Below are 55,578 nucleotides of genomic sequence, written 5' to 3'. Positions count from 1 at the left end.
CCATGTCGGCATCGATACGGTGTCGCTGCGCGGCGAAGGCTTTGCGCCTTGCGTGGCGCAGGGCGCTGCCGTGCGCCAGGGGGATGCGCTGATCCGTTTCGATGTCGACCGTGTCGCGCAGCAGGCGTCGAGCCTGGTGACGGTGATGGCAATCGCCAATGGCGATGCCTTCACGGTCGCCGGCAGGACCGGCGCGGCGCAGGCCGAGGCGGGCCGCACGGTGCTGCTGCAGGTGCGTGCCGCGGGTGCCGCGGCGCCCGCGCAGGAAGACCACGCGAGCGCAGCCGAACAGCGGCGCACGGTCACGCTGGCCTGCCCTGGCGGCTTGCACGCGCGGCCCGCGGCACGGGCGCGCGAAGCCGCGCGCGGCCTGGACGCCGCCGTCGCATTGCACTACGGCGGCCGGCAGGCGAGCCTGGCCAGCCTGGTGGCGCTGCTGGGCCTGGCCGCCGACGAGGGCGCCGCGGTCGAGCTGGTGGCGACCGGCCGCGATGCCGGTGCCGCGCTCGATGCGGTCGCATACGAACTGCAGCGCGCCGGCGTGGGCGAAGAAGAACCCGTGCCCACGGTGGCCGCACCGATTGCGCAGCCTGGGCCGGGCGCCGGCCTGCCGGCGGATGGCATCCCCGGCGTGGCTGCCGCCCCCGGCATCGCGATCGGCACGCTGCACTGGTGGCGCGAGACCACGCCGGAGCCGGCCGAGGCCGGCCAGGGCATTGCTGCCGAGCGCGAGGCCCTGCGCGCCGCGCTGGCGGCCATCGACGCCCAGCTGGCGCATGAGAGCGAAGCCGCCACCGCACGCCGCGCCGGCGCCGAGGCCGGCATCTTCGCCATGCATCGCGCGCTGCTGGAAGACCCGGCCCTGCAGGCCGCGGCCGAGACCATGATCGCCGCCGGCAAGAGCGCGGGCTTTGCCTGGCGCGAGGCCACCCGGGCCGAAGCCGCCATGCTGTCCGCGATGGCCGACCGCCGCATGGCCGAACGCGCTGCCGACCTGCTGGACCTGGGCAAGCGCGTGCTGCGTGCGCTTGCCCCGGCAGGCAGTGTCCCGGTCCAGCTGCCCGCACCGGCCGCCGACGGCGATGTCATCGTGCTGGCCGCCGGGGAATTCACGCCGTCCGACCTGACCGGACTGGACCGCACCCGGGTTGCCGCACTGGTGATGGCGCGCGGCGGCCCGACCTCGCACGCGGCCATCATCGCGCGTCAGCTCGGCATCCCTTGCCTGGTGGCTCTGGGCAGCGCGCTGGAGCGCCTGCAGGACGGCACGCCGGTAATCGCCGACGGCGACAGCGCCCGCCTGCACGCCTGCCCCGATGCGCATTTGCTGGCCGCCGCCGCCAGCGCCGTCAGGCTGCGCGCGCAGCAGCGCGAGGCCGACCTGCGCGCCGCGCACGCCGCGGCCAGCACCCGCGACGGCGTGCCTATTGAGGTGGCCGCGAATATCGGCAGCCTCGACGACGCCCGCAATGCCGTGGCGCATGGTGCTGACGCGGTCGGCTTGCTGCGCACCGAACTGCTGTTCCTGCACGGCGACGCAGCCCCCGCGGCGGCGGACCACACCGCCAGCTGCCAGGCCATTGCCGATGCCCTGCAGGGCCGCAGCGCGATCGTGCGCACGCTTGATATCGGCGCCGACAAGGACGCCGCCTGGCTGCACCTGCCTGCCGAAGACAACCCCGCCCTGGGCCTGCGCGGCGTGCGCCTGGCGCAGGTGCGCCCGCAACTGCTGGACGACCAGCTGCGCGGCCTGCTTGCAGTGCGCGCGAGCGGGCCGCTGCGCATCCTGCTGCCGATGGTCAGCGAGGTCGGCGAACTGCTGGCCTGGCGCGAACGCATCCGTGCGCTGGCGGCCGAAGCCGGTACCGATCCCGAGATCGAGGTCGGCGTGATGATCGAAGTCCCTTCCGCCGCGCTGCTGGCCGACCAGCTGGCCGAGCACGCCGATTTCTTCTCGATCGGCACCAACGACCTGACCCAGTACACCCTGGCCATTGACCGCTGCCAGCCGGAGCTGGCGGCACGCATGGATGGCCTGCATCCCGCGGTGCTGCGCATGATCGCCGCCACCACCGAGGGCGCCGCGCGCCACGGGCGCTGGGTAGGCGTGTGCGGCGCGCTGGCGGGCGACCCGCTGGCCGTGCCGGTGCTGGTCGGGCTGGGCGTGACCGAGTTGTCAGTCGACGCCGGGCTGGTGCCGGGCGTCAAGGCGCGCGTGCGCGCGCTCTCGCATGCCGATTGCCGGCAGCGCGCAGGCGAATTGCTGCGGCTGCCGTCAGCCGCCGCGGTGCGCGACGCGTGCCGCCGCTACTGGCCGGCATAAGCGCCGGTCGACCACAACCCAATACGCGCCACGCGCGCACAGATTCGGAGAACGCCAATGAAGATGGACCTGCTGCCCAGGGTGCAACGCCTGGGCGCCACGCTGATGCTGCCGATTGCCGTGCTGCCCGTGGCCGGCCTGCTGCTGCGCCTGGGCCAGCCCGACGTATTCGACATCAAGCTGATGGCCGAGGCCGGCAATGCGGTCTTTGCCAACCTGGCCCTGCTGTTCGCGATCGGCGTGGCGGTGGGCTTTGCGCGCGACAACAACGGCGCGGCGGCACTGGCCGGCACCATCGGCTACCTGGTGCTGACCACGGTGCTGAAGACCATCGACAAATCGCTCGACATGGGCGTGCTGGCCGGCATCGTCGCCGGCGCGGTGGCGGGTGGGCTCTACAATCGCTATCGCAATGTCGCGCTGCCACCCTATCTGGGCTTCTTTTCCGGCAAGCGCTTCGTTCCCATCGTCACCGCGCTGTGCTGCCTGCTGCTGGGCATCGTGCTGGCCTATGCGTGGGCGCCGGTGCAGGCCGGCATCAACGCGGCCGGCGCGTGGCTGACCACGGCGGGCTCGGCCGGCGCCTTGGTGTTCGGGCTGCTGAACCGGCTGCTGCTGGTCACCGGGCTGCACCACCTGATCAATACCCTGGCGTGGTTCGTGTTCGGCAACTACGCCGATCCGGCCACGGGGACGGCGGTATCGGGCGACCTGCACCGCTACTTTGCCGGCGACCCCGGCGCAGGCCTGTTCATGACCGGCTTTTTCCCGGTGATGATGTTCGGCCTGCCCGCGGCCTGCCTGGCGATGTACCACGAGACGCCGCCGGCGCGGCGCGCGCTGGTTGGCGGCATGCTGTTCTCGATGGCACTGACCTCGTTCCTGACCGGCATCACCGAGCCGATCGAGTTCAGCTTCATGTTCCTGGCGCCGGTGCTGTACGGCCTGCATGCGCTGATGACCGGCCTGTCGATGGCGCTGTGCCATGCGCTCGATATCCGGCTGGGCTTCACCTTCTCGGCCGGCGCGATCGACTATGTGCTGGGCTACGGGCTGTCCAGCCGCGGCTGGCTGGCGATTCCGCTGGGGCTGGCCTATGCGCTGGTCTATTACGGGCTGTTCCGCTTCTTTATCCGCCGCTTCAACCTGCTGACGCCGGGCCGCGATGAAGTGGTGCCCGTGGCGGCCGCCGGCGGTGCCGCGCAGCCGGCCGCGGGCAGCGTGGCGCAACAGTATGTCGAAGCGCTGGGCGGCCCTGCCAACCTGGTCGTGGTCGATGCCTGCACCACGCGTCTGCGGCTGAACGTGGCCGACATCGGCGCGGTGTCCGAGCCGCGGCTCAAGGCACTGGGCGTACGCGGCGTGCTCAAGCGCCCGCCCAATGTGGTGCAGGTGGTGATCGGGCCGCAGGCCGAGCAGGTTGCCGGTGATATCCGCGCGGTGCTGCAGCAGGCGCCGCAGGCCACGGCCGTGGTGGCTGCTGCGCCCGCCGTTGCTACCCAGGCGTCCGTGCCGGCTGCCGGTGCTTTCGATCCCGCCTGGTGGATCGATGCGCTGGGCGGCGCCGCCAATATCGCCTCGGTCGGCGTGGTGGCACTGACGCGGCTGCGCGTGGTGGTGCGCGAGCGCGCCCGGGTGCGCGCCGACCACCTTGCGGGCAGCCAGCTGATGTGGATCGGCGATGACACCGCCCATATCGCCTTCGGCCATGCGGCAGACGGACACGCTGCCGCCTTCGAGCGCGCCCTGCAGGCCATGCCCACCTGACCCCCGCCGCCGCAGCCGTGCGGCTGCGGTCGACCTTCCCCATCGGCAACAACAACGACGGCCGCGACGACAGCCGCGCCGGTGGATACCGTCTGCTTATCCAGGAGTCATTGATCGTGAAACGCATTGCACTGACGGCGCTGCTCGCAGCGTCGGCCGGGGGCGCCTGCGCCCAGTCCGCCGGCACCGGCATCACCTTGTATGGCCGCGCCGTGGCCGGCCTCGACTATGTCAACGGCATCGCCCGCCCGGGCGGCGACGTGGACACCTTCCGCTTCGGCAGCAACCAGTACGGCGTCAGCTTCTGGGGCATGCGCGGCGCAGAAGACCTTGGCGGCGGCCTGCGCGGGGTCTTCAACCTGGAGGGCATGATCACCTCCGGCACCGGGCGCTCCGATCCGCTGTTCAACCGGCGCGCGCAAGTGGGCCTGGCCAGTAACGACTGGGGCACGCTGCTGCTGGGCCGGGCCATGAGCCTGACCGACGACGAGAGCGGCGCGATCGACCCGATGGGCCTGCAGGCCAGCTCGGTCGCGACGCTGGTCTATGGCCGCAACTGGGGCTCGCGCACCAATGCCGTGACCTACAACTCGCCGGTGTGGGGCGGGCTGAGTGTGCGCGCGCAGGCCGGCAGCGACGGCGTGGCGGGCAGCTTTAACAGCGGCAAGCAGTTGAGCGCGGCCGTCAAGTACGCGCAGGGCAACCTGAGCCTGACCGGCATCTACGAGGAACTGCGCGACACGCAGGGCCGCATGGACAACCTGTATGTCAACTCGCGCCAGTACACGCTCGGTGGCAGCTATGCGCTGAACAACCTGCGCCTGTTCGCCGGCTATAACCTGACCGTGTCCTCGGGCGATACCGTGGCCACGCCGGAGAACCCCTACGCCGCCACGCGCAGCCAGATGGCATGGGTCGGCGCCAACTACCGCCTGCTGCCGGCGCTGACGCTGCTGTCCGGCGTCTACTACGCCACCCTGAACAATGGCGGCGGGCATGGCACGCTTGTCACACTGGGCGCAAAGTATGACTTGTCGAAGCGCACCTCGCTGTATGGCACGGTGGCGTCGGTGTTCAACTCGCGCAATGCCACCTTCTCGGTGGAGGCGTCGCCGGACACCATGCCGGGCGCCGGGGCGAACCAGCAGGGCGCCTATGCCGGCATCATCCACCTGTTCTGACGGTGGCTGGCCGGTGATCTGAATGTATTGGAGAGTATTGCCATGAAAGGAAACATCCTGACGCCGGCCGGCTGGATCTTCGGAGAGATCCATGCCGGCCCGGACGGACGCATCGCGCGCATCGAGGGCGTGCCCGCCTCGCCTGAGCACAACGATGCCCCGTACGTGCTGCCGGGGTTTGTCGACCTGCTCAACCACGGCGGCGGCGGCAAGGACTTCATGGATGGCGAGGCCGCGGTGCCGGTGATCCTGCGCGCGCATGTGCGCTTTGGCACCACCAGCCTGCTGGGCAGCACCATGACCTCGCCGCACGACGTGCTGCTGCCCGCACTGCAGGCGCTGAACCGCGCCTGCGCGCAGCGCCCGCCCGGCGCGGCGCGCATGCTGGGCGTGCACCTGGAAGGGCCGTATATCAACCCCGGCAAGCTGGGCGCGCAGCCCGATACCTCGGCCACTGCCACGCCGGAAGAACTGGAGCAGTACCTCGGCGCCGCGCCGCTGAAGGTGGTGACGCTGGCGCCCGAACTGCCGGGGCATCTGGACATCATCCGCCTGCTGGTCGCGCGCGGCGTGCGCGTGCAGCTGGGCCACACGCTGGGCACCTATGAGGACGCGGTGGCCGCGCTGGATGCCGGCGCCAGCGGCTTCACCCACCTGTTCAACGCGATGACCCCGCTGCAGCACCGCGCGCCCGGCATGGTGGCGGCAGCGCTGGCCCATGCCGAGTTTGCCGAGCTGATCCCCGACCTGCTGCACGTTCATCCGGGCGCGATCCGCGCCGCGCTGCGCGCGATTCCGCGGCTGTATGCGGTGACGGACGCCACCGCCGCCGCGGGCATGCCGGACGGCGTGTACCACCTGGGCAGCCAGACCGTCTACAAGGTCCACGGCAGCGTGCGCCTGGCCGATGGCACGCTGGCCGGCAGCGTGCTGACCATGGACCAGGCGCTGCGCAACTTCGTGTCGATCGGGCTGGACCTCGCCGATGCGTCGCGGCGCGTTTCGCTGTATCCGGCCCAGTACCTGGGCATGTCCGACCGCGGCATGCTGGCACAGGGCTGCTGGGCCGACGCGGTCGTGCTGGACCGCGCGCTCTTGGTGCGCACCGTTTATGTCGAAGGAGAATGCTGTGTCGAGAATGCTTGAAGAGGCGCTGAGCGCGCCGGCCGTGGTGGCCGCGCAGTTGGCGCAGGCGCCGCGCGTGGCCGCGCTGGCTGCGCAACTCGCCGCGCAGGCCTGGCCCGCGGCGCTGACCGTGGCGCGCGGCAGCTCGGACCATGCCGCCAGCTACTTCGCCACGCTGGTCACGCGCCGGCTGGGCGTCCCGGTGGCCTCGCTGCCGATGTCGACGGTGACGCTGCACGACAGCGCGCTGCGCGTGGCCGGGCAGCTGGCGGTGGCGTTCTCGCAGTCGGGCCGCAGCCCCGACCTGGTCGAGACCATGCAAGCGCTGCGCGACCGCGGCGCCGCCACCGTGGCGCTGGTCAACGCGCCCGATTCGCCGCTGGCGCAGGCGTGCGCGCATGAACTGCCCCTGCTTGCCGGCCCCGAGCAGAGCGTGGCCGCGACCAAGAGCTATATCGCCATGCTGTCGATGTCGGCGCTGCTGGTGGGGCATCTCGAGGCCGCACGCAGCGGCGAGCACGAACTGGTCGATGCCTGCGCAGGCTTGCCGGCCGCGCTGGCGCAAGCGGCCGCGCAGGACTGGTCGGCGCTGGTGCCAGCGCTGCGCGACGTCGAGCGCATGATCGTGCTGGGCCGCGGCGCGGGCCTGGCGATCGCGCAGGAAGCGGCGCTCAAGCTCAAGGAGACCTCCGGCATCCAGGCCGAGGCTTTCTCCGGCGCCGAAGTGCGGCATGGCCCGATGGAAATCATCGGCGACGGCTACCCGCTGCTGGTGTTCGCGCCGCGCGGACCGGAACAGGCGGGACTGCTGGCGCTGGCCGCCGAGATGCGCAAGCGCGGTGCGCGCGTGCTGCTGGCGGCGCCTCCTGGCACGGTTGATGCGGAGCTGCCCCTGGAGTTGCCGCTGGTGCCGGCCGGCCATCCGCTGCTCGATCCGGTCTGCGCCATCCAGGGCTTCTATGTCGCGGCGCAGGCGCTGGCGCTGGCACGCGGCCGCAATCCCGACCAGCCGCAGTACCTGCGCAAGGTGACCGAGACGCGCTGAGCCGGCCCATACCGCCCCAATACCGCCCCATGCCGCCCCGGCAAGCAAGGAGTCCGTCATGCAAACCACCCGAACCGCCTCTTCTTCCGGCACTGCCGACGCTCGGCCACTGGACCTCGTCATCTTCGGCGGCGCCGGCGACCTGTCGGCACGCAAGCTGCTGCCATCGCTCTACATGTGCCACCGCGACGGCAACCTGCCCGACGGCACCCGCATCATCGGCGTGGGCCGGCACCGCTGGGACCGCGAGGCCTTTGTCAATTTTGCCGATGAAAGCGCACAACCCTTTGTCGAAGCGCGCTATCTCGAGCCGGCCAAATGGCAGACCTTCCTGCAGCGGCTGGATTTCGTGCACGTTGACGCGTCGCAGTCCGGGGACTATCCGGCGCTGGCCGCGCAACTGCGCCAGGAGGCGCTGCGCATCTATTACATGGCGATGCCGCCGGGCTTGTTCGCGGCCACCTGCGACAACCTTGCCAGCCATGGCCTGATCGCCAACGACACCCGGCTGGTGCTGGAAAAACCGCTGGGCGTGGACCTGGCCTCGGCCATCGGCATCGGCGAGGTGGTCAGCCGCTACTTCAGCGAGGACCGCACCTACCGGATCGACCACTACCTGGGCAAGGAAACGGTGCAGAACCTGATGGCGCTGCGCTTCGGCAATTCGATCTTCGAGCCGCTGTGGCGCACGCCGTTCGTGCGCAGCGTGCAGATCACCGTGGCCGAGACCGTGGGCGTGGGCACGCGCGGCGGCTTCTACGACGAGGCCGGCGCCATGCGCGACATGGTGCAGAACCACCTGCTGCAGCTGGTCAGCATCCTGGCGATGGAGCCGCCGGCAGCGCTCACCTCCGATGCGGTGCGCGATGAAAAGCTCAAGGTGCTGCGCTCGCTGCGGCCGATGTCGCCCGAGGACGTACGCCGCAATACCGTGCGCGGCCAGTACACCGCGGGCGCCATCGCCGGCGAGCTGGTGCGCGGCTATCTGCAGGAAGAAGGCATTCCGCCAGACAGCCGCACCGAGACCTTCGTCGCGATGCGCGCCGAGCTCGGCACGTGGCGCTGGAACAAGGTGCCGTTCTATCTGCGCACCGGCAAGCGCATGCAGGAGCGCGTGACCGAGGTGGTGATCAACTTCGCCGAGGTGCCGCATTCGATCTTCGATGCCGGCAGCACGCTGCAGCCCAACCGCATGGTGATCCGGCTGCAGCCGGAAGAGTCGGTGCGGCTGACGCTGATGGTCAAGCAGCCAGGCGAGGGCATGAAGCTGAAGCCGCTGAGCCTGGCGCTGAACCTGGACTCGGCCTTCACCACCCGGCGCGCCGAAGCCTACGAGCGCCTGCTGCTCGACGTGATACGCGGACGGCTGGCGCTGTTCGTGCGGCGCGACGAACTGCAGGCCGCCTGGACCTGGGTCGACCCGATCCTGGAAGCGTGGCGCCAGCAGGACGAAGGCCCGCGCCCCTATACCGCCGGCACCTGGGGCCCGGCGGCTTCGTCGGCGTTCATGGCGCGCGAAGGCGTGCAGTGGTCTGAGGAGGCGTGATGCGGCTGACCGAACGCGGGCTGCGACGCTGGCTTCGCTTGTAGCTTAGGCCGAGGCATTCAACCGCCCGCCATCCGCAACGCCCGCCGGTACTGGATCGCCTCGCCCACATGCGTGGCGGTCAGCACCTCGGCACCTTCCAGGTCCGCGATGGTGCGGGCCACCTTCAGCACGCGGTAGTACGACCGCGCCGACCACGCCAGCCGCGTCATCGCGCCGCGCAGCAGTGCCTGCGCCTGTGCTTCCATCGTGCAGTGCTGTTCGATCTCGCGTCCGCCCAGTTCATTGTTGGGCTTGCCCTGCCGGGCCAGCTGGCGCTCGCGCGCGGCCAGCACGCGGGTGCGCACCACGGCGCTGGGTTCGCCAGGCGGGCCGTCGAGCATCTCGCCCTGGTCCTGCGCTGGGACTTCCACCTGCAGGTCGATGCGGTCGAGCATCGGGCCGGAGATGCGGGACTGGTAGCGCCGCACCTGGTCGGGCGTGCAGCGGCAGGGGCGGTCGGGATGGCCGAGGTAGCCGCACGGGCAGGGGTTCATCGCCGCGACGAACTGGAAGCAGGCGGGGAAGTCGGCGTGGCCGGCGGCGCGGGCGATGGTGATGCGGCCGGATTCCAGCGGCTCGCGCAGGACTTCCAGCACCCTGCGGTCGAATTCGGGCAGCTCGTCCAGGAACAGCACGCCGTGGTGCGCCAGCGAGATCTCGCCCGGGCGCGGGTTGCCGCCGCCGCCGACCATGGCCGGCCCCGATGCCGTATGGTGCGGCGACCGGAACGGGCGCTGGCCCCATAGCGCGGTGCGGAAGCCGCCCGGCGTCAGGCTCATGACCGCGGCGGACTCCAGTGCTTCCTGCAGCGTCATCGGCGGCAGCAGCCCGGGCAGGCGCTGCGCCAGCATCGACTTGCCGGTGCCCGGCGGGCCCACCAGCAGGGCGGAATGCTGGCCGGCGGCGGCCACTTCCATGGCCCGGCGCGCCTGGGCCTGGCCGCGCACGTCGCGCATGTCGGGGCCGCGGTCCGTGGCGGCGGGCAGCAACGCCGGCATGGAGCGGGGCAGCCGCGCGTCGGGCAGGGGGCAGAGATGGTCGCACGCCTGGCGCAGCGTCGCGGCGGCATGCACCGCCAGGTCCTCGATCAGCGCGGCTTCGGCGCCATTGCCTGCGGCCACCAGGAAGGCGCGCGGCGCCTCGCCGGCGGCGGCGCGGGCGGCGTTGTCGCGTGCCAGGCCCATGGCCATGGCCAGCGCGCCGCGCACGGGGCGCAGTTCGCCGGACAGGGACAGCTCGGCGGCGAACTCATGAGCATCCAGTGCCTCGGACGGGATCTGGCCGCTGGCGGCCAGGATGCCCAGCGCGATGGCCAGGTCGAAGCGGCCGGATTCCTTGGGCAGGTCGGCCGGGGCCAGGTTGACGGTGATGCGGCGGTTGGGGAACTCGTAACCGCTGTTGAGGATGGCGGCGCGCACGCGCTCGCGGCTTTCGCGCACGCCGGTGTCGGCCAGGCCGACGATGGTGAATGCCGGCAGGCCGTTGGCGAGGTGGGTCTCGACCCGCACCGGCGGCGCGGCGATGCCGGTCAGTGCCCGGCTGCGTAGGACGGCAAGGCTCATGTCATCGAACTGTTAACGAAAAAGGCCGCCAGGAGTGGCGGCCTTCAGGCGGCGGGTTGGATCGGGCAGGACCGGCGTGCTCACGCGCCCCCGGTCGAGTCCACCGAGCCGGCGCCGGGCGTGATGCCGGCGCGGCGCTCAAGCTCCGCCACGCGGCCCTCCAGTTCCTCCAGGCGGGCGCGGGTGCGGGCCAGCACCTGCGACTGGACGTCGAATTCCTCGCGCGTGACCAGGTCCAGCTTGGCAAAGCCCTGGGTCATCATGCTGCGCACGTTCTTTTCGATGTCCCTTGCCGGCGAGTTGCGCAGCGCCTCGCTGACCTTGTTCTGCAGGTCGTTGAAGAGATCGGTCGGTTTCATGGTTTCTCCTTTGCGCACCTAACTGGTGCCAATCCGGGTGGGCATCTGGCGTTTAGCGCGCTTTCGCACAGGAATTGGGCGCCCCGATTGCGGGCGCGCGGCCTGGGTGTCGCGCACGCGGCCACCGTCAGGACTCAATTATCGCCCGTGAGGCACGTGGGCGAAAGCTCCGGCGCATCCGCGTTCACACCTTTTAACCTGATCTGGCTTCGCTGCAGGGCAGATTCAAGTCTGGCTTTGGTCACGGCACGCCATCACGGCCAACATGGGCCGCCGATTTCCGAAGAGCTGGCATGGCAGTTGCAGTAGTTGGTGCGCCAGCGTCATTGAATCACCGAAATCCAAGAAACGAAATCCGAGCCTCAGGAAAAAAGGAGAAGAAACCCATGAAGAAGTTGGCCCTTGCAGTCAGCGCGCTTGTCCTGACCAGTGCCGCCGCCACTGCCCACGCGCAAAGCACGGACGCGGCGGCCCCGGCACCGGCCGCCGCCGCTGCCGAGCCGGCATCGCCGCATACGTTCACGGCCAACGTGTCGCTGGTCTCGGACTACCGCTATCGCGGCATCAGCCAGACCAACCTGCGCCCGGCCATCCAGGGTGGCTTTGACTACGCCCACGAAAGCGGCTTCTATCTGGGCAACTGGAACTCCAGCATCAGCTGGCTCGAGGATGCCAACCCGGCGGTCTCGGCCCCGGTCGAGATGGATTTCTACGGCGGCTTCAAGAACACCTTCAAGGTTGCCGGCACCGAGTTCAGCTATGACCTGGGCGTGCTTGAGTACTACTACCCGGGCGGCTACAACAACCCGCGCCCGTACACCACCGAGCTGTACGCCGGCATCGGCTGGGGCCCGGTGTTCCTGAAGTACTCGCACTCGGTCACCAACCTGTTTGGCTGGGCCGACAGCAAGAACAGCGGCTACATCGACCTGAGCGCCAACGTGCCGCTGAACTTCTGGGACCTGACCCTGAATGCGCACGTCGGCTACCAGGACGTCAAGCACAACAGCGACGCCTCGTACACCGACTGGAAGATCGGCCTGACCAAGGACCTGGGCAAGGGCTTCGCGCTGGCGGTTGCCTATGTCGACACCAACGCCAAGGAAGTGGCCTACACCAGCGCCAACCGCGGCCGCTACCTGGGCAAGGCCACGGCCTGGGCCTCGATCACCAAGACTTTCTAATCATTGCCGCAGGCCGGGCAGGCAGCGCCGGCCTGCCCCGAGGAGAAATCGGATGAAACTCATCATCGCAGTCATCAAGCCGTTCAAGCTCGACGAAGTGCGCGAAGCGCTGTCGGACGTGGGCGTGTCCGGCATTACCGTGACCGAAGTGAAAGGCTTCGGCCGCCAGAAGGGCCACACCGAGCTGTACCGCGGCGCCGAATACATCGTCGACTTCCTGCCCAAGGTGAAGATCGAGGTGGCGGTGCCCGACGACGTGGTCGAGCGCGCCATCGAGGCGGTCGAGAAATCGGCCCGCACCGGCAAGATCGGCGACGGCAAGATCTTCGTGGCACCGATCGAGCAGGTCATCCGCATCCGCACCGGCGAGACCGGCGGCGATGCCCTGTGACCCGAGACAGCACATCACAAGAGGTTAAGCACATGAAAACCTGGTTCAAGCGATTCCTGACGGCCGGCGCGATGGCGCTGGCCATCGGCACGGCGGGCGTGGGCATCTCCACGCCGGCCGCCGCACAGGACAAGCCGGCCGCCGAGGCATCTGCCCCGGCCGCCTCCGCCGCCCCCGCTGCAGCCGCTGCCGAAGCTTCGGCGCCGGCTGCTCCCGCTGCCGCCGCGGCCGCACCGGCCGCCGCCCCCGCGGAAGCGGCCGCCGCGCCGGCCGCACCGGTGCCCAACAAGGGCGACACCGCCTGGCTGCTGGTCTCGACCGCCTTCGTGATCCTGATGACGCTGCCCGGCCTGGCGCTGTTCTACGGCGGCCTGGTGCGCTCCAAGAACATGCTGTCGGTGCTGATGCAGTGCCTGGTGATCTTCTCGCTGGTGGCGCTGCTGTGGGCGATCTATGGCTACAGCTTTGCCTTCACCGAGGGCAACGCCTTCTTCGGCGGCACCGACCGGCTCTTCATGAAGGGGCTGACGGTCGAGGCCGTGGCCGCCACCTTCAGCAAGGGCGTGGTGGTGCCGGAACTGGGCTACTTCGCCTTCCAGTGCGCCTTCGCCTGCATCACCTGCGGCCTGATCATCGGCGCCTTCGCCGAACGCGCCAAGTTCTCGGCCGTGCTGGTGTTCGTGGTGCTGTGGTTCACCTTCTCCTACATCCCGATGGCCCACATGGTCTGGTTCTGGCCGGGTCCGGACGCCTACACCGACGCTGCTGCCGGCGCCGCCGCGACCGCCAAGTCGGGCTGGCTGTTCCAGAAGGGCGCGCTCGACTTCGCCGGCGGCACCGTGGTGCACATCAACGCGGCCGTGGCCGGCCTGGTGGGCGCCTACATGTTCGGCAAGCGCATCGGCTTCGGCCGTGAGGCGATCCGTCCGCACAGCCTGACCTTCACCATGGTGGGTGCCTCGCTGCTGTGGTTCGGCTGGTTCGGCTTCAACGCCGGCTCGGCGCTGGAAGCCAACGGCTCGGCCGCGCTGGCCTTCGTCAACACGCTGCTGGCCACCTGCGCAGCAGTGCTGGCGTGGACCTTCGGCGAGTGGATCGGCAAGGGCAAGCCGTCGATGCTGGGCGGCGCCTCGGGCGCGGTGGCTGGCCTGGTGGCGATCACCCCGGCGGCCGGCTTTGTCGGCCCGATGGGCTCGATCGTGATGGGCCTGATCGCCGGCCTGCTGTGCCTGTGGGGAGTGACCGGCCTGAAGCGCATGCTGGGCATGGACGACTCGCTGGATGTGTTCGGCGTGCACGGCGTGGGCGGCATCGTGGGTGCGCTGCTGACCGGCGTGTTTGCCGCGCCCAGCCTCGGCGGCACGGGCATCTACGACTACGTGGCCAACAAGGTGGCGGACGACTACTCGATCGCCGGCCAGCTGTGGATCCAGTTCGAAGGCGTGCTGACCACCGTGGTGTGGTCCGGCGTGGTCGCCTTCGTGGCCTACAAGCTGGTGGACATGCTGATCGGCCTGCGGGTGCCGGAAGACGAAGAACGCGAGGGCCTGGATATCACCTCGCACGGCGAGACCGCGTATGAAGTCTGAGCGCAAAAGTGTTGTGCTGGAGAGCTGATTGGGAATCTTCTCTCAGGAGTTTTCGCCCGGCCGCGTGCCGGGCTTTTTTCTTTCCGGCATTGCCTGAGATTGCATACATTTGGCGGTCAGCCATGGCCGAACAACGCGTGCCGCGAATGCTTCGGGGGGACTTCCGAGCTTCCTCGCAAAATCCGCCAGCCGAGCGCCGGCAAGGGCTGGCTGGCGATTCCCCCGCGCGCTGCGCGGGCTTTTCGCAAAGTGCTTAACTCCGATCTTAAAAAGCTTCAATTGTCTTTAATGTGCGGGGCACATACATTGCCAGTGAGGCAGTTTCCTCCACCTGCAGAACGCTCCCCGTATCTGTCAGGCCATTTAAGAGCGCGGCATTGCCGCGCTTTTTTTTTTGCCGGTGCGGCCGGCTCTTTATTTCGCGCCGCCCATCCCCATATCGTTATCCCTCAGGCCCGGCCATGCATATCCTTATAAGGGGTGTGCCAGCGCCTGGTTGGCCGTTCCTCTACAATCGGGGCGAACGATTAAGACGACGATTTATAGGATGGATATGGTCCCGCATCTCATCACCGCGCTGAACGGTCCGCTGCTCGAACTGGAAAAGAAAATCCTGGACGCCACGCCGTCCATCGAGCGCTGGTTCAGGCTGGAATGGCAGGAGCATACCCCTCCGTTCTATTGCTCGGTGGACCTGCGCAACGCCGGCTTCAAGCTGGCGCCGGTCGACACCAACCTGTTCCCGGGCGGATTCAACAACCTGGCCCCGGAAATGCTGCCGCTGGCGGTGCAGGCGGCGATGGCGGCGATCGAGAAGATCTGCCCGGACGCCAAGAACCTGCTGCTGATCCCCGAGCGGCATACCCGCAACATGTTCTACCTGCAGAACGTGGCGCGGCTGTCGCTGATCATGCGCCAGGCGGGCCTGAACGTGCGCCTGGGCTCGCTCTCCGAGGAAATCACCGAACCGACCCCGATCGAGCTGCCGGACGGCCAGACCCTGGTGGTCGAGCCGCTCGCGCGCCTGGGCACCAGGGGCCGCCGGCTGGGGCTGAAGGACTTCGACCCCTGTTCGATCCTGCTGAACAACGACCTGTCGGCCGGCATCCCGCCGATCCTGGAAAACATCAACGAGCAGTACCTGCTGCCGCCGCTGCATGCCGGCTGGTCCACGCGCCGCAAGAGCAGCCACTTTGCCGCCTATGACGAGGTGGCCAAGAAGTTCGCCAAGCTGATCGACATCGACCAGTGGATGGTCAACCCGTACTTCGCCCGCTGCTCCGGCGTGGACTTCCACGAGCGCGTGGGCGAGGAAGAACTGGCCGACGCGGTCGAGGGCGTGCTCAAGAAAATCGCCAAGAAGTACCGCGAGTATGGCATCAAGGAAACCCCGTACGTGGTGGTCAAGGCCGATGCCGGCACCTACGGCATGGGCATCATGACCGTGCGCGATCCGTCCGAGGTCAAGGGCCTGAACCGGAAGGAGCGCAACAAGATGAGCGTCGTCAAGGAAGGCCTGGAGGTCAGCGACGTCATCATCCAGGAAGGCGTACATACCTTCGAGAAAATCAATGAAGCGGTGGCCGAGCCGGTGGTGTACATGATCGACCGCTACGTGGTCGGCGGCTTCTACCGCGTGCACACGGGCCGCGGCAACGACGAGAACCTGAACGCGCCGGGCATGCATTTCGTGCCGCTGGCGTTTGCGCCCAACGGTATCCCCGACTCCCACGCCAAGCCCGGCGCGGCGGTGCCTAACCGGTTCTACATGTACGGCGTGGTGGCGCGATTGGCGCTGCTGGCGGCGTCCCTGGAACTCGAGAAAACCGACCCGAACCCGATCCTGTGACGAGCCCCATGCGCATCCTCTTCATCACTGACCCGCTGGAGACCTTCAAGACCTACAAGGACTCCACCTACGCCATGATGACCGAGGCCGCCGCGCGCGGCCACGAGCTGTACTGGTGCTTGCAGCCGCAACTGACCCTGTCCGGCCGTGTGGTCGAGACCATGGCCACGCGACTGCACCTGACCGGCGACGACCACGCCTGGTACCGCGAAGGCAACAGCGCGCTGGAGCCGCTGTCGGCATTCGACGCGGTGCTGATGCGCAAGGACCCGCCCTTCGACATGGAGTACGTCACCAGCACCTGGCTGCTGGAGCTGGCCGAGGCGCAGGGCGCGCGCGTGTTCAACAAGCCGCGCGCGATCCGCGACCATTCCGAGAAGCTGGCGATTGCCCAGTACCCGGAATTCATCACGCCGACGCTGGTCACGCGCGACCTGGCACGCATCCGCGACTTCCACGCCGAGCACCGCGACATCATCGTCAAGCCGCTCGACGGCATGGGCGGCATGGGCGTGTTTCGCGTCGGCGCGGACGGCATGAACCTGGCCGCGATCGTCGAGACTTTGGGCCACGACGGCGCCCGCACGCTGATGGTGCAGCGCTATATCCCGGCGATCAAGGACGGCGACAAGCGCATCCTGCTGATCGGCGGCGTGCCGGTGCCATATTCGCTGGCGCGCGTGCCGATGGCCGGCGAGGTGCGCGGCAACCTGGCTGCCGGCGGCACCGGCCGCGCGCAGGAACTGAGCCCGCGCGACCGCGAGATCGCCGAGGCCCTGGCGCCGGGGCTGTGGGAGCAGGGCCTGCTGCTGGTGGGCCTGGACGTCATCGGCGACTACCTGACCGAGGTCAATGTGACGAGTCCGACCTGTTTCCAGGAGATCACCCAGCAAACCGGCTTCCATGTCGCGGCGATGTTCATCGACGCGCTGGAGCACGCCGTGGACGCGGCCGGGCGCTGAGCCTGGCCGGCAGCGGGAGCGCGGGGGGCCGCCTGCTACAATCGGGGCAATCCAACGGATTCACCATCATGGCAGGCATTCTGATCATCGCGCACACCCCGCTGGCTTCGGCGCTGCGCGATTGCGCCGCCCACGTCTACTGCGGCCAGCCGCAGCGGCTGGAATCCATCGACGTCCTTCCCGATGCCGACCCCGCCGTCGTGCTGGCCGAGGCCAGGCGCCGGCTGGCGGCCATCTGCGAGGACAACGGCGCGCTGGTCCTCACCGATATCTTCGGCGCCACCCCCGCCAATATCGCCGCACGCCTGGCCGAGCCGGGCCGCGTGCGGGTGCTGGCCGGCGTCAACCTTCCCATGCTCGTGCGCGCGATCTGCTACCGCGGCGAAAAGCTCGACCAGCTTGCCACCAAGGCCCTGGCCGGCGGCTCGCAGGGTGTGCTGCAGGTCGGCACCACGACTGTCCAGAACCAAACCGCAAACCATCCCGACAAATATGCTGCAGAGGGACACCACCATCATCAATAAGCTCGGCCTGCATGCGCGCGCGTCCGCCAAGCTGACCCAGCTCGCCGGCAACTTTGTCAGCCAGGTCAAGATGTCCCGCAATGGTCGCCAGGTCGACGCCAAGAGCATCATGGGCGTCATGATGCTGGCCGCCGGGATCGGCTCGACGGTGACCCTCGAGACCGACGGCCCCGACGAGCAGGAGGCGATGGACGCGCTGCTGGCGCTGATCGCCAACCGCTTTGGTGAGGGAGAGTGAGGCCGGCGGCCTCGACCCGAATTCTTAAACGTTCCTGACGGAGCGGTACATGCCTTTCGCCCTGCACGGCATCCCGGTCTCGCGCGGCGTCGCCATCGGGCGCGCGCACCTGCTTGCGCCCGCGGCGCTGGACGTGTCGCACTACCTGGTCGATGAAGACCAGCTCGACGCCGAGGTCGAACGGCTGCGTGCAGCGCGCGCCGCGGTGCGGGCGGAGCTGGCCGCGCTCAAGCGCGACCTGCCGCGCGATGCGCCCGAGGAGCTGGGCGCATTCCTGGACGTGCACGCGATGATCCTCGACGACGAGGCGCTGGCGCGCGAGCCCGAGGCCCTGATCCGGGGCCGCCGCTACAACGCAGAGTGGGCACTTACCACGCGCCTCGAAGAGCTGATGCGCCAGTTCGACGAGATCGAGGATGAATACCTGCGCGAGCGCAAGACCGATATCCGGCAGGTGGTCGAGCGCATCCTGAAGGCGCTCGCCGGGGCTCCGGTGCTGGTGCCCGCGCCGGTGCCGGCGCTGGCCGCCGACGGCGAGGCCGCGACCGGGGTGATCGTGGTGGCCCACGATATCGCCCCGGCCGACATGCTGCAGTTCCGCCATACCATCTTCCACGGCTTCGTCACCGACATGGGCGGACGCACCTCGCATACCGCCATCGTCGCGCGCAGCCTGGACATCCCGGCCGCGGTCGGGGTGCAGAGCGCGAGCGAGCTGATCCGCCAGGACGACTGGATCATCATCGACGGCGATGCCGGGCTGGTGATCGTCGACCCGACCGCCATCATCCTGGAAGAGTACCGCCACCGGCAGAGCGAGCGCGCGCTGGAAAAGAAGCGCCTGCAGCGGCTGCGGCATACCCCGGCGGTGACGCTGGACGGGCTGGAAATCGACCTGCTGGCCAATATCGAGATGGCCGAGGACGCCGGCGCGGCGCTGGCGGCCGGCGCGGTCGGCGTGGGCCTGTTCCGTTCCGAATTCCTGTTCATGAACCGGCGCGACGAGTTGCCGGGCGAGGACGAGCAGTTCCAGGCCTACCGCGGCGCGGTCGATGCCATGCACGGGCTGCCGGTGACTATCCGCACCATCGACATCGGCGCCGACAAGCCGCTCGATGCCCGCGGCGATGAATTCGAGACCGCGCTGAACCCGGCGCTGGGCCTGCGCGCGATCCGCTGGTCGCTGTCCGAGCCGGGCATGTTCCTGACCCAGCTGCGCGCGCTGCTGCGGGCTTCGGCCTTCGGCCCGGTGCGGCTGCTGGTGCCGATGCTGGCGCATGCCAGCGAGATCGACCAGACCCTGGCGCTGATCGCCAAGGCCAAGCGCCAGCTCGACGAGCGCGGCGAGGCCTATGACCCGGGCATGAAGGTCGGCGCCATGATCGAGATCCCGGCGGCGGTGCTGCTGCTGCCGCTGTTCCTGCGCAAGATGGACTTCCTGTCCATCGGCACCAACGACCTGATCCAGTACACGCTGGCCATCGATCGCGCCGACAACGCGGTGGCGCACCTGTTCGACCCGCTGCACCCGGCGGTGCTGCAGCTGGTGGCGCGCACCATCCGCGAGGCCAACCGCGCCGGCGTGCCGGTGGCCGTGTGCGGCGAAATGGCGGGCGACCCGTCCATGACCCGGCTGCTGCTGGGCATGGGGCTGCGCGAGTTCTCGATGCACCCGGCGCAGCTGCTGCGGGTCAAGCAGGAGATCCTGCATGCCCACTGCGAACGGCTCGAGCCGCTGGTCGACCAGGTCCTGCAGGCCTTCGATCCCGAGGAGCAGGCGGCCGCCCTGCGGCAGCTGGCACGACCCTGAGGCCATCAGGGTTTTCTGATGCGAAAAAGCGGCTGGTGCAGCACTTCTGCAAGCCGGAAAGTGCCGCCTCAGCCGCCTTCCCTTTGCATCTTGTGGCGCCTACCCGACCTCTCCCAATGTGGCTTAATGGGAATTGTTATCATTATTGATCTCTGATATTCTGACGTTCATTCGCAGTGGCATGCCGGTGCCACGCGCCCCAACGGAGGGACTTGTGTACGTCTGCATCTGCAACCAGATCACCGATCGTGAGATTCACGGTGCTGCGCACCTGGGCATCGAAACCCTCGACGAACTGGCCGAAACGCTTGGCGTCGGCACCTGCTGCGGCCGCTGCCGCGAGTGCGCGCACCAGGTGTTGCAGGAAGGCGTGGCGGCGGTGCGCAATGTCACCGTTGCGACCCTCGCCAACATCCAGGTTGTGGAGATTTCTTCCTGTTCCGCGTCGGGCCCATGTACCATAATGGACACTCGGGACCCGGCAGTCGCGAACGACCAGCGCAAGGCGCTGGTGGCCTGAACGCGCCCATGAACTGAAGACCAGTTCACGGCGCGCTTTTGCGCTTTTTCCTTTTTCACTGACTGCACGGCGCCATTGGCGCCGTTTCGTGTTTTTGCGCGGGCCCGGTGCAACAGGAGCCGCCAATGAAAGGTGACAAGAAGGTCATCCAGCATCTGAACGCCCAGCTCAAGAACGAGCTGACCGCGATCAACCAGTATTTCCTGCACGCCCGCATGTATCGCCACTGGGGCCTGAAGAAGCTCGGCGACGTGGAGTACAAGGAATCGATCGGCGAAATGAAGCACGCCGACCGCCTGATCGAGCGCATCCTGATGCTGGACGGCCTGCCCAACCTGCAGGATCTGCACAAGCTGCTGCTCGGCGAAGACACGCCCGAGATGCTCAAGTGCGACCTGAAGCTGGAGCAGACCGCGCACGCCACCGTCAAGGAAGGCATCGCCTACTGCGAATCCGTAGGCGATTACGTCAGCCGCGAAATCCTGGTCGATATCCTCACCGATACCGAGGAACATATCGAATACCTGGAAACGCAGCTGGACCTGATCGACAAGGTCGGGCTGCAGAATTACCTGCAGTCGCAGATGGAGCCGGGCGAGCAATAAGCCGGTTTCCGGCGTGGCCGCTCTCGATGAGCGGCCGCCCCAGCGCGCGGCGCCGTTCGGCTCCGCCTTGTTGCTCGCCTGCAGGCAGTAACTCTTCTCATTCCGATTCCTGTTCTTTATCCAGGCGTCCCTGGCGGGCAAAGGCTCCTGTCCCGCCACGGCGCCGCGCAAATCTCACCCTACGATTAATGATGCGCCCTGACACCGCGGACTTCCGCACCCTGTTCCTCAGCGGCGTGGCCATGCTTGACGTGCGCGCGCCGCTGGAATTCGCGCGCGGGGCCTTCCCCGGCGCGGTCAACCTGCCGCTGATGGATGATGCCGAGCGCCACGAGGTGGGCCTGTGCTATGCGCAGAAGGGCCAGCAGGCGGCAATCGAACTTGGCCACCAGCTGGTGTCCGGGCTGCGCAAGGCCGCGCGGATCGCAGCCTGGGCGGAGTTTGCGCGCGCGCATCCGGACGGCTACCTGTATTGCTTCCGCGGCGGGCTGCGCTCGCAGCTGGTGCAGCAATGGCTGCATGCGGCCGGTGTCGATTACCCCCGCGTGACCGGCGGCTACAAGGCCATGCGCGGCTTCCTGATCGAGACCACCGATGCCGCGGCGGCCGAGCAGCAATGGTTTGTGCTGGGCGGCCTGACCGGCAGCGGCAAGACCGATGTGCTGGCCGACGTGCCCGCCGCGATCGACCTCGAAGGCCATGCGCGGCACCGCGGCTCGGCCTTCGGCCGGCGCGCGCTGGCGCAGCCGCCGCAGATCGATTTCGAGAACGCGCTGGCCATCGACGTGCTGCGGCATATTGACGCAGGCTGGCGCGCGCTGCTGGTGGAGGACGAGGGCCGCTTTATCGGCAGCCGCGACGTGCCGCAGGTGCTGACGCAGCGCATGCAGGCCAGCCCGCTGGTGTGGCTGGAAGCGTCGTTCGACGAACGCGTGGAGCGCGTGCTGCGCGACTATGTGCAGGGGCTGGCGGCGGAGTTCATTGCCGAGAAGGGCAGCACGGAAGGCTTCGAAGCCTACGCCACGCGCCTGCGCGAGGCCATGGCCGGGATCTCGCCGCGGCTGGGCGGTGCCCGCTACGGCAAGCTGTCGGCGTTGCTGGACCAGGCGCTGGCGCAGCAGGCGGAGCGGGGCGAAGTGGATCTGCACCGCGGCTGGATCGAAGTGCTGCTGCGCGAGTACTACGATCCGATGTACGCCTTCCAGCGCGAACAGCGCGAGGCGCGCATCGTCTTTCGCGGTGACCGCGCCGCAGTCACCGACTGGCTGCGGGCGCACACGGCGCAGCGGGGCTAGTCTGCCGATTCAGTGCCCGGCGCAGACCGGGCAATCCGGCGTGCGTGCCAGCCGCATCGTGGTCCATTCCATCGACAGCGCATTGACCATCAGCAGCCGGCCCGCCAGGCTCTCGCCGACACCCGCGAGCAGCTTGAGCGCCTCGGCCGCCTGCACGGTGCCGACCATGCCGACCAGCGGCGCGAACACGCCCATGGTGGCGCAGGCCACTTCCGGCGCGGGTTCGGCCGGCGGGAACAGGCAGGCGTAGCAGGGCGCGTCGGGCTGGCGCCGGTCGAACACGCTGATCTGGCCATCGAAGCGCAGCGCCGCGCCTGACACCAGCGGCACCTTGTGGCGCACGCAGGCGCGGTTGACTGCCTGGCGCGTAGCGAAGTTGTCGCAGCAATCGAGCACCACGTCGGCGCTGGCGACGAGCTGGGCAAGCTCTGCATCGCCCACGCGCGCGGGCACCGTCACGATCTCCAGCCCCGGGTTGATGCGCAGCATGCCTTCGCGCGCCGAATCCACCTTGGGCCGGCCCACGTTGGCGGTGGTGTGGATGATCTGGCGCTGCAGGTTGGTCAGGTCGACTTCATCGTCGTCGACCACCGTGATGCGGCCCACCCCGGCCGAGGCCAGGAAGGGCAGCGCGGCCGCGCCCAGGCCGCCGGCACCGATCACCAGCGCATGGCCGGCAAGCAGGCGCCGCTGGCCCTCGATGCCGAGCTCGTCCAGCAGGATGTGGCGCGAGTAGCGCAGCAGTTGTTCGTCGTTGAGGCCGTCGTCGCTCATGAGGTAATCCCTCGAGTGCTGAAGGGGAGGGCGGTTTTGGGTGCTCCAAAGCCGCCCGAGCTAGCCCAAGCAAGGTGTTCTCCGTCTCCCCTCATGGGGAGAGGGGAGCAAACCGGCAGCCTGAATAAAGCCCCAGGCTCTCAGGGTGCCTTGCCCGTCGGCGTGCCCAGCGGCTCGCCGATCGGAGCGCTGGCCGGCGGCTGCTTGCCGGGGGCCGGCGCCGCCGGCTTGGCTGCCGGTGCGCTGGCGCCCTTGGCGCCGCTCTTGCCCGAGGGCTTGGCCGCCTTGCCGTTGTCGGCCGGCGGATTGGTTTCCAGCTTCGACTTGGAGCGCTTGACCGGCTGGCCGTTGAGCTGGGCGATGGCCTGCTGCAGCATGAAGTCGTCGGCCGTACCGAATTCAACCGGCTTCTTGCGGCGGTCCTTCTCGCGCTCTTCCGGCGTCTTCTTCGCGTTCTCTTCTTCCAGGCGGCGCAGCTCGTCCACGCGGCGCTGCTCGCGCTCGGTCATTTCCGGCTGTTCCGATTCCTGCTTGTTGTGCAGGTGGCGCTCGGTGTCGATTTCGCGCGTGATCAGCGCGTCGTCCGGATCGCCTTCGGGGTTCTGGTCGACCGGGATGTCCGGACGGATGCCCTTGGCCTGGATCGACTTGCCGCTCGGCGTGTAGTAGTACGCGATGGTCAGCTTGATGCCGGTGTCGTTGGTCAGCGGGCGCACGGTCTGCACCGAGCCCTTGCCGAAGGTGGTCTTGCCCATGATCTGCGCGCGGTGATGATCCTGCAGCGCGCCCGCCACGATCTCGGAGGCCGAGGCCGAGTAGGCGTTGGTCAGCACCACCATCGGGATCTTCTTGTAGAGCGCGGGCAGGTCCTTGAGCGGATCGTCTTCGAGCGACGACAGGCGGTAGTTGTTGTACGTCGCCTTGTACACGCGCTTGGCATCGGGCACCTGGCCGTTGGTGGACACCACCGTGGCGTCTTCCGGCAGGAAGGCCGCGGCCACGCCGACCGCGCCCTGCAGCACGCCGCCGCCGTTGTTGCGCAGGTCCAGCACCAGGCCCTTCATGTTGGGGTTCTTCTGCGCCAGTTCGGCCAGCTTGCGGGACAGGTCGGCGATGGTGCGTTCCTGGAAGCTGGTCAGGCGGATCCAGCCGATATTGTTGTCCAGCATCTTGGCCTTGACCGACTGCACGCGGATCTCGGCGCGCGTGATCGAGACCGGGAAGGTGCGTTCCTCGCTCTTGCGGTAGATGGTCAGCGTGACCTTGGTGCCGGGCTCGCCGCGCATGCGCTTGACCGCCTGCTCCAGCGGCAGGCCGCGCACGGGCTTGTCGTCGATGCGGGTGATCAGGTCGCCCGGCTGGATGCCGGCGCGGAAGGCAGGGGTGTCCTCGATCGGGTTGATCACCTTGACCAGGCCTTCTTCCTGCGAGATCTCGATGCCCAGGCCGGCGAAGCGTCCGCGCGTGCCTTCTTGCAGTTCCTTGAAGTCTTTCTCGTCGAGATAGGACGAATGCGGGTCGAGGCTGGCGACCATGCCCTTGATGGCTTCGGTCAGCAGCTTCTTGTCATCGACCGGCTCCACGTACTCGCGCTTGATCTGCCCGAAGATATCGGCCATCAGCCGCAGCTGGTCAAGCGGCAAGGGCCCCGATGAATTCTGGGCGGTCGCCGAAATCTGCAGCGTGGCGAGCACGCCGGCGACGAGGCCGACAGAAACCAGGCTGATGTTCTTGAGGGTCTTGCGCATGAGGGCTGCCTGAACGTGTACTCGAAGTACTGGTGTACGGTATGGGGATTATGCCGGCTGCGGCCGCCCGGCGCCGGGCGGTTTGTCGGACAGTATAAGTGCGAGTGGTGAAAAGGGCCTGTCCCGTCCCGGCTCAGGGTGGGCGGCCGCACATCCGCGCGCGGCCGCCCGGGCGGGCTTCAGCGTGCCTTGCCCTGGCTGGCCACGGCCGCCAGCGAGGCGGCGATGGCGTCCTGGTCACCCAGGTAGTAGTGGCGCAGGGGGCGCAGGTCGGCGTCCAGCTCATAGACGAGCGGGGTGCCGTTGGGGATATTGAGTCCGACGATATCGTCATCCGAGATCTGGTCCAGGTATTTCACCAGCGCGCGGATGCTGTTGCCATGGGCGGCAATGACCACGCGCTTGCCCGATTGGATGTCGGGGGCAATGGATTCGTTCCACAGCGGCATCACGCGGGCCACGGTGTCCTTCAGGCATTCGGTCAGCGGGATTTCATTGCGCGGCACATTGGCGTAGCGCGGATCGTCGTACGAGGCACGCGGATCGGTGGGCTCCAGCGCGGGCGGCGGCGTGTCATAGCTGCGGCGCCACACCAGCACCTGCTCGTCGCCGAACTTGGCGGCCGTTTCTGCCTTGTTCAGGCCGGCCAGCGCGCCGTAGTGGCGCTCGTTCAGGCGCCATTCGTTGCGCACCGGGATCCACATCAGGTCCATTTCATCCTGCACATGCCACAGCGTGCGGATGGCACGCTTGAGCACCGAGGTATAGGCCACGTCAAAGCCCAGGCCGGCATCCTTGAGCAGCTTGCCGGCCTGGCGCGCCTGGTCGGCACCGGTTTCGGTCAGGTCGACGTCGACCCAGCCGGTAAAGCGGTTTTCAAGGTTCCACGTGGATTCGCCGTGGCGGATGAGGACGAGCTTGTACATGCTGCTGCTTCCAGAGAGTAGGTAACCTGCATGCGTCCGCGCCGTCACCTGGAAGGGCTGATGGGTTCCTTGTGGACATCCCATGTCTCAGACAGGCGACAATGGCGGATGGCCATGCGACGGCAGGGCCTGGACGCCAAACCGCGTATTTTATAATGCCGCCGACCCAACCTACCGGAATGCCAACGTGAATTTCTTCGCCGACTACAACAACCTCGCTCTGATCGCCCTTGCCGTGGTCTCGGGCGGCCTGCTGGCCTGGCCCGCGATCTCGCGCAGCACCCGCGGCAAGACCGTCAATACGGCCACCGCGACCCAGCTGATCAACAAGCGCGGCGCGGTCGTGGTCGACATCCGCGAGCCCGCCGAGTATGCCAAGGGTCACCTGCCGCAAGCCAAGAGCGCTCCGCTGGCCGACCTGCCCTCGCGCGCGGCCGGCCTTGCAAAGGACAAGGCTGCCCCCATCATCGTCGTGTGCCAGACCGGCCAGCGCTCGGGCAAGGCCCAGGCAGCGTTGAAGGAAGCCGGTTACAGTGAGATCTACGCGCTCGAGGGCGGCATCGCCGCCTGGCAGCAGGCAGGCCTGCCGCTGGTGAAGTAATCCCGGGCAGCACCGCCGTATCCGTCACAAGGCGCGCCCCCGGCCAGGCCGGGCCGCGCGCGCATTGCATTCAAGGAGAACCCGCATGGCCCGTGTCGTCATGTACAGCACCGTGGTGTGCCCGTATTGCCTGATGGCTGAACGCCTGCTCAAGTCCAGGGGCGTGGAAACGATCGAGAAGGTCCTGATCGACCGCGAACCCGGCAAGCGTGAAGAGATGATGGCCCGTACCGGTCGCCGCACCGTGCCGCAGATCTACATCGACGAGACCCACGTGGGTGGCTTCGACGACCTCTCGGCGCTGGACCGCCAGGGCGGCCTGGTGCCGCTGCTGGCCGCCTGAGCCGGTTGCGCCGGCGCTGGCGCGGAATCGTCTGATTCCGCGCCGCGCTGGTTCCGGCTTACCCCCGGCGCGGGTGAATTCGCCACCCGCGTCATGTACCATATGCGTTTTTCAAGCGGGCACCGGCCAGCCTTGCACGATGCAAGGATTGCGGCCGCCGCGCCCGATGCACACCAGCCCATCCTCCCGGAAGCCTTTCATGAGCGACCAGCAAAACACCCAGCAGGACGATCAACCCTTCTTCAACATCCAGCGCGTCTACCTGAAAGACATGTCGCTGGAGCAGCCCAATTCGCCCGGCATCTTCCTGGAATCGGAAGCCCCGTCGGTGGAAGTGCAGGTCAACGTCGGCGCTTCGCAGCTGCAGGAAGGGATCTTCGAGGTGGTGGTGACGGGCACCGTGACGACCAAGGTGCAGGACAAGGTTGCCTTCCTGGTGGAAGCGCACCAGGCCGGCATCTTCGATATCCGCAACGTGCCGGTGGAGCAGCTGGACCCGCTGCTGGGCATCGCCTGCCCGACCATCCTGTACCCGTACCTGCGCGGCAATATCGCTGACGTGATCACCCGCGCCGGCTTCCAGGCCATCCACCTGTCGGAAATCAACTTCCAGGCGCTGTATGAGCAACGCCTGCAGGCCGCCATGGAAGAAGCCCAGGGTGCCGAAGGCGGCAACAGCGGCATCGTGATGCCCGACGGCAGCCAGGCCCGCCACTGATTCCGGCGTCCTGAGCCATCATCGAAACGGGGCTGCGGCCCCGTTTTGCCTTTGGGCTACCATCGACTGCGTCCATCCTCGGATCAAGCTGCCATGAAACTGACCTTCCTCGGTGCCGGTGCCTGGGGCACCGCCCTCGCCAGCCATGCCGCGGCCGCCAATGACGTGGTGCTGTGGGGGCGCGACCCCGCGCAACTCGCGGCCATCGCGGCCACGCGTGAGAACGCCGCCTACCTGCCCGGCGTGACGCTGTCCGAGAGGCTGGCGGTGCAGGCAGACTTCGAGCAGGCCGTGGCGCATGCCGCCGACGATGCCGACGGCATCGTGGTGGTGGCCACGCCGGTGGCGGGCCTGCGCGAGATGACGCGCCGGCTGGCCGCGCGCGGCGCCAGGCCGGTGTCGATGCTGTGGCTGTGCAAGGGCTTCGAGTCCGGCACCCACCTGCTGCCGCACCAGATGGTGCGGGCCGAACTCGACGCCGCCGGGCGTACCGAGGGCTTTGCCTACGGCGTGCTGACCGGCCCCAGCTTCGCGCGCGAGGTGGCGCTGGGGCTGCCGTGCGCGCTGACCGTGGCAGGCAACGAGCCGTCGCTGGCCGAACGCGCGCAGGCGGCCTTCCACCATCATGCGATGCGCATCTACGGCAGCGACGACCTGATCGGCGTGGAAGTCGGCGGTGCGGTCAAGAACGTGCTGGCCATTGCCACCGGCGCCAGCGACGGGCTGGGCCTGGGCCTGAACGCGCGCGCCGCGCTGGTGACGCGCGGGCTGGCCGAGATGACGCGCCTGGGGCTGGCGCTGGGCGGCCGGGTCGAGACCTTCATGGGCCTGGCCGGCGTGGGCGACCTGATCCTGACCGCCACCGGCGACCTGTCGCGCAACCGCAAGGTCGGCCAGCAGCTGGCGGCGGGGCAGAGCCTGGAGCAGATCCTGGCCGGTCTGGGCCACGTCGCCGAGGGCGTGCGCTGCGCCCAGGCTGTGGCAGAGCTAGCCTCGGCTAACGGTGTCGAGATGCCGATCGCCCGCGCGGTCTGCGCGGTGCTGTTCGACGGGCTGAGCGCCGCCGATGCGGTGGCGCAGCTCCTGCAGCGCGACGCGCGCGACGAATGATGACTCGCGTATCCAAGTTCTGATCCTCCGCACCGCATGCCCACACGACGACAAGCGCTGATCGCGCTGGCTGCCGCCTGCGCCGCCGGGACTTCCGGCGGCGTCTTCGCCCAACCCTGGCCCGCGCGGCCGATCCGCATGGTGGTGCCGTTCCCGCCGGGCTCATCGCCCGACCTGATCGCGCGCATCGTGACCGAAAAGCTGGCCGCCGCGCTGGGCCAGCCGGTGGTGGTGGAAAACCGTCCCGGCGCCGGCGGCAATATCGGCACCGGCATGGTGGCGCGCGCCGCTCCGGATGGCTACACCCTGCTGTTCACCATCAACGGCCCGCTGGTGACCGCGCCGACGCTGTCGCGCAACCTGAACTACGACCCGTTCCGCCAGCTGGCGCCGGTCACGCTGGTGGCGACCTCGCCCAACGTGCTGGTGGTGGATGCACGCCTGCCGGTGCACAACCTGCGCGAGTTCGTCGCGCTGGCACGGGCCAAGCCGGGTGAGTTGAACTATGGCTCGCCCGGCAACGGCAGTGCCTCGCACCTGGCGATGGAGCAACTCAAGGCGATGGCGGGCATCGACCTGCAGCACGTGCCATACCCCGGCTTCCCGCAGATCACCACGGCGATGGTGGGCGGGCAGGTGCAGGCGGGTTTCATGGTGCCGGCGATCGCGATGCCGCAGGTCAACGCGGGCAAGCTGCGCGTGCTGGCCGTGACCACGACGGGGCGCACGGCGGTGTTGCCGTCGGTGCCGACAGTGGCGGAATCCGGCTACCCGGGCTTCGAGGCGATTTCCTGGCAGGCGGTGCTGGCGCCGGCGGGCACGCCGCAGGCTGTGATCGACCGGCTCTACCGCGAGCTGGTGGCGATCATCGGCAGCGCCGACGTGCGCGACAAGATGCGCGCGCAGTATTTCGTGCCGGCCGGCACCGCGCCGGCCTCGCTGCGCCAGACCATGGTGAGCGAGAAGGCGCGCTGGGACAAGGTGATCCGCGCCGCCGGCGTGCAGCCGGAGTAGGCGCTGGCCGGGCGGCTCAGCTGCCGCCTTCGAACCCGTTCTGGCGCCACGCCTCGAACACCACCACGGCGACCGTGTTCGACAGGTTCAGGCTGCGGTTGTCGGGCCGCATCGGCAGCCGGATGCGCTGCGCGGGCGGGAACCAGTCGCGCCGCTCCGGCGATAGCCCGCATGTTTCGGAACCGAACACGAACCAGTCCCCGGGGCGGAACGCCACCTCGCCGAACGGTGTCGAGCCGCGCGTGGTCAGCGCGAACATGCGCGCCGGGTCGGGCTGCTCGCTGGCCATCAGCGCGTCCCAGCTTTCATGCACGCGCATGGTGGCGTACTCGTGGTAATCCAGTCCCGCGCGGCGCATGCGCGCGTCTTCCAGCGGAAAACCCAGGGGTTTGACCAGGTGCAGCTGCGCTCCGGTGTTGGCGCACAGGCGGATCACATTGCCGGTATTGGGCGGGATTTCCGGTTCGACCAGGACGACGTTGAACATGATGCGGGGGATGGCGGGCGCACTGCGCCCTTCGTCAGAACGGTGCGCAGCTTACCGCGCGCACCGGCCACTGTCATCCAAAGCTACGGCGTGCGCAGCGCGACGATCACGCTGACGCGGGCCGCGCCATGCGCCTTGAGCACGCCGGCGGCCTCGTGCAGGGTGGCGCCGGAGGTCATCACATCGTCTACCAGCGCCACGTGCATGCCGTCCAGCCGCGCGGCGCGCGCCAGCCTGAAGGCGCCGCGCAGGTTCACCTGACGGGCGGCCAGGTCCAGCGCACGCTGGCTGCCGGTGTCGCGCTGGCGCTGCAGCAGCACCGGGTCGGCGCGCAGGCCCAGGTGGCGCGCCAGCGGCCGCGCGATTTCCCAGGCCTGGTTGAAGCCGCGCGCGGCCAGCCGCTGTGGCGACAGCGGGATCGGCGCCAGCAGGTCGGGCGCGGGCTGTCGGGCCCAGGCCCCCTGCAGTCCCGCGGCCAGCCTGGCCGCGAGCCAACCCGCCAGCGGCAGGGCGTGGCCGAACTTGAGCGCCAGCACCAGCTGGTCCTGCGGCGAAGCGTAGTCGCCCAGCGTGTGGGCTTGGTCGTAGGCCGGGGGCGATGCCGCGCAGGCCGGGCAGTGGAAGTGGCGCCCCTGCGCCAGCGCGCAGGCGGGGCAGCGCCGCACCGGGCGCAGCAAGTCGGCGGCACAGGGCGCGCAGACCACCTGCCGCTGCACCGCGCCGCACAGCGCGCAGGCGCTTGGCAGCAGCAGTTCGGCGGCTCCGGCCAGCGCCTTGCCGGCGGCGCCGGCAGCCAGCGCGGCGCGCGCGTATACTTGCCGTCCGGCCGCGGCCCATCGGGCGCGGCGGCCGCATTCATCCGGCGCTCGGGCCTGATCCTGTATCTGTCCCCGCGCCGGTTCCTGGTTTTCTTGCTGCCCTGTCTGCCCGTGTCCCTGCATGCCGCTGATTCCCCCGATGCCTTCCTGCCGCCCGCGCGCCTGACCCGGCTCGCCTTCGACCGGCGCAGCCGGGGCTTCGGCCAGCTGGACTTCCTGCTGGGCGAGATCGGCCGCCGCATGCAGGAGCGCATGGAAGTGATCCGCCTGGCGCCGCAGCGCGCGCTGGATATCGGCTGCGGCCACGGCCAGGGCCTGGCCGGGCTGCGCGCGCGCTTCCCGGATGCGCAGATTGCCGGACTGGACATCTCCGGCGCGATGCTGGCCGAGGCCGGCCAGCGCGACCCGCAGCGCCGGCCCGGCTGGATCGGCCGCATGCTGGGCAAGCGGCCGCTCTTTGACCTGGTCCAGGGCGATCTTGCCACACTGCCTTTTGCGCCCGCGAGCTTCGACCTGCTGTGGTCCAACCTGGCGCTGCACTGGCATCCGGAGCCGCACCGCGTGTTCCCGGAGTGGCACCGCGTGGCGCGCGACGAAGGGCTGGTGCTGTTCTCGCTGTTCGGCCCGGACACCCTGAAGGAGCTGCGCGCGGCCTTTGCCGAAGTCGACCAGGCACCCCATACGTTGCGCTTTGTCGACATGCACGATATCGGCGACATGCTGGTGCACAGCGGCTGGTCCACCCCGGTGATGGACATGGAGACGCTGACCGTGACCTACGAGTCCCCCGCCACGCTGCTGCGCGAGGTGCAGGCCTTCGGCGGCCTGCGCGGGCCGGTCGGGTCGCTGCCGCAGGGCCTGCGCGGCCGCGGCTGGTACCAGGCGCTGGCGCAGGCGCTGGAGCGGCGGCGCAACGCCGACGGCGTGATCCCGCTGACCTTCGAGATCGTCTACGGCCACGCCTGGAAGCTGGCCCCGCGTGGCGGCCAGGCGGTCGACGACCAGGGCCGCGCGGTGGTGCCGCTGGACCAGATCGGCCGTGCAAGGCCGCGTCGGACAAGTTAAAACAGAGTTAACTTGCGCCGGTGCTGGATTGCCGCAAACATAGCGCCGGCGCGGCGGGCAGGGCGATGGCGGGGCCCTTCCCTATGCACAGAATCAAGCAGCGCGCAAGCCGTCCGGTCAAGGCGCGCCCTTGTCCGTGTATGGGAAGCGCCCTATAATGCGCCAGTTTGTCGCAGTGGTCCCCTGGCACAAGAACGTCCTGGTTTTGCACTTGCACTGTGCGGCCCGGACGCCATCGTCCCGGGTGTGCATCCGATGCAGAGTGGTTGGCGATGCAAGACTTGGGTATCGCATTCCAGACGGCAGGTGGTGACTCCGGCGGAAATCTCGACGGACCTCCCCCCGCGCCCCACGACTGGCTGATGAAGCGGAATTGCTCGCTGAGTCCACGCCAGGTCGGCTGGTTTTACCTCTCGATCCTCACGGTTTCGCTTGCCATCGCGTTGTTTTTTGCGTGGCAAGGGTCCTGGCTCGTACTGCCGTTCGCGAGCATCGAGCTGATCGGGCTGGGCATCGCACTGCTGGTGTATGCGCGCCATGCGACAGACTATGAGCGCGTCAGCATCACCGACGGCACGCTGGTCGTGGAGACAGCCAGCGCCGGACGGGTGACGCGTCAGGAATTCAATCCGCGCTGGGTGCGGATCGAACTGGGTGAATCGTTCCGCGCGCTGGTGACGCTGCGCTCGGGCGGGCGTGAGGTACAGGTGGGGTGTCACGTGGACCCGTACCGGCGACGCAAGTTCGCGCAGGAGCTCGCAGCGGCCTTGCGCCGCCTCTGAGAGGCGGCGGTGGCGGCGGCGGGGACAGATTTGAATCTGTAAATTGGGTAGATAACAAATGAAAATGTGGAAGAAGGCATCCGCAGTTTGTCTGGCCGGCGCGTCCCTGCTTGCCAGCCAGGCGGCGTCCGCGGTCAGCGACATGCCGGGCGGCCCCGCCGTGCGCCAGCTCAACCTGACCGAGCCGGTTACCAAGATCGCCGAACAGATTCACTGGCTGAACTGGATGATGTTGATCATGTGCACGGTGATCTTCGTCGCGGTATTCAGCGTGATGTTTTATTCCGTCTTCAAGCACCGCAAGGCCAAGGGTGCCAAGCCGGCTGCCTTCCACGAGAGCATCACGGTCGAAGTGATCTGGACCATCGTCCCGTTCATCATCGTGATTGCGATGGCCCTGCCGGCCACCAAGACCGTGGTGGCGATGAAGGACACCACCAACTCCGACATCACCATCAAGGCCACCGGCTACCAGTGGAAGTGGGGCTATGACTACCTGAAGGGCGAAGGCGAAGGCATCTCCTTCGTGTCGACCCTGACCACCCCGCGCGAGCAGATCAACAACGAGCAGCCCAAGTCGAATACCTACCTGATGGAGGTGGACAACGAGCTGGTCGTGCCGGTCAACAAGAAGATCCGCATCGTCACCACCGCCAACGACGTGATCCACGCCTGGATGATCCCGGCCTTCGGCGTCAAGCAGGATGCGATCCCCGGCTTCGTGCGCGACACCTGGTTCAAGGCCGAGAAGATCGGCGTGTACCGCGGCCAGTGCGCCGAGCTGTGCGGCAAGGAGCACGCCTTCATGCCGATCGTGGTGCGCGTGGTCTCGGACGCCGACTACACCAAGTGGGTCGACGGCAAGAAGAAGGAGCTGGCGGCCAAGGCCGACGATCCCAACAAGACCTGGACGCTGGACGAGTCGAAGGTGCGTGGCGAGAAGGTCTACGCCGCCAACTGCGCGGTCTGCCACCAGCCCAACGGCAAGGGCGGCGGCGCCTTCCCGGCGCTGGACGGCTCCAAGCTGGTCAATGGCCCCAAGGCCGGCCAGATGCACATCATGCTGGAAGGCAAGGCTGCCATGCCGTCGTGGAAGCAGCTCTCGGACACCGAGCTGGCCGCGGTCATGACCTATACGCGCAATGCCTGGAGCAACAAGACGGGTGAAGTGGTCCAGCCGAGCGACTTCGTGGGCGCCCGTGCGGGCAAGTTCCCCGAGGGCGGCGGCGCGGCAGGCGGCGCAGCGCCGAAGGCCGAAGCCAAGCCGGCCGACAAGGCTGACAAGGCTGACAAGCAGGCCAGCCTCGCGGGCAACCGCGTCGCGGGCTGACCCGCTGAAGACAGAACAGGATTAGAGGAGCATTTGCGATGAGTACTGCTACCCCGGACGCGCTCGCCCATCCGCACGATCATGCGCATGACGACCACGCGCACGACCACCCGCATGGCTGGCGCCGCTGGCTGTTCGCGACCAACCACAAGGACATCGGTACGCTGTACCTGCTGTTCTCGTTCATCATGCTGCTGTCGGGCGGCTTGCTGGCACTGCTGATCCGCCTGGAGCTGTTCGAGCCGGGCCTGCAGTTCTTCCGCCCCGAGCTGTTCAACCAGTTCACCACCATGCACGGTCTGGTGATGGTGTTCGGCGCGATCATGCCGGCCTTCGTCGGCTTCGCCAACTGGATGATCCCGCTGCAGATCGGCGCGTCCGACATGGCGTTCGCGCGCATGAACAACTTCAGCTTCTGGCTGATGCCGCCGGCCGCGCTGCTGCTGGCCGGCTCGTTCCTGGTCCCGGGCGGCGCCACCGCCGCCGGCTGGACCCTGTACGCGCCGCTGTCGGTGCAGATGGGCCCGGGCATGGACATGGCCATCTTCGCGATGCACATCATGGGTGCGTCGTCGATCATGGGCTCGATCAACATCATCGTGACCATCCTCAACATGCGCGCCCCCGGCATGACGCTGATGAAGATGCCGATGTTCTGCTGGACCTGGCTGATCACCGCCTACCTGCTGATCGCCGTGATGCCCGTGCTGGCCGGCGCCATCACCATGGTGCTGACCGACCGCCATTTCGGCACGAGCTTCTTCTCGGCCGCCGGTGGTGGTGACCCGGTGATGTACCAGCACATCTTCTGGTTCTTCGGCCACCCCGAGGTGTACATCATGATCCTGCCGGCGTTCGGGATCGTCTCGCAGGTGGTGCCGGCGTTTGCCCGCAAGCGCCTGTTCGGCTACAGCTCGATGGTGTACGCCACCGCCTCGATCGCCATCCTGTCGTTCATCGTGTGGGCCCACCACATGTTCACGACCGGCATGCCGGTGACCGGCCAGCTGTTCTTCATGTACGCGACCATGCTGATCGCGGTGCCCACCGCCGTGAAGATCTTCAACTGGATCGCCACCATGTGGCGCGGCTCGATGACCTTCGAGACCCCGATGCTGTTCTCGATCGGCTTCATCTTCGTGTTCACCATCGGCGGCTTCACCGGCCTGATGCCGGCCGTGGCCCCGATCGACATCCAGCTGCAGGACACCTACTTCATCGTGGCGCACTTCCACTATGTGCTGGTGGCCGGCTCGCTGTTCGCGCTGTTCGCGGGCTTCTACTACTGGGGTCCGAAGTGGAGCGGTTTCATGTACAACGAAACCCGCGGCCAGATCCACTTCTGGGGGTCGATCATCTTCTTCAACGTGACCTTCTTCCCGATGCACTTCCTGGGCCTGGCCGGCATGCCGCGTCGCTATGCCGACTACCCGACCCAGTTCGCTGACTTCAATGCGATCGCGTCGATCGGTGCGCTGGGCTTCGGCCTGATGCAGGTGTACTTCTTCTTCTTCGTGGTGCTGCCGTCGTACCGCGGTGGCGAGAAGGCCGCCGACAAGCCCTGGGATGGCGCAGAGGGCCTGGAGTGGACCGTGCCGTCGCCGGCGCCGTTCCACACCTTTGAAGTTCCCCCGCAGGTCCGCTAAGGCGCGGCCAGCGTAATCAGGCAGCGGGAGGCGGCAGCGTCGCCTCCCGCGCCGGCAAGCAACAGAAGCAGCTATGCAGTCTCCAGACAAAAGCCCATCACGCCCGGACCAGAAGGCCGCCAACCGGCGCCTTGGCCTGATCCTGCTGTCGATCGTGGTGGTTTTCTTTCTGGGGTTCTTCGCCAAGATGATGTTTCTTGGCTGAGGCGGCAGGGTAGCGAGATGAGCATCGACCAGCAGGCTGGCAGGGAAGCGGACAAGCGGTTCAACCGCGGCATGATGCTGCGCCTGGTCGTGATCGTGGCCGTGATGTTCGGCTTCGGCTATGCGCTGGTGCCGCTGTACAAGAAGATCTGCGAGATCACCGGCATCAACGTGATCACCACGCGCGAGCTGCACGGCGCGGTGAAGAACACGCAGGTCGACAAGAGCCGCACCATCACGGTGGAGTTCGACTCCAACGCGCGCGGGCCCTTCGCCTTCCGGCCGGTGAAGAACAGCATGGAAGTGCATCCGGGCGAGATGGCGACGATCGTCTACGAGGTGGCCAACGGACAGCCGCGCGATATTTCGGCGCAGGCCATCCCGAGCTACGCGCCCAAGCAGGCGACCCAGTATTTCATGAAGCTGGAGTGCTTCTGCTTCAAGCAGCAGACGCTCAAGGCGAAAGAGGCGCGCGAGATGCCGGTGGTGTTCGTGATCGATCCCGCGCTGCCCAAGGATGTGAAGAATATTACGCTGTCGTACACCTTCTTCGAGGTGGGTGCGCCGGTGGCGCAGGCGCCCGAGGGCCAGCTGGCGCCGCAGCCGGCAACGGCCGGCAAGGGCATCTGAGGCGGCCGCGGTGCATGCCGGGGCGGAGGAGGACGGGCAATGGATGAGATGAAGGACGCGGTCAAGCGCAAGATGTCGTTCGGGCAGACCATGCGCGCGGTGCTGTGGTCGTTCATCGGCCTGCGCAAAGGCGCCGAGCACGAGCGCGACATGGCCCGGCTGAACCCGGTGCATGTGGTGATCGCCGGAGTGATCGCGGCGGCCATCTTCATCGCGGTGCTGGTGCTCATCGTGCGCACCGTGGTGGGGCAGGCAGCGGGATAGCAGGGCAGGAAGGGTAGACAACAAAAGCAGTCGCAGAACAAAGCAACCGCGGCGGCGGGGCTGGCCCGGAGGAGGGGACGGCCCGCAGTGCCAAAGCGCGGATCACGAATACTGAATCAAAGACTCTGAGCTGGAGATAAAAGAATGAGTGCGAATCGCGCAAACGCTCCGTACTACTTCGTACCGGGCCCGTCGCGCCACCCGATCACGGCAAGCTTCGGCCTGCTGATGACGGGCGCGGGTGCCGCCGGTTGGGTAAACGGGCAGCCCTGGGCGCCGTACCTGTGCGGCCTCGGCCTGCTGTGGTTCCTGTTCGTGCTCAAGAGCTGGTTTGGCGACGCCATCAGCGAGTCCGAAGGCGGCATGTACGGCAAGAACATCGACCTGTCGTTCCGCTGGTCGATGGGCTGGTTCATCTTCTCGGAGGTGATGTTCTTCGCGGCCTTCTTCGGCGCGCTGTTCTATGCCCGCACCATCGCCATGCCATGGCTGGGCGACCTGAACAACAAGATCCTGTGGCCCGACTTTGCCGCGGTATGGCCCAACACCGGCCCGGCCGGCGTGGTGGAAAGCTTCCAGACCATGGGTCCGTGGCCGATCCCGACAATCAACACCGCGCTGCTGCTGATGTCCGGCCTGACGCTGACCTGGGCGCACCACGCGCTGCTGGCCGGCAAGCGCAGCCAGCTGATTCAGGGCCTGTCGCTGACCATCCTGCTGGGCGCGGTCTTCATGTGCTTCCAGGTGTACGAGTACATGCACGCCTACTCGGAACTGAACCTGAAGCTGACCTCGGGCATCTACGGCTCGACCTTCTTCCTGCTGACCGGCTTCCACGGCTTCCATGTGACCATGGGCGCGATCATGCTGGCCGTGGTGCTGGTCCGCGTGCTGAAGGGCCACTTCACGCCTGACCACCACTTTGCATTCGAAGGCGCCGCCTGGTACTGGCACTTCGTTGACGTGGTGTGGCTGTTCCTCTACGTCGTGGTGTACTGGCTGTAAATCCGGCTGCCGTACCCGCCGGCGCGCCCCCCGGGGGCCGCCGGCGCCAACGCAAAAGAGAAACGCCGCAGGAGGTTGTCCAGCCTGCGGCGTTTGTCTTTTGCGGGCCTGGTGCCCGCGTCCTGGCGTTCAGGGTGCCATGCGGATGCCCGTGCTGTGGATCCAGCCCATCCAGTTCGAGAACAGGATGAACAGGAACAGCGCCATCGAGAACCCGACGCGCAGCATCAGCGAGCGCATCATGTTGGGCGTCGTGCCGCGGTCGCGCATCATGAAGAACAGGGCGGAGGCCAGGCTGGCGATGATCAGGATGAAGGCAACGATGATGACAAAGCGCATGGCGGGGCAGGTCGGGGCCAGGAGCGACGGAAAGACCCATTATCGCACCAGCCCGTTGCCGCTGGCCGCTGCACTGGTGATGATCGCCGTGACCTGCGCGCTGGGCAACTGGCAGCTCAACCGCGCGCACGACAAGGAGGCGCGCGCGGCGCGGCTGCAGGCGCTGTCGGCGCAGCCGCCGGTGGTGCTGGGCACGGCCCCGCTGCCGCAAGTTGTGACCGACCGCACGGTCCGCGTGACCGGGCGCTTTGACACGGCCCGCACCGTATTGCTGGATAATCGCCCCCACGGCAATGGCAGCAGCCCCGGGGATAGCCGCGCCGGCTTCCTGGTGCTGACGCCGCTGCGGATTGCAGCCGCCTCGCCGGCGCCCGCAGGTGCCGCCGGCGCCATGCAGGCGGTGCTGGTGCTGCGCGGCTGGCTGCCGCGCGATGCCCAGGACCGCACCCGGATTGCGCCGTTCCCCACGCCCGAGGGCGAGGTAACGATCGAAGGCACGGCACTGGCGGCCGTGCCGCGGGTCTATAGCCTGGGCCAGGACGCCGCCGGCAGCAAGATCCGCCAGAACCTGGACCTCGCTGCCTATGCGGCTGAAACCGGCCTGGCGCTGCACCCGCTGGTGCTGGAGCAGCGCAGCGACAGCGGCGATGGCCTGGCGCGCGACTGGGCCCCGGCCGACCTGGGCGCGGACCGGCACTACGGCTATGCCTTCCAGTGGTTCGGGCTGGCCGCGCTGACGGTGGTGCTGGTGGTCGTGCTGGGCTGGCGCCGCGCGCGCCGGGTGGCAGCACCGTAACTCGAATGAACCGGGCGCATGCGCTCGCCGAAGACAAAGGACAGACGTACTCCATGGCACAGCAAGACTCCGCCCCGGCCGCCGCGGCCTCGCCGCCGGATACCCGCATCGATGCGCGCACGCGCCGTGGCCGCCTGCAGATGCTGATGCTGTTGCTGGTGTGCGCGTCGCCGGTGATCGCCTCTTACTTCACCTATTACGTCATCAAGCCGCGTGGCGGCGCCACCAACTACGGCGCGCTGGTCGACCCGCAGCGGCCGATGCCGCCGGTGCGCGTCACCGATGAGCAGGGCCGGGCCGTGCCGCTGGAGCAGTTCCGCGGCAAGTGGCTGCTGGTGACCACCGACCCGTCCGCCTGCGACGAGGCCTGCGCGAAGAAGCTCTTCACCATCCGCCAGATCCGCGCCGGGCAGGGCCAGGACCGCGAACGCATCGTGCCGGTGTGGCTGGTGACCGACGACGGCAAGATCGACGAGCGCCTGAACGCCGCCTACAACGAGCCCTACGCGGGTGTGCGCTTCCTGCGCATCGACCGCCAGGCCGCGCAGCAGTGGCTGCCGGCCGAACCCGGCAAGCGCGCCGAGGACACCCTGTTCCTGGTCGACCCGCTGGGCAACCTGATGATGCGTTTCCCGCAGGATCCGGACCCCAAGAAGATGAGCGGCGACCTGAAGAAGCTGCTCAAGGTCTCGCGCATCGGCTAAAGGGGACGGCATGCTGCTGCAACTGGCCATCATCGGCATCCTGATCGCGCTGTTCCCGCTGTCCTACGTGCTGGTGAAGGGGGACCGCAACAAATACCGCAAGCTCGCCTGGATCACGGCGTTCCTGACGCTGGACCTGATCATGTTCGGCAGCTTCACGCGCCTGACCGACTCCGGCCTGGGCTGCCCCGACTGGCCCGGCTGCTACGGGCACTCCAACCCGCACGCCGCGATGGAGCCGATCCGCGCGGCCGAGACCGCGCTGCCCAGCGGCCCGGTGACGCTGGCCAAGGCGTGGATCGAGATGATCCACCGCTACTTCGCCATGGCGGTCGGGGTGCTGATCATCACGCTGATGGTGCTGGCGTGGGTCAAGCGGCGCGAGCTGAAGCAGTCGCCGTGGTTCGCCACCGGGGTGCTGCTGCTGGTGTGCGTGCAGGGTGCGTTCGGCGCTTTCACCGTGACCCTGAAGCTGCAGCCGATCATCGTGGTCACGCACCTGATGCTGGGCATGGCTCTGCTGGCCGTGCTGATCCAGCTGGGCTCGCGCAACGATCCGCCGCACCCGGTCGCGGCGCGGGCCGCGCGGCTGCGCTGGCCGGTGCGCATCGGCCTGCTGCTGCTGGTGATCCAGATCTTCCTGGGGGGCTGGGTCAGCACCAACTACGCGGTGCTGGCCTGCACCGACTTCCCGCTGTGCAATGGCCAGCTGGTGCCCGAGATGGATTTCCGCCACGGCTTCACCCTGTGGCGCCAGCTGGGCATGACCGCCGATGGCGACTACATCCCGCACGCGGCGCTGGTGGCGATCCACTGGGTGCACCGCGGCTTTGCCTTTGTCGTGCTGGGCTACCTGGCGTGGCTTGGCCTGCGAGCGCGCCGGCTTGAAGGGCTCGCGCGCGCGGCCGGCTGGCTGCTGGCCACGCTGGTGCTGCAACTGGCCACCGGGATGTCCAATATCGTGTTCGACTGGCCGCTGGTGGCCGCGGTTGCGCACAACGGCGGCGCGGCGCTGCTCCTGCTGCTGCTGGTCCGCCTCCACTACAATACAGGGCTCGCAGGGCTCACCATGCGGGCCGCCGGCGCCCCCGCTGCCGTGCCGAACGCCGCCCGCGCCACATGAAAGACAAGACCCCTTCCGTGGTTACCGCTACCCACCCCCATTCGCTGGGCAAGTTGAGCCGGATACGGCACCTTGCCCGACAATATGCCGCCCTGACCAAGCCGCGCGTGACGCAGCTGGCCGTGTTCTGCGCCATCATCGGCATGTTCCTCGCCACGCCCGGCATGGTGCCGTGGCGCGTGCTGATCGGCGGCGCCGCCGGCATCTGGCTGCTGGCCGGTGCGGCCTTTGCCATCAATTGCCTGGTCGAGCAGAAGATCGATGCGCTGATGCGCCGCACCGCGTGGCGCCCGTCGGCCACCGGCGAGATCACCACGCCGCAGACCCTGGTGTTCTCCGCCGTACTGGGCGGCGCCGGCATGTGGCTGCTGCACGTCTACGCCAACGACCTGACGATGTGGCTGACCTTTGCCACCTTCCTCGGCTACGCGGTGGTCTACACCATCCTGCTCAAGCCGGCCACGCCGCAGAACATCGTGATCGGCGGGCTCTCGGGGGCGATGCCGCCGGCGCTGGGCTGGGCCGCGGTGGCGGGCGAGGTACCTGCCGAGGCCTGGTTCCTGGTGCTGATCATCTTCACCTGGACCCCGCCGCACTTCTGGGCCCTGGCGCTGTACCGCCGCGCCGACTACGCCAAGTCCGGCCTGCCGATGCTGCCGGTCACGCACGGCGAGCGCTACACGCTGCTGCATATCCTGCTGTACACGCTGATCATGATCGCCGCGACGCTGCTGCCCTTTGTCTACGGCATGAGCGGCTATATCTACCTGGCGGCCGCGTTGGCGCTGGGCGCGGGTTTCCTGGCCTACGCCTGGAAGATGTACCGTAACTATTCGGACGAGCTGGCGCAGCGCACCTTCCGCTTCTCGATCCTGTACCTGTCGCTGCTGTTCGCCGCGCTGCTGGTCGACCACTACTTCAAGTTCGTGCCGCAGGTCTGACCTGTGGCCGACCGGCTGCGGCATCTTGTCGCGGCCGGCGCAGCGTGGCGGCACGATCGGCGATACTGCGTGATGTCGCCGCCCTCCGGTGCCGCTGTTTCCTCCCACCCCTGACCGGTTTCCGCCGCATGCCCCGCCTAAGCCCCGCCTCCGGCCTGTTCGCCGCCTTCCGCCGCTTTTCCCTGCTGGCCGCGCTTGCGCTGGCCGTGGCTGCCTGCGGGCAGCAGAAGGCCTCGTTCCGCAATGTCGACATCACCGGCGCGGCGGACTTCGGCAAGGACTTCTCGCTGACCGACCATCACGGCAAGGTGCGCACCATCGCCGACTTCAAGGGCAAGGCGGTGGTGATGTTCTTCGGCTACACCCACTGCCCGGACGTGTGCCCGACGACGATGGCCGAACTGAAGGCGGTGATGGAGAAACTGGGCCCGGATGCCGACCGCGTGCAGGTGCTGTTCGTCACGGTCGACCCGGAACGCGACACGCAGGCGCTGCTGGCGCAGTACGTGCCGGCCTTCGATGCGCGCTTCCTGGGGCTGCGCCCGGCCGACGAAGCCGCACTGCAGAAGTTGACCAAGGACTTCAAGGTGTTCTACGCCAAGGTGCCGGGCAGCTCCCCGAACAACTACACGGTGGACCACTCCGCGGGCAGCTATGTGTTCGACCCGGACGGCAAGCTGCGGCTGTTCATCCGCCACGGCCAGGGTCCGGATCCGATCGCGCACGACCTGAAACAGCTGCTGTCGTGACGTGAAAGGGTGGGAAGGGGTGCGGCATAAGGTCGCACTCACCCTCTCGCGGGCAACAAAAAGGCCGGTCCAGTGGACCGGCCTTTTGCATGGCTGGGGGTGCGGATCAGGCGAACGCCTGCAGCGCCCCCTTCATCTTCTTCATGGCCGCGGCCTCGATCTGGCGGATGCGCTCGGCCGAGACGCCGAACTCGTCAGCCAGCTCATGCAGCGTGGCGCCGCCCGAGCCATCGTCTTCGACGTGCAGCCAGCGTGCCTCGATGATGCGGCGGCTGCGTTCGTCCAGCTTGCCCAGCGCTTCTTCCAGGCCCTCGACCTGCATGCGGTCGTGGCGCTTGGCTTCCAGCACGCGGGTGGGCTCGTTGTGGTTGTCCGCCAGGTAGGCGATGGGGGCGAATTCCTCTTCGCCGTCGTCGATCTGGCCTTCCAGCGCCAGGTCGCCGCCCGACAGGCGGGTTTCCATCTCCATCACTTCTTCGGGCTTGACGTTCAGCTCGCGCGCCACGGCCTCGACCTGCTCCGGCGTGAACGTGTGCGCGCCCTGCTTGTGGCTGCGCAGGTTGAAGAACAGCTTGCGCTGGGCCTTGGTGGTGGCCACCTTGACCATGCGCCAGTTCTTCAGCACGTATTCGTGGATCTCGGCCTTGATCCAGTGCATCGCGTACGACACCAGGCGCACGCCCTGGTCGGGGTCGAAGCGCTTGACCGCCTTCATCAGGCCGATATTGCCTTCCTGGATCAGGTCGGCGTGGGGCAGGCCGTAGCCCAGGTACTGGCGGGCGATCGACACCACCAGGCGCAGGTGGGACATCACCATCTGGCGGGCAGCGTCAACGGAATCGTGGTCGCGGAGCTCGCGCGCCAGGCGCTGCTCTTCCTCCGCGGTCAACAGCGGAATCCGGTGGACAGCCTGGATATAGCTGTCGAGGTTGCCAACGGTGGCCGGGAAGGTCAGCGCGAAGCTGCCCGTGCTCCGGGGTGCCGTCGGCAGACGGTTATTCAGGGTTTGGTCGGCAGACAAGACTGCGTTCACTCAATGGCTCCTTTCGCATCCGGCGGTTCGGTTGCCGGGGTGCCGCGCCTGTTGGGGCGGTGGCACTGCAACACATATTAGCACTCAGGCCGGGTGAGTGCTAATTGGAGCCCCGATGGTCGTGATAGTTCCTCTCGATTGCTCTTGCTGCTGGCATAGCTACCTATCAATTCGAGCGGCGGGAACGATACCCACGGTTCGGCGCACTGGATGTTAGAGCGGTGCCGGGCACGGGGGTTCTGCCCGCTGCTGCAATGATTTGTTGCAGCAGCGGCTACACTCGACCAAGCTGCGGCGCGCTGGCATCCTTGCAAGCCTCTCTCATTCCACCGGAGGAGTTATGTCTGCTATCGAACACTTGCTCAAGCCGCATGTGCGCGACCTGGGCGATTTTACCGTGCGCCGGCTGTTGCCCGCCGCCGCCACCCAGACCGTTGGTCCGTTTATCTTCTTCGACCATATGGGGCCGGTGCAACTGCCGCCGGGCGGCGGAGCCGACGTGCGCCCGCATCCACATATCGGACTGGCCACGGTCACTTATCTGTTCGAGGGCGAGATCATCCACCGAGACAGCCTGGGCAGCGACCAGGCGATCCGCCCGGGCGATGTCAACTGGATGACCGCCGGGCACGGCATCGTGCACTCGGAGCGCTCGCCCGAGCATGTGCGCCCCGCCGGGGCCCGCCTGCACGGCATCCAGACCTGGGTGGCACTGCCGCAGGAGCATGAGGGTGCCGAGCCGTCGTTTTTCCACCATCCCGCCGCCACGCTGCCACGGATCGAGCGGCCGGGTGTGCGCATGGTGGTGATTGCGGGCGATGCCTTTGGCCAGGTCTCTCCGGTCAAGGTCTTCAGCCGCACCCTGTACGTGGCGATCGAGCTGGATGCGGGCGCGAGCGTGGAGATCCCGGCCGATCATGCCGAGCGGGGCATCTATCCGGTGGACGGGGCGGTGGCGCTCGACGGCGAGCCGCTGCCGGCCGAGCATATGGTGGTGCTCACGCCGGGCCAGCCCGCAACGCTGACGGCCACGACGCCGTCGCGCGTAATGCTGCTGGGCGGCGACCCGACCGACGGGCACCGCTTCATCTACTGGAATTTCGTTGCCAGCAGCAAGGTGGCGATCGAGGCCGCCGCCCAGCGCTGGGAGGACGATCAGTTCCCGCACGTGCCGGGCGAGACCGAGCGCATCCCGCTGCCCCCGCGCAAGCCCTGACAGCGGTCCCGGGGCTGGCTCAGACCGGGCTGGCCCAGGTCACGCGAGTGCCTTGCCGCAGGCATTCGCGGATGGCCTCGACCTGGATCGCGATCGGTGCCGGCACCGGCGCCGCGCCGTCCAGCACGCGCCGGATCCAGGCCACGGTCTGGCCGGCGTCGCTGCCGGGCGGCAGTTCAGGCACTTCGGCCAGCGAACCAACAGCCGGATCGACCAGCGTCTGCTGGTGCCCCTCGTGCAGCCAGTCGATGCGGCTGGTGCGGCGCGCATCGGCCACCACTTCGCCCTCGGTGCCGCGTGCCAGCAGCACGTTGGCGGGTTCATGCGAGAAGTAGTCGGTCAGCGTCTCGCGGTATTCGGGGTGGGTGTAGCTGTACAGGCGCAACCCTTCCGCGGGCGAATGCTCGCCCACCGGCTGCAGCATCTTGGCCACCGTATGCGCCGAATTGCGCAGGCCGATCACGGTGCGCCGCTCCAGCAGCTGCGACAGCCCGGGCGACAGCACATCCACCGGCAGCACCGCCAGCGGCCCGAGGTCGCTGCTCTCGCGCAGCCGTGCCGAGGCGTCGCCGGTAGTCGCGCACAAGGGCACGCCCAGCGCCTCGAACAGCGCCATGCTGGTCACGCGGCCATTGAACAGGCGCGTGCCGTGCACCAGCACGGGGACATCTTCGCGCGCCAGCAGCAGCGCCAGCAGCGGCACCAGGTTGGGTTGCTTGCGCGCACCGTTGTAGCTGGGGATCACCACCACCTGCCGGTCAGGCGGCGCCGGCAGCGGCTGGCAGTGCGCATGGGCGGCTTCCAGCATGCCGGCCAGCTCGTGCGGGGCCTCGCCCTTGATGCGGTAGGCCATCAGGATGGCGCCGAGCTCCAGGTCCGAGACGCGCCCGGCCAGCATGGCGTCGAACAGGGCCTGCGCGTCTTCGCGCGGCAGCGCCCGCGCGCCGTTGACGCCGCGGCCGATCTCCTTGATATAGCGGGCAGCAGGGAAGGACGTGGCTGGCGTGGTCATGGCGGCGTGGGGGTAGTCTGTTCTGGGTTCATGATAGCGGAGCCAGGCCGCCGCGCCCATCGCCGCCTGTGCCACATAGGGCCGCCCACCGGCACGCGGCCGGCGGGCACTACGCGGCTTCCTGCAGCGCCGGGTTGCGCTGCTTGCGGTAGAGGAAGTCCAGCACCGCGGTGCGGCAGGCGTGGTAGGCCTTGTCGTCGGCCAGCGCGACGCGGTCGCGCGGACGCGGAAGCTCCACCTTCAGGATCTCGCCGATGGTCGCGGCCGGACCGTTGGTCATCATGATGATGCGGTCGGCCAGCAGCACGGCCTCGTCGACGTCGTGGGTCACCATCACCACGGTGCTGCGGGTGCGCGCCACGATCTTGATCAGCTCGTCCTGCAGGTGCGCGCGCGTGAGCGCATCGAGCGCGCCGAAGGGCTCGTCCATCAGCAGCACCTTGGGCGCCATCGCCAGCGCGCGGGCAATGCCCACGCGCTGCTTCATGCCGCCGGAGATCTCATGCGGATACTTGTTCTCGGCGTGCGTCAGGCCCACCAGCGCCAGCGTGTCGTGCGTGCGCGCCTTGAGCTGCGGCTTGCTCTCGCTGGCGGCGAAGACGCGCTCCACGCCCAGGTAGACGTTCTCGAAGCACGTCAGCCACGGCAGCAGCGAATGGTTCTGGAACACCACCGCGCGCTCCGGCCCCGGCCCGGCGATCTCGCGCCCGGCGCAGATCAGCGCGCCGGTGGTGGGCGTGGCCAGTCCCGCGACCAGGTTCAGCAGCGTGGACTTGCCGCAGCCTGAATGGCCGATCAGCGTGATGAACTCGCCCTCGGCGATATGCAGGTTGATATCGCGCAGGGCGACGAACGGGCCCTTGCGGGTCTTGAAGGTCTGGCCGACGTTTTCGATGCTGACGAACTTGTCCATGGCGATTCTCCCCGCGTGTCAGTTGGTGCCGTAGCTGAAGCGCCGGGCCAGCGCCAGCAGCGCATGCTCCAGCAGCAGCCCGATGATGCCGATCACGAAGATCGCGATCACGATGTGCTCGACCTTCAGGTTGTTCCATTCGTCCCACAGCCAGAAGCCGATGCCGGTGCCGCCGGTCAGCATCTCGGCCGCGACGATCACCAGCCACGCGGTGCCGATCGACAGCCGCACGCCGGTCAGCATGTAGGGCAGCACCGCGGGGAACAGCACCCGCGTGAACACCTTCCATTCCGACAGGTCCAGCACGCGCGCCACGTTCAGGTAGTCCTGCGGCACGCGCGTGACGCCGACCGCGGTGTTGATCACCATCGGCCAGATCGAGCAGATGAAGATCGCCCAGATCGCGGCCGGGTTGGCGGCCTTGAACAGCAGCAGGCCGATCGGCAGCCACGCCAGCGGCGAGACCGGGCGCAGCAGGCTGATCACCGGCGCGGTCATCGCGTTCAGGAAGGCGAAGCGCCCGATCAGGAAGCCGGCCGGGATGCCGACCAGCGCGGCCAGGCCGAAGCCCGCCGCGACGCGCGCCAGCGATGCCAGCACGTTCCAGCCGATGCCCTGGTCATTGGGCCCGTTGCGGTAGAACGGGTCGGCAAACAGCGGCACCGCGGCGTTCCATGTGGCCTGCGGCGTGGGGATGGCCGGGATCATCGTGGCGATGCCGTGCCAGGCCAGCACGAACAGGGCAAAGCCCAGTACCGGCGGCACGGCCTTGAGCACCAGCGCGGCGACCGCCTCGCGGCGTTGCGCGCGCCGTGCCTGCGCGGCGATTTCCTGCTCGCGCCGGCGCGCCCGCTCCTTGGTGTCGGGGTCGGCGCTGGCGGCTACGGTTGCACCATCGGGCGTGGGGTGGGCTATGGCATTCACGTCTGGCTCCTTTCGTCAGGGGCACTGCGGATCAGTGGGGGAAGGCTTGCGTCAGGCCTTGATCTTGAAACCGTCGGCGTAGGCCTTGGGGTCCTTGCCGTCCCAGACCACGCCGTCGATCAGCTTGGCGCTGCGCATGTCGCTCTTGGGCAGCGGCACCTGCGCGGCGGCGGCGGCCTGCTTGTAGACGTCGATGCGGTTGACCTGCCGGGCCACGGCGAGATAGTCCGGATGTTCCTTCAGCAAGCCCCAGCGCTTGTGCTGGGTCAGGAACCACATGCCGTCGGACAGGTACGGGTAGTTGGCGGCGCCGTCCTGGTAGAACTTCATCGCGTCGGGGTCGTCCCAGGTCTTGCCCAGGCCGTTGGTGTAGCGGCCCAGCATGCGGTCCAGGATGATGTCCATGTCGGTGTTGACGTAGGACTTGGCGGCAATGGTCTCGGCGGTCTTGCGGCGGTTGGAGGCCGACGCATCGATGAACTTCGATGCCTCCAGCACCGCGGCCACCATCGCGCGCGCGGTGTTGGGGTATTTCTGCACGAACTCCGCGGTGGTGCCCAGGGTCTTCTCGGGGTGGCCCTTCCAGATGGCCTGCGTGGTCTCGGCGGTGAAGCCGATCTTGTCGGCGATGGCGCGCGCGCCCCAGGGCTCGCCCACGCAGAAGCCGTCCATATTGCCCACGCGCATATTGGCCACCATCTGCGGCGGCGGCACCGTGATGGCCTTGGCGTCCTGCATCGGGTTGATGCCGTTGGCCGCCAGCCAGTAGTACAGCCACATTGCGTGCGTGCCGGTGGGGAAGGTCTGGGCGAAGGTGTAGTCGCGCTTCTCCTTCATCATCAGCGCCTTCAGGCTGGCGCCGTCCTTGACGCCTTTCTCGGCGAGCTTGGACGACAGCGTGATGGCCTGGCCGTTGTGGTTCAGGTTCATCAGCACGGCCATGTCCTTCTTCGGGCCGCCGATGCCCAGCTGCACGCCGTAGATCAGTCCGTACAGCACGTGCGCCGCGTCCAGCTCGCCGTTGACCAGCTTGTCGCGCACGCCGGCCCATGAGGCTTCCTTGGTCGGCGTGATCTTGATGCCGTATTTCTTGTCCAGCCCGAGCGTCGCGGCCATCACCACCGAGGCGCAGTCGGTCAGCGGGATAAAGCCGATGCGCACGTCGGTCTTCTCGGGCGCGTCCGAGCCCGCTGCCCACGCACCGGCGCGCACCAGCGGATCGACCAGCGTCATCACGCTGGCGCCGGCGATGGTGGCAAGCGCGCGGCGGCGGCCGCTGCTGGCCGGCACGGCGTCGGCAGCCGCGTCGGGAACGTGGACGGCTGCGTGCAGCGGCTTGGCAATCCTGAGGCGAGAGGGCATTGCATGGCTCCAAGAAAAAAGGCGTCCCCTCCGCGACCGGCTTCTCCAGAAGACCGGTGCGGCGCAGGGACGCCGTTGTCCGTGGCGTGACGCAGCCCGCGTTGGCCGTGTCCGCCGAAATTGTTGGTCGGCCGCCGTTGGCCGATACCTGCATAACGCAAGGCGTGTGCCAGCCTGTGCAGTGCAGCATTCGAGGGCGGATTTGTGACGGATCGGGGGGAAATGATCGGATGTGGTGCGCGCGCGCTGGCCGCCGCCACATTCGGGGGAGCAGGGGAGGGAGGTGACGCAGCGCGGCAGCGCCAGGAGCGTGCATTGCACCAGTCGCGTGCGGCAGCGCACCACGGCTGGCAGGCGGGAGCGGCTCAGCCCATCACGTCGATCACGCGCTGGGCCGCGTCCACCAGCTTCAGGCCGCGCTCCATCGCCATGCTGCGCAGGCGCTTGTAGGCCTCGTCCTCGCTGAGGCCGCGCGCCTGCATCAGCAGTCCCTTGGCGCGCTCGACCACCTTGCGCTCGGCCAGCTTGAGCCGGGTGGCATCGAGCTCGGCGCGCAGCTGCTGATCCAGTTCGAAGCGTGTGTAGGCGACGTCGAGCACGGTCTTGACGCGCTCGGCGCGCAGGCCGTCGACGATATAGGCGGTGATCCCCGCCGTCAGCGCTGCCTTGATGCGCTGGCTGTCGTCGTTGTCGGTGAACAGCACGATCGGGCGCGGCGCATGCTGGGTCGAGACGCAGACATGCTCGATGGTGTCGCGCGCGGCGGATTCAGACGCGATGATCAGCATGTCGGGCTGGGTGGCCGTGATCACATCCGGCAGGCGCAGGTCGGCATCGACGATCTGGATCTCGGTAAAGCCGGCGCTGACCAGCCCGCCGCGGATGGTCTCGACGTTCAGCGGGTCGGCGTCATGCGGGTCGCGCACGAGCAGGATCCGCAACACCCGGCCGCCGGCAGTGGGCGGGGCAGGTGCGGCAGCGGTGGGCGATGGGGGCGGGTGGCGTCGTGTCATGGCTAGGCTCTGTTGCAGTGCGCCATGCAAGATTCGCGCCGGGTAAGTATCCGGCACCTGCGCCAGTTCGGTGCGCTGGCGCTGCGAGGATGCCTGGATTCATTGTATGCGGTCGTACGCAGAGCCAACTCTCGCGGTGTATCCTGTTGCCCTGCTGCGCCGGGCGCGTCTGCTGGCGACGCCGCGCATGGCTGCTTCCTGCAACCCTGCCCACCCGCGCCGCAGCACCGATCAGAACAATCTGGAGAGATGCATGACCGAATTCGTGTTCGCTCCGGCCGCGCCCGTTGGCGTGCCGGTGCGCGGCAGCAATGCTAGTTTCCCGGTACGGCGCGTGTACTGCGTCGGCCGCAACTATGCTGCCCACGCCCGTGAAATGGGCTCGGACCCCGACCGCGAGCCGCCGTTCTTCTTCTGCAAGCCGTCCGACGCGGTCAGCTACGTCGCCGACGGCACCGAAGGCGCCTTCCCGTACCCGCCGGGCACCAGCAACTGCCACTATGAAGTGGAGCTGGTGGTGGCGATCGGCAAGGGCGGCCGCGACATCCCGGTCGACCAGGCAGCCGGCCACGTGTTCGGCTACGCCGTGGGCCTGGACATGACCCGCCGCGACCTGCAGAACGAATCGAAGAAGACCGGCCGCCCCTGGGAGACCGGCAAGGCCTTCGACCAGTCCGCGCCGATCGGCCCGATCGTGCCGGTCTTGGCCATCGGCCATCCGCAGAAGGGCGCAGTGACGCTGGCGGTCAACGGCGTGGAGAAGCAGCGCGGCGACCTGTCCGACCTGATCTGGTCGGTGCCGGAGATGGTGTCGTACCTGTCGAAGCTGTTCGAGCTGCAGCCGGGCGACCTGATCTTCAGCGGCACGCCCGAAGGCGTGGGCCCGGTGGTCAAGGGCGATGTCATGCAGTGCCACGTCGGCGGCGTGGGCGATCTCACCATCAAGGTAGTCTGATCCGATGCTAAAGCTTTACAGCTATTTCCGCAGTTCGGCCTCATTCCGCGTGCGCATTGCGCTGGAACTCAAGGGGCTGTCCTATGACTATGTGCCGGTGCACCTGCTGAAAGAAGGCGGCCAGCAGCTCAAGCCGGAATTCCGCGCCGTGAATCCCGACGGACTGGTGCCGGCGCTCGCCGACGGCGAGCACGTGCTGCAGCAATCGCTGGCCATCGTCGAATACCTGGACGAGGTCCATCCCGAGCCGAAGCTGCTGCCCGGCACGGCGCTGGACCGCGCCTATGTGCGCGGACTGGCCCAGGAGATCGCGTGCGAGATCCACCCGCTGAACAACCTGCGCGTGCTGAAGTACCTGAAGCACACCGTGGGCGTGACCGACGAGGTCAAGGACGCGTGGTACCACCACTGGATCGAGCTGGGCTTTGCGTCGCTGCAGGCCAACCTGGAGCGCGGCGGCAAGGCCGGGCGTTTCTGCTTTGGCGATACGCCCACGCTGGCCGATATCTGCCTGGTGCCGCAGGTATTCAACGCGCAGCGCTTCAATATCGACCTGGCCCGCTACCCGGCGATCGCCAGGATCTATGAAACCTGCATGGAGCTGCCTGCTTTCCAGAAGGCGGAGCCGAAGGCGCAGCCTGACGCGGAATAAGCGTTCGCAACCGGGCCTTACCCCAGCAGCGCTTCGGCGAACTCATCCGCCTTGAACGGCTGCAGGTCCTCCACCTTCTCGCCCACGCCAATGAAATAAACCGGCACCGGGCGCTGGCGCGCGATAGCCGCCAGGATGCCGCCCTTGGCGGTGCCGTCGAGCTTGGTCACGATCAGGCCGGTCAGGCCCAGCGCGTCATCGAAGGCGCGGGTTTGCTGCAGGGCGTTCTGGCCGGTATTGGCGTCGATCACCAGCAGCACCTCGTGCGGCGCGCTCGGCATGGCCTTGCTGATCACGCGCTTGACCTTCTTGAGCTCTTCCATCAGGTGCAGCTGCGTCGGCAGGCGGCCGGCGGTGTCGGCCATGACGATGTCGATGCCGCGCGCCTTGGCCGCATTGACGGCGTCGAAGATCACCGCCGCCGGGTCGCCGCTTTCCTGCGCCACCACGGTGACGTTGTTGCGTTCGCCCCAGATCGTCAGTTGCTCGCGCGCGGCGGCGCGGAAGGTATCGCCGGCGGCCAGCAGCACCTTCTGGTCATAGCGCTGGAAGTGCTTGCACAGCTTGCCGATGCTGGTGGTCTTGCCGGCGCCGTTGACGCCCGCGATCATCATCACCAGCGGCTGCTCGCGGCCCAGCGCCATGGTTTTTTCCAGCGGGCGCAGCAGCTGCGTCAGCAGCTCGCGCAGCGCCGCCTTGACGCCTTCGGCGGTCTCGATGCGCTCGGCCTTGACGCGCTTGCGCAACTCGCCCAGCAGGTACTCGGTGGCTTCCACGCCGGCATCTGCCATCAGCAGCGCGGTTTCCAGTTCTTCGAACAGGGCCTCGTCGACCTTGACGCCGACGAACAGCGTGCCGATGTTGCGGCTGGTCTTGGACAGCCCGGTACGCAGCCGATGCATCCAGCCCAGCTTCGCTTCAGCGGTCTGGGCGGGCGGCGGGACCAGCTCGAGCGCTTCGGCCGGTGCGGGCGCCGGCAGGGGGATCGGGGCCGCCACGGGCGCTGGGGCAGGGGGTGGCACTTGCGCCGGGACCGGTGCCGGTGCGGGCGCAGGGACTGGCGCAGGCGTGGGGGCCGGTGCCGGTACAGGGGCGGGGACCTCGACCGGAGCGGGGGCCGGGGCTGGCGCCTCGGCGGGCGCGGGCTCGGCCTTGCGCTTCTTCCAGAAACTAAACATTGGGGAATGGAGTCAATACCGGGGCCGATACCCTGGCGGCAGCCAAATGCCAGCAGGCAACCGGTTATAAATCAATGGGTTACGCAGGCATCGCGATGGCTGGGGAGAAAGCGTTGTGGTCCCGGCCGGCGATTGCGTATAGTTCGCTACATGGCAGATTCATGCGCGCAGTCTTGCGCACGTGAGTCGATCGGCAAAATTCTAGCAGACGGGGTCGCATGAACCATTGCGCTGTCCTGGCCGCTGCGGGCGCACAAGGCACCAAAGCCTGCGTCGCAACGCGCTTCCAACGCCTTTCACCTTCCTCCAAACCGCTTCCCGCCCGCGCCGCGCGTCTCGCGCGGCGAGTCATTCCCACGCTGCTGCTGGCCTTGCTGCCGTGGTCGATGCCGGCAGGGGCGCAGGGCGTGGTGGCTTCGCCGATGCCCGGCACGCAGACCGCCCCGGCCGGCGCGACCGCGCATGGCACGACCGAATACCGCCTGTCCAACGGGCTGCGGCTGATCGTCAAGGAAGACCACCGCGCGCCCACGGTGGCGCACCAGATCTGGTACCGCGTGGGCGGCATCGACGAGGTCAGCGGCACCACCGGCGTGGCGCACATGCTCGAGCACATGATGTTCAAGGGCACGCCCAAGGTCGGCGTGGGCGAGTTCTCCAAGCAGGTGGCCGCGCTGGGCGGGCGTGAGAACGCCATGACCAACCGCGACTTCACCATGTACTACCAGCAGATCGGCAAGCAGTACCTGCCGAGGATGATGGAGCTGGAGGCCGACCGCATGGCCAACCTCGTCATCACCAAGGACGAGTTCGAACGCGAGATGAAGGTGGTGATGGAAGAACGCCGCCTGCGCACCGATGACTCCGCGCGCGGCACCGTCTATGAGCAGTTGCTGGCCACGGTCTACACCGCCGCCGCGTACCGCCACCCGGTGATCGGCTGGATGGACGACCTGGTCAATATGCGCGTGGACGACGTCAAGGAGTGGTACCGCCACTGGTACGTGCCCAACAACGCCATGGTGATTGTCACCGGCGACGTCAAGGCCGAGGAAGTGCGCGCCCTGGCCGAGCGCTATTACGGCAAGCTCAAGCCGCGTACGCTGCCGCTGCGCAAGGACCAGGAAGAGCCGGCGCAAAAGGGCATCAAGCGCATCTGGGTCAAGGCGCCGGCCGAGAACCAGTACATGGTGATGGCCTACAAGGTGCCGCGCCTGCGCGATATCGAGAAGGACGTCGACCCCTACGCGCTGGAGGTGCTGGCGGCCGTGCTCAACGGCTACGACAACGCACGACTGACGCGCGAACTGGTGCGCGAGCAGCGCCTGGCCGACGACGTCAACGTCGGCTATGACAGCATCAACCGCGGCGAGTCGCTGTTCGTGCTCGACGGCACGCCCGCCACAGGCCACAACACCGACGAGATCGAGCGCGCGCTGCGCGCCGAGGTCCAGCGCATCGCCAAGGAGGGCGTGTCGCCGGAGGAGCTCAAGCGCGTCAAGGCGCAGGTGGTGGCCGGCCAGATCTACAAGCGTGATTCGGTGTTCGGGCAGGGCATGGAAATCGGCGTGTCCGAGATCTCGGATATCTCCTGGCGCCAGATCGACCGCATGCTCGACAAGATCAAGGCCGTCACGCCGGCGCAGGTGCAGGCCGTCGCCGCGAAGTATTTCAACGACGACAACCTGACCGTGGCCACGCTGGTGCCGCAGCCGATCGATCCGAACAAGCCCAAGTCCCAGGCCCCGTCGGGCCTGCGCCACTGAGGAAAGGCGATGACTCAGTCCGTCACCACCCCGCAGCGTGCGCTGCGCAAACTGGCCGGCGCCGCATTGGGCGCCGTGGTCCTGCTGGCTGCGCAACTGGCGCAGGCCGCGATCCCGATCGAGCACTGGACCGCGTCAACCGGCGCCAGGGTGTTCTTTGTGCATAGCCCGTCGATCCCGATGCTCGACGTCAATATCGACTTCGACGCCGGCAGTCGCTATGACCCGCCGGGCAAGGCCGGGCTGGCCACGCTGACCGCCGCGCTGCTGGACAAGGGCGCCGCGGCGCTGGAAGGCCAGCCGGCGCGCGATGAAGCGAAGATCGCCGATGGCTTTGCCGATACCGGCGCCGCCTTTGGCGGCGCCGCCGGCGGCGACCGCGGCGGCATCGGGCTGCGCACGCTGACCGCCCAGCCGGAGCTGGACCAGTCGGTCGCGCTGGCCGCGCAACTGATCAAGGCGCCGACCTACCCGGACGCTGTGGTCGGGCGAGAGAAGCAGCGCCTGATCACCGCCATCCGCGAAGCCGACGCCAAGCCCGGCGTGATCGCCGACAAGGCGCTGGCCAAGGCCATGTACCCTGACCACCCCTATGGCGTGGCCGCGACCCCGGACAGCGTGGCGTCGATCACGCGCGACGACATCGTCAGGTTCTGGCGCGACAACTACGGCGCGCAGCGCGCGGTCGTGACGCTGATCGGCGCGGTCGATCGCAAGCAGGCCGAAGCCATTGCCGAGCAGCTCACGCGCGGGCTGCCGCCCGGCAGCGCGGCGCCGGCCATGCCGCAGGTGCGCCTGAACATCGCCCCGAGCGAGCAGCGCATGCCGCATCCGGCACAGCAGTCCAGCGTGGCCATCGGCCAGCCGGCGATTGCCCGCGGCGACCCTGATTATTTCGCGCTGCTGGTGGGCAACTATGTGCTGGGCGGCGGCGGCTTCAGCTCGCGCCTGACTGACGAGGTGCGCGAGAAGCGCGGCCTGACCTACGGCGTGGACAGCTACTTCGCGCCGTCCAAGCAGCCGGGTCCGTTCGGCATCAGCCTGCAGACCAAGAAGGCGCAGACCGACGAAGCGCTGGCGCTGGTGCGCCAGGTGCTGGCGCGCTTTGTCGCCGAGGGCCCGACCGAGAAAGAGCTGCGCGCGGCCAAGGACAACCTCATCAACGGTTTCCCGCTGCGCATCGACAACAACCGCAAGCTGCTGACCAACGTCGCCAATATCGGCTGGTACGGGCTGCCGCTGGATTACCTGGACACCTGGACCGCCCAGATTGGCAAGGTCACGCGTGAGCAGGTCAGGGCCGCTTTCCAGCGCCATGTGCGCCCGGACAATATGGCGACGGTGATCGTCGGCGGCCCTGTCGCGGCGCCTGCGACTGCCGCCAGACAGTGATGCCGGCGCCGCTTGGGCCCGTCATGCGCGCCGGGGCTCCGGCGCGTGCGGCGAACCGGCCCGCAGGCTCTACAATCACGGGATGAATTCGCGTTCCCGATTGCCGTCGCCCGCCATCGGCGGGCGAC

The 55,578-nt window shown here is 68.0% G+C and carries 55 protein-coding genes (1 of these 55 only partly in view); 40 read left to right on the top strand and 15 right to left on the bottom strand.

Translation table 11 applies throughout. From position 1 onward, the window contains the following. The 6 genes from ptsP (C265_RS26565) to zwf form a co-directional block, all read left to right on the top strand. A protein-coding gene (ptsP, locus tag C265_RS26565; RefSeq protein ID WP_010814852.1) for a phosphoenolpyruvate--protein phosphotransferase crosses the window boundary here: on the top strand, positions 1-2,323 show its 3' portion. 230 nt of this gene lie to the left of the window's left edge; 2,323 of the gene's 2,553 nt are visible here — the last part of the coding sequence; the start codon falls outside the window, past its left edge; the stop codon is at positions 2,321-2,323. A 57-nt stretch (positions 2,324-2,380) separates the two neighbouring features. Further along, entirely contained in the window at positions 2,381-4,090 is a 1,710-nt protein-coding gene (nagE, locus tag C265_RS26560; RefSeq protein WP_010814851.1) for an N-acetylglucosamine-specific PTS transporter subunit IIBC, read from the top strand. 116 nt (positions 4,091-4,206) lie between these two features. Continuing rightward, the gene (locus C265_RS26555) at positions 4,207-5,271 is read left to right on the top strand and encodes a porin (protein ID WP_011614456.1); all 1,065 of its coding nucleotides are present in this window, start codon (positions 4,207-4,209) and stop codon (positions 5,269-5,271) included. A 42-nt stretch (positions 5,272-5,313) separates the two neighbouring features. Continuing rightward, entirely contained in the window at positions 5,314-6,417 is a 1,104-nt protein-coding gene (gene nagA / locus C265_RS26550) for an N-acetylglucosamine-6-phosphate deacetylase (protein ID WP_010814849.1), read from the top strand. Continuing rightward, complete coding sequence (locus tag C265_RS26545; RefSeq protein WP_010814848.1) at positions 6,410-7,441, top strand: SIS domain-containing protein; 1,032 nt, start codon at positions 6,410-6,412, stop codon at positions 7,439-7,441. The genes nagA and C265_RS26545 overlap by 8 nt, the downstream gene beginning before the upstream one ends. Positions 7,442-7,499: 58 nt before the next feature. After that, positions 7,500-8,987 carry a glucose-6-phosphate dehydrogenase gene (gene zwf, locus C265_RS26540; RefSeq protein WP_010814847.1) on the top strand — a complete coding sequence of 496 codons (1,488 nt, stop codon included), beginning with the start codon at positions 7,500-7,502 and terminating at the stop codon, positions 8,985-8,987. A gap of 59 nt (positions 8,988-9,046) precedes the next feature. Here zwf and C265_RS26535 read toward each other — a convergent pair whose 3' ends face one another. Further along, a complete protein-coding gene (locus C265_RS26535; RefSeq protein WP_010814846.1) occupies positions 9,047-10,591 on the bottom strand; it encodes a YifB family Mg chelatase-like AAA ATPase in 1,545 nt (514 codons plus the stop codon). A gap of 80 nt (positions 10,592-10,671) precedes the next feature. Continuing rightward, positions 10,672-10,950, bottom strand: a complete 279-nt coding sequence (locus tag C265_RS26530; RefSeq protein ID WP_010814845.1) for an accessory factor UbiK family protein — start codon at positions 10,948-10,950, stop codon at positions 10,672-10,674. A gap of 386 nt (positions 10,951-11,336) precedes the next feature. On the opposite strand from C265_RS26530, the gene C265_RS26525 reads away from it, so the two are divergent. From C265_RS26525 to mnmH, 11 genes are all read left to right on the top strand, one after another. Then, on the top strand, positions 11,337-12,134 hold the full coding sequence (locus C265_RS26525; RefSeq protein ID WP_010814844.1) for a TorF family putative porin: 798 nt from the start codon (positions 11,337-11,339) through the stop codon (positions 12,132-12,134). A 52-nt stretch (positions 12,135-12,186) separates the two neighbouring features. Beyond that, complete coding sequence (locus C265_RS26520; protein WP_010814843.1) at positions 12,187-12,525, top strand: P-II family nitrogen regulator; 339 nt, start codon at positions 12,187-12,189, stop codon at positions 12,523-12,525. A 32-nt stretch (positions 12,526-12,557) separates the two neighbouring features. Continuing rightward, on the top strand, positions 12,558-14,114 hold the full coding sequence (amt, locus tag C265_RS26515) for an ammonium transporter (protein ID WP_010814842.1): 1,557 nt from the start codon (positions 12,558-12,560) through the stop codon (positions 14,112-14,114). Positions 14,115-14,667: 553 nt separating this feature from the next. Then, on the top strand, positions 14,668-15,963 hold the full coding sequence (gene gshA / locus C265_RS26510; protein WP_010814841.1) for a glutamate--cysteine ligase: 1,296 nt from the start codon (positions 14,668-14,670) through the stop codon (positions 15,961-15,963). An 8-nt stretch (positions 15,964-15,971) separates the two neighbouring features. Beyond that, positions 15,972-16,925, top strand: a complete 954-nt coding sequence (gshB, locus tag C265_RS26505) for a glutathione synthase (RefSeq protein WP_010814840.1) — start codon at positions 15,972-15,974, stop codon at positions 16,923-16,925. 68 nt (positions 16,926-16,993) lie between these two features. Further along, positions 16,994-17,449, top strand: a complete 456-nt coding sequence (locus C265_RS26500; RefSeq protein WP_010814839.1) for a PTS sugar transporter subunit IIA — start codon at positions 16,994-16,996, stop codon at positions 17,447-17,449. Next, the gene (locus C265_RS26495) at positions 17,418-17,687 is read left to right on the top strand and encodes an HPr family phosphocarrier protein (protein WP_010814838.1); all 270 of its coding nucleotides are present in this window, start codon (positions 17,418-17,420) and stop codon (positions 17,685-17,687) included. The genes C265_RS26500 and C265_RS26495 overlap by 32 nt, the downstream gene beginning before the upstream one ends. Before the next feature lie 49 nt (positions 17,688-17,736). Then, positions 17,737-19,497: a phosphoenolpyruvate--protein phosphotransferase gene (gene ptsP / locus C265_RS26490; protein ID WP_010814837.1), complete on the top strand. Its 1,761-nt coding sequence runs from the start codon at positions 17,737-17,739 to the stop codon at positions 19,495-19,497. Positions 19,498-19,711: 214 nt separating this feature from the next. Continuing rightward, complete coding sequence (locus tag C265_RS26485) at positions 19,712-20,017, top strand: (2Fe-2S)-binding protein (RefSeq protein WP_010814836.1); 306 nt, start codon at positions 19,712-19,714, stop codon at positions 20,015-20,017. 125 nt (positions 20,018-20,142) lie between these two features. After that, complete coding sequence (bfr, locus tag C265_RS26480; protein WP_010814835.1) at positions 20,143-20,622, top strand: bacterioferritin; 480 nt, start codon at positions 20,143-20,145, stop codon at positions 20,620-20,622. 191 nt (positions 20,623-20,813) lie between these two features. Next, a complete protein-coding gene (gene mnmH, locus C265_RS26475) occupies positions 20,814-21,917 on the top strand; it encodes a tRNA 2-selenouridine(34) synthase MnmH (protein WP_010814834.1) in 1,104 nt (367 codons plus the stop codon). Between the two features lie 9 nt (positions 21,918-21,926). Here mnmH and C265_RS26470 read toward each other — a convergent pair whose 3' ends face one another. The 3 genes from C265_RS26470 to gpmA form a co-directional block, all read right to left on the bottom strand. Next, positions 21,927-22,691, bottom strand: a complete 765-nt coding sequence (locus C265_RS26470) for a molybdopterin-synthase adenylyltransferase MoeB (RefSeq protein ID WP_010814833.1) — start codon at positions 22,689-22,691, stop codon at positions 21,927-21,929. 140 nt (positions 22,692-22,831) lie between these two features. Beyond that, complete coding sequence (locus tag C265_RS26465; protein WP_010814832.1) at positions 22,832-24,439, bottom strand: S41 family peptidase; 1,608 nt, start codon at positions 24,437-24,439, stop codon at positions 22,832-22,834. A 179-nt stretch (positions 24,440-24,618) separates the two neighbouring features. Then, positions 24,619-25,365 carry a 2,3-diphosphoglycerate-dependent phosphoglycerate mutase gene (gene gpmA, locus C265_RS26460; RefSeq protein WP_010814831.1) on the bottom strand — a complete coding sequence of 249 codons (747 nt, stop codon included), beginning with the start codon at positions 25,363-25,365 and terminating at the stop codon, positions 24,619-24,621. 187 nt (positions 25,366-25,552) lie between these two features. Between gpmA and C265_RS26455 the strand changes: the two genes are divergently transcribed. The 5 genes from C265_RS26455 (at position 25,553) to C265_RS26435 (ending at position 29,151) form a co-directional block, all read left to right on the top strand. Beyond that, a complete protein-coding gene (locus tag C265_RS26455; protein ID WP_010814830.1) occupies positions 25,553-25,966 on the top strand; it encodes a rhodanese-like domain-containing protein in 414 nt (137 codons plus the stop codon). 85 nt (positions 25,967-26,051) lie between these two features. Further along, entirely contained in the window at positions 26,052-26,309 is a 258-nt protein-coding gene (gene grxC, locus C265_RS26450; RefSeq protein WP_010814829.1) for a glutaredoxin 3, read from the top strand. A 199-nt stretch (positions 26,310-26,508) separates the two neighbouring features. Then, on the top strand, positions 26,509-27,027 hold the full coding sequence (gene secB, locus C265_RS26445) for a protein-export chaperone SecB (protein ID WP_010814828.1): 519 nt from the start codon (positions 26,509-26,511) through the stop codon (positions 27,025-27,027). A 93-nt stretch (positions 27,028-27,120) separates the two neighbouring features. Further along, a complete protein-coding gene (locus tag C265_RS26440) occupies positions 27,121-28,137 on the top strand; it encodes an NAD(P)H-dependent glycerol-3-phosphate dehydrogenase (protein ID WP_010814827.1) in 1,017 nt (338 codons plus the stop codon). Positions 28,138-28,173: 36 nt separating this feature from the next. Continuing rightward, positions 28,174-29,151 carry a tripartite tricarboxylate transporter substrate binding protein gene (locus C265_RS26435; protein WP_010814826.1) on the top strand — a complete coding sequence of 326 codons (978 nt, stop codon included), beginning with the start codon at positions 28,174-28,176 and terminating at the stop codon, positions 29,149-29,151. A 16-nt stretch (positions 29,152-29,167) separates the two neighbouring features. On the opposite strand, the gene C265_RS26430 is transcribed toward C265_RS26435, so the two are convergent. Both C265_RS26430 and C265_RS26425 read right to left on the bottom strand, forming a co-directional pair. Next, positions 29,168-29,638, bottom strand: a complete 471-nt coding sequence (locus tag C265_RS26430) for a tRNA (cytidine(34)-2'-O)-methyltransferase (protein WP_010814825.1) — start codon at positions 29,636-29,638, stop codon at positions 29,168-29,170. A gap of 83 nt (positions 29,639-29,721) precedes the next feature. After that, positions 29,722-30,579, bottom strand: coding sequence for a ComF family protein (locus C265_RS26425; protein WP_011614464.1), 858 nt, complete (start codon positions 30,577-30,579; stop codon positions 29,722-29,724). Here C265_RS26425 and C265_RS26420 point away from each other — a divergent pair. From C265_RS26420 to C265_RS26390, 8 genes are all read left to right on the top strand, one after another. Continuing rightward, positions 30,568-31,521, top strand: coding sequence for a methyltransferase domain-containing protein (locus tag C265_RS26420; protein WP_210401234.1), 954 nt, complete (start codon positions 30,568-30,570; stop codon positions 31,519-31,521). The two genes, C265_RS26425 and C265_RS26420, sit on opposite strands and share 12 nt — an antisense overlap. Before the next feature lie 272 nt (positions 31,522-31,793). Then, on the top strand, positions 31,794-32,303 hold the full coding sequence (locus tag C265_RS26415) for a DUF2244 domain-containing protein (RefSeq protein ID WP_011614466.1): 510 nt from the start codon (positions 31,794-31,796) through the stop codon (positions 32,301-32,303). Between the two features lie 58 nt (positions 32,304-32,361). Further along, entirely contained in the window at positions 32,362-33,633 is a 1,272-nt protein-coding gene (gene coxB / locus C265_RS26410) for a cytochrome c oxidase subunit II (RefSeq protein ID WP_010814821.1), read from the top strand. A gap of 38 nt (positions 33,634-33,671) precedes the next feature. Beyond that, on the top strand, positions 33,672-35,279 hold the full coding sequence (ctaD, locus tag C265_RS26405; protein WP_010814820.1) for a cytochrome c oxidase subunit I: 1,608 nt from the start codon (positions 33,672-33,674) through the stop codon (positions 35,277-35,279). 73 nt (positions 35,280-35,352) lie between these two features. Next, complete coding sequence (locus C265_RS32695) at positions 35,353-35,484, top strand: cytochrome oxidase small assembly protein (RefSeq protein ID WP_010814819.1); 132 nt, start codon at positions 35,353-35,355, stop codon at positions 35,482-35,484. Positions 35,485-35,501: 17 nt separating this feature from the next. Further along, positions 35,502-36,113, top strand: a complete 612-nt coding sequence (locus tag C265_RS26400) for a cytochrome c oxidase assembly protein (RefSeq protein WP_010814818.1) — start codon at positions 35,502-35,504, stop codon at positions 36,111-36,113. Positions 36,114-36,152: 39 nt separating this feature from the next. Beyond that, a complete protein-coding gene (locus C265_RS26395; protein ID WP_010814817.1) occupies positions 36,153-36,377 on the top strand; it encodes a DUF2970 domain-containing protein in 225 nt (74 codons plus the stop codon). A gap of 144 nt (positions 36,378-36,521) precedes the next feature. After that, positions 36,522-37,382 (top strand): cytochrome c oxidase subunit 3, encoded by an 861-nt coding sequence (locus tag C265_RS26390; protein WP_010814816.1) that lies wholly within the window; start codon positions 36,522-36,524, stop codon positions 37,380-37,382. A gap of 129 nt (positions 37,383-37,511) precedes the next feature. Here C265_RS26390 and C265_RS26385 read toward each other — a convergent pair whose 3' ends face one another. After that, positions 37,512-37,721, bottom strand: coding sequence for a twin transmembrane helix small protein (locus tag C265_RS26385; protein WP_010814815.1), 210 nt, complete (start codon positions 37,719-37,721; stop codon positions 37,512-37,514). Between C265_RS26385 and C265_RS26380 the strand changes: the two genes are divergently transcribed. The 5 genes from C265_RS26380 to C265_RS26360 all read left to right on the top strand — a co-directional run bounded on the left by C265_RS26380 (position 37,720) and on the right by C265_RS26360 (position 42,034). Continuing rightward, positions 37,720-38,517 (top strand): SURF1 family protein, encoded by a 798-nt coding sequence (locus tag C265_RS26380; RefSeq protein ID WP_010814814.1) that lies wholly within the window; start codon positions 37,720-37,722, stop codon positions 38,515-38,517. The genes C265_RS26385 and C265_RS26380 overlap by 2 nt on opposite strands. A gap of 53 nt (positions 38,518-38,570) precedes the next feature. After that, the gene (locus C265_RS26375; RefSeq protein ID WP_010814813.1) at positions 38,571-39,221 is read left to right on the top strand and encodes an SCO family protein; all 651 of its coding nucleotides are present in this window, start codon (positions 38,571-38,573) and stop codon (positions 39,219-39,221) included. A 10-nt stretch (positions 39,222-39,231) separates the two neighbouring features. Next, positions 39,232-40,344 (top strand): heme A synthase, encoded by a 1,113-nt coding sequence (locus C265_RS26370; protein WP_010814812.1) that lies wholly within the window; start codon positions 39,232-39,234, stop codon positions 40,342-40,344. After that, positions 40,341-41,285, top strand: coding sequence for a heme o synthase (gene cyoE, locus C265_RS26365; protein ID WP_037025354.1), 945 nt, complete (start codon positions 40,341-40,343; stop codon positions 41,283-41,285). The genes C265_RS26370 and cyoE overlap by 4 nt, the downstream gene beginning before the upstream one ends. A gap of 128 nt (positions 41,286-41,413) precedes the next feature. Then, positions 41,414-42,034: an SCO family protein gene (locus C265_RS26360; protein ID WP_010814810.1), complete on the top strand. Its 621-nt coding sequence runs from the start codon at positions 41,414-41,416 to the stop codon at positions 42,032-42,034. A 106-nt stretch (positions 42,035-42,140) separates the two neighbouring features. Here the strand turns inward: C265_RS26360 and rpoH are convergent, their stop codons facing one another. Then, positions 42,141-43,067, bottom strand: coding sequence for an RNA polymerase sigma factor RpoH (rpoH, locus tag C265_RS26355; protein WP_010814809.1), 927 nt, complete (start codon positions 43,065-43,067; stop codon positions 42,141-42,143). Positions 43,068-43,407: 340 nt separating this feature from the next. Between rpoH and C265_RS26350 the strand changes: the two genes are divergently transcribed. After that, positions 43,408-44,283, top strand: coding sequence for a pirin family protein (locus C265_RS26350; RefSeq protein WP_010814808.1), 876 nt, complete (start codon positions 43,408-43,410; stop codon positions 44,281-44,283). A 19-nt stretch (positions 44,284-44,302) separates the two neighbouring features. Here the strand turns inward: C265_RS26350 and ybiB are convergent, their stop codons facing one another. From ybiB to C265_RS26325, 5 genes are all read right to left on the bottom strand, one after another. After that, positions 44,303-45,295, bottom strand: coding sequence for a DNA-binding protein YbiB (gene ybiB / locus C265_RS26345; protein WP_010814807.1), 993 nt, complete (start codon positions 45,293-45,295; stop codon positions 44,303-44,305). Positions 45,296-45,404: 109 nt separating this feature from the next. After that, positions 45,405-46,208, bottom strand: coding sequence for an ABC transporter ATP-binding protein (locus tag C265_RS26340; RefSeq protein ID WP_010814806.1), 804 nt, complete (start codon positions 46,206-46,208; stop codon positions 45,405-45,407). 18 nt (positions 46,209-46,226) lie between these two features. Further along, positions 46,227-47,132, bottom strand: coding sequence for a nitrate ABC transporter permease (ntrB, locus tag C265_RS26335; protein WP_010814805.1), 906 nt, complete (start codon positions 47,130-47,132; stop codon positions 46,227-46,229). 51 nt (positions 47,133-47,183) lie between these two features. Further along, complete coding sequence (locus tag C265_RS26330) at positions 47,184-48,494, bottom strand: CmpA/NrtA family ABC transporter substrate-binding protein (protein WP_010814804.1); 1,311 nt, start codon at positions 48,492-48,494, stop codon at positions 47,184-47,186. 365 nt (positions 48,495-48,859) lie between these two features. Then, the gene (locus C265_RS26325; protein ID WP_037025353.1) at positions 48,860-49,507 is read right to left on the bottom strand and encodes an ANTAR domain-containing response regulator; all 648 of its coding nucleotides are present in this window, start codon (positions 49,505-49,507) and stop codon (positions 48,860-48,862) included. A 253-nt stretch (positions 49,508-49,760) separates the two neighbouring features. Between C265_RS26325 and C265_RS26320 the strand changes: the two genes are divergently transcribed. Further along, positions 49,761-50,462 (top strand): fumarylacetoacetate hydrolase family protein, encoded by a 702-nt coding sequence (locus C265_RS26320; protein ID WP_010814802.1) that lies wholly within the window; start codon positions 49,761-49,763, stop codon positions 50,460-50,462. Positions 50,463-50,466: 4 nt separating this feature from the next. Continuing rightward, positions 50,467-51,114 carry a maleylacetoacetate isomerase gene (maiA, locus tag C265_RS26315; RefSeq protein ID WP_010814801.1) on the top strand — a complete coding sequence of 216 codons (648 nt, stop codon included), beginning with the start codon at positions 50,467-50,469 and terminating at the stop codon, positions 51,112-51,114. A 17-nt stretch (positions 51,115-51,131) separates the two neighbouring features. Here maiA and ftsY read toward each other — a convergent pair whose 3' ends face one another. Beyond that, positions 51,132-52,292 carry a signal recognition particle-docking protein FtsY gene (gene ftsY / locus C265_RS26310; RefSeq protein WP_011614476.1) on the bottom strand — a complete coding sequence of 387 codons (1,161 nt, stop codon included), beginning with the start codon at positions 52,290-52,292 and terminating at the stop codon, positions 51,132-51,134. Between the two features lie 218 nt (positions 52,293-52,510). Here ftsY and C265_RS26305 point away from each other — a divergent pair, with 218 nt between their 5' ends. Both C265_RS26305 and C265_RS26300 read left to right on the top strand, forming a co-directional pair. Continuing rightward, positions 52,511-54,058, top strand: coding sequence for a pitrilysin family protein (locus C265_RS26305; protein WP_010814799.1), 1,548 nt, complete (start codon positions 52,511-52,513; stop codon positions 54,056-54,058). A 9-nt stretch (positions 54,059-54,067) separates the two neighbouring features. Beyond that, positions 54,068-55,450, top strand: a complete 1,383-nt coding sequence (locus C265_RS26300) for a pitrilysin family protein (protein WP_010814798.1) — start codon at positions 54,068-54,070, stop codon at positions 55,448-55,450. The last annotated feature ends 128 nt before the right edge of the window (positions 55,451-55,578 follow it).

This window comes from Cupriavidus sp. GA3-3 (assembly GCF_000389805.1).
Lineage (GTDB): Bacteria > Pseudomonadota > Gammaproteobacteria > Burkholderiales > Burkholderiaceae > Cupriavidus > Cupriavidus necator_D.
Note: the sequence above shows the minus strand (reverse complement) of the source record. Positions and strands in the feature narration are given on the sequence as shown.

Excerpts from the sequence above, each read along its gene's own strand:
- nagE (WP_010814851.1), top strand. The coding sequence starts at position 2,381 with ATGAAGATGGACCTGCTGCCCAGGGTGCAACGCCTGGGCGCCACGCTG.
- nagA (WP_010814849.1), top strand. The coding sequence starts at position 5,314 with ATGAAAGGAAACATCCTGACGCCGGCCGGCTGGATCTTCGGAGAGATC.
- C265_RS26545 (WP_010814848.1), top strand. The coding sequence starts at position 6,410 with ATGCTTGAAGAGGCGCTGAGCGCGCCGGCCGTGGTGGCCGCGCAGTTG.
- zwf (WP_010814847.1), top strand. The coding sequence starts at position 7,500 with ATGCAAACCACCCGAACCGCCTCTTCTTCCGGCACTGCCGACGCTCGG.
- C265_RS26535 (WP_010814846.1), bottom strand. The coding sequence starts at position 10,591 with ATGAGCCTTGCCGTCCTACGCAGCCGGGCACTGACCGGCATCGCCGCG.
- C265_RS26530 (WP_010814845.1), bottom strand. The coding sequence starts at position 10,950 with ATGAAACCGACCGATCTCTTCAACGACCTGCAGAACAAGGTCAGCGAG.
- C265_RS26525 (WP_010814844.1), top strand. The coding sequence starts at position 11,337 with ATGAAGAAGTTGGCCCTTGCAGTCAGCGCGCTTGTCCTGACCAGTGCC.
- C265_RS26520 (WP_010814843.1), top strand. The coding sequence starts at position 12,187 with ATGAAACTCATCATCGCAGTCATCAAGCCGTTCAAGCTCGACGAAGTG.
- amt (WP_010814842.1), top strand. The coding sequence starts at position 12,558 with ATGAAAACCTGGTTCAAGCGATTCCTGACGGCCGGCGCGATGGCGCTG.
- gshA (WP_010814841.1), top strand. The coding sequence starts at position 14,668 with ATGGTCCCGCATCTCATCACCGCGCTGAACGGTCCGCTGCTCGAACTG.
- gshB (WP_010814840.1), top strand. The coding sequence starts at position 15,972 with ATGCGCATCCTCTTCATCACTGACCCGCTGGAGACCTTCAAGACCTAC.
- C265_RS26500 (WP_010814839.1), top strand. The coding sequence starts at position 16,994 with ATGGCAGGCATTCTGATCATCGCGCACACCCCGCTGGCTTCGGCGCTG.
- C265_RS26495 (WP_010814838.1), top strand. The coding sequence starts at position 17,418 with ATGCTGCAGAGGGACACCACCATCATCAATAAGCTCGGCCTGCATGCG.
- ptsP (WP_010814837.1), top strand. The coding sequence starts at position 17,737 with ATGCCTTTCGCCCTGCACGGCATCCCGGTCTCGCGCGGCGTCGCCATC.
- bfr (WP_010814835.1), top strand. The coding sequence starts at position 20,143 with ATGAAAGGTGACAAGAAGGTCATCCAGCATCTGAACGCCCAGCTCAAG.
- mnmH (WP_010814834.1), top strand. The coding sequence starts at position 20,814 with ATGCGCCCTGACACCGCGGACTTCCGCACCCTGTTCCTCAGCGGCGTG.
- C265_RS26470 (WP_010814833.1), bottom strand. The coding sequence starts at position 22,691 with ATGAGCGACGACGGCCTCAACGACGAACAACTGCTGCGCTACTCGCGC.
- C265_RS26465 (WP_010814832.1), bottom strand. The coding sequence starts at position 24,439 with ATGCGCAAGACCCTCAAGAACATCAGCCTGGTTTCTGTCGGCCTCGTC.
- gpmA (WP_010814831.1), bottom strand. The coding sequence starts at position 25,365 with ATGTACAAGCTCGTCCTCATCCGCCACGGCGAATCCACGTGGAACCTT.
- grxC (WP_010814829.1), top strand. The coding sequence starts at position 26,052 with ATGGCCCGTGTCGTCATGTACAGCACCGTGGTGTGCCCGTATTGCCTG.
- secB (WP_010814828.1), top strand. The coding sequence starts at position 26,509 with ATGAGCGACCAGCAAAACACCCAGCAGGACGATCAACCCTTCTTCAAC.
- C265_RS26440 (WP_010814827.1), top strand. The coding sequence starts at position 27,121 with ATGAAACTGACCTTCCTCGGTGCCGGTGCCTGGGGCACCGCCCTCGCC.
- C265_RS26435 (WP_010814826.1), top strand. The coding sequence starts at position 28,174 with ATGCCCACACGACGACAAGCGCTGATCGCGCTGGCTGCCGCCTGCGCC.
- C265_RS26430 (WP_010814825.1), bottom strand. The coding sequence starts at position 29,638 with ATGTTCAACGTCGTCCTGGTCGAACCGGAAATCCCGCCCAATACCGGC.
- C265_RS26425 (WP_011614464.1), bottom strand. The coding sequence starts at position 30,579 with ATGCAGGGACACGGGCAGACAGGGCAGCAAGAAAACCAGGAACCGGCG.
- C265_RS26415 (WP_011614466.1), top strand. The coding sequence starts at position 31,794 with ATGCAAGACTTGGGTATCGCATTCCAGACGGCAGGTGGTGACTCCGGC.
- coxB (WP_010814821.1), top strand. The coding sequence starts at position 32,362 with ATGAAAATGTGGAAGAAGGCATCCGCAGTTTGTCTGGCCGGCGCGTCC.
- ctaD (WP_010814820.1), top strand. The coding sequence starts at position 33,672 with ATGAGTACTGCTACCCCGGACGCGCTCGCCCATCCGCACGATCATGCG.
- C265_RS32695 (WP_010814819.1), top strand. The coding sequence starts at position 35,353 with ATGCAGTCTCCAGACAAAAGCCCATCACGCCCGGACCAGAAGGCCGCC.
- C265_RS26400 (WP_010814818.1), top strand. The coding sequence starts at position 35,502 with ATGAGCATCGACCAGCAGGCTGGCAGGGAAGCGGACAAGCGGTTCAAC.
- C265_RS26395 (WP_010814817.1), top strand. The coding sequence starts at position 36,153 with ATGGATGAGATGAAGGACGCGGTCAAGCGCAAGATGTCGTTCGGGCAG.
- C265_RS26390 (WP_010814816.1), top strand. The coding sequence starts at position 36,522 with ATGAGTGCGAATCGCGCAAACGCTCCGTACTACTTCGTACCGGGCCCG.
- C265_RS26380 (WP_010814814.1), top strand. The coding sequence starts at position 37,720 with ATGGCGGGGCAGGTCGGGGCCAGGAGCGACGGAAAGACCCATTATCGC.
- C265_RS26385 (WP_010814815.1), bottom strand. The coding sequence starts at position 37,721 with ATGCGCTTTGTCATCATCGTTGCCTTCATCCTGATCATCGCCAGCCTG.
- C265_RS26375 (WP_010814813.1), top strand. The coding sequence starts at position 38,571 with ATGGCACAGCAAGACTCCGCCCCGGCCGCCGCGGCCTCGCCGCCGGAT.
- C265_RS26370 (WP_010814812.1), top strand. The coding sequence starts at position 39,232 with ATGCTGCTGCAACTGGCCATCATCGGCATCCTGATCGCGCTGTTCCCG.
- cyoE (WP_037025354.1), top strand. The coding sequence starts at position 40,341 with ATGAAAGACAAGACCCCTTCCGTGGTTACCGCTACCCACCCCCATTCG.
- C265_RS26360 (WP_010814810.1), top strand. The coding sequence starts at position 41,414 with ATGCCCCGCCTAAGCCCCGCCTCCGGCCTGTTCGCCGCCTTCCGCCGC.
- C265_RS26350 (WP_010814808.1), top strand. The coding sequence starts at position 43,408 with ATGTCTGCTATCGAACACTTGCTCAAGCCGCATGTGCGCGACCTGGGC.
- ybiB (WP_010814807.1), bottom strand. The coding sequence starts at position 45,295 with ATGACCACGCCAGCCACGTCCTTCCCTGCTGCCCGCTATATCAAGGAG.
- C265_RS26340 (WP_010814806.1), bottom strand. The coding sequence starts at position 46,208 with ATGGACAAGTTCGTCAGCATCGAAAACGTCGGCCAGACCTTCAAGACC.
- C265_RS26330 (WP_010814804.1), bottom strand. The coding sequence starts at position 48,494 with ATGCCCTCTCGCCTCAGGATTGCCAAGCCGCTGCACGCAGCCGTCCAC.
- C265_RS26325 (WP_037025353.1), bottom strand. The coding sequence starts at position 49,507 with ATGACACGACGCCACCCGCCCCCATCGCCCACCGCTGCCGCACCTGCC.
- C265_RS26320 (WP_010814802.1), top strand. The coding sequence starts at position 49,761 with ATGACCGAATTCGTGTTCGCTCCGGCCGCGCCCGTTGGCGTGCCGGTG.
- maiA (WP_010814801.1), top strand. The coding sequence starts at position 50,467 with ATGCTAAAGCTTTACAGCTATTTCCGCAGTTCGGCCTCATTCCGCGTG.
- ftsY (WP_011614476.1), bottom strand. The coding sequence starts at position 52,292 with ATGTTTAGTTTCTGGAAGAAGCGCAAGGCCGAGCCCGCGCCCGCCGAG.
- C265_RS26305 (WP_010814799.1), top strand. The coding sequence starts at position 52,511 with ATGAACCATTGCGCTGTCCTGGCCGCTGCGGGCGCACAAGGCACCAAA.
- C265_RS26300 (WP_010814798.1), top strand. The coding sequence starts at position 54,068 with ATGACTCAGTCCGTCACCACCCCGCAGCGTGCGCTGCGCAAACTGGCC.